Origin of the sequence: Dethiosulfovibrio peptidovorans (genome assembly GCA_002748665.1) — a bacterium.
GTDB classification, from domain to species: Bacteria; Synergistota; Synergistia; order Synergistales; family Dethiosulfovibrionaceae; genus Dethiosulfovibrio; species Dethiosulfovibrio peptidovorans_A.
Genome location: PDTB01000025.1, coordinates 1 through 57,671, shown reverse-complemented (window position 1 = coordinate 57,671; position 57,671 = coordinate 1). Strand labels below are relative to the sequence as shown.

Annotated in this window: 51 protein-coding genes and 1 pseudogene (1 of these 52 running past the window's edge); 45 read left to right on the top strand and 7 right to left on the bottom strand. The window is 54.5% G+C overall.

The annotated features are described in order from the left end of the window. From CSA35_07725 to CSA35_07705, 5 genes are all read left to right on the top strand, one after another. Window positions 1-190, top strand: partial view of a signal recognition particle-docking protein FtsY gene (locus CSA35_07725; GenBank protein PIE54151.1) — the 3' end only. Its footprint begins 737 nt before the window's first position; only the last 190 of its 927 coding nucleotides appear in the window; its start codon lies beyond the left edge, outside the window; its stop codon occupies window positions 188-190. After that, window positions 187-936, top strand: a complete 750-nt coding sequence (locus tag CSA35_07720) for a hypothetical protein (protein PIE54150.1) — start codon at window positions 187-189, stop codon at window positions 934-936. The genes CSA35_07725 and CSA35_07720 overlap by 4 nt, the downstream gene beginning before the upstream one ends. Continuing rightward, window positions 933-2,246 carry an adenylosuccinate lyase gene (locus CSA35_07715; protein PIE54149.1) on the top strand — a complete coding sequence of 438 codons (1,314 nt, stop codon included), beginning with the start codon at window positions 933-935 and terminating at the stop codon, window positions 2,244-2,246. Before CSA35_07720 ends, CSA35_07715 begins: the two co-directional genes overlap by 4 nt. Continuing rightward, on the top strand, window positions 2,246-3,259 hold the full coding sequence (glpX, locus tag CSA35_07710; GenBank protein ID PIE54148.1) for a fructose-bisphosphatase class II: 1,014 nt from the start codon (window positions 2,246-2,248) through the stop codon (window positions 3,257-3,259). The genes CSA35_07715 and glpX overlap by 1 nt, the downstream gene beginning before the upstream one ends. Before the next feature lie 79 nt (window positions 3,260-3,338). Then, window positions 3,339-3,536 (top strand): cold-shock protein, encoded by a 198-nt coding sequence (locus CSA35_07705; protein ID PIE54147.1) that lies wholly within the window; start codon window positions 3,339-3,341, stop codon window positions 3,534-3,536. 59 nt (window positions 3,537-3,595) lie between these two features. Here the strand turns inward: CSA35_07705 and hypF are convergent, their stop codons facing one another. Further along, window positions 3,596-5,851 carry a carbamoyltransferase HypF gene (gene hypF, locus CSA35_07700; GenBank protein ID PIE54146.1) on the bottom strand — a complete coding sequence of 752 codons (2,256 nt, stop codon included), beginning with the start codon at window positions 5,849-5,851 and terminating at the stop codon, window positions 3,596-3,598. A gap of 66 nt (window positions 5,852-5,917) precedes the next feature. Between hypF and CSA35_07695 the strand changes: the two genes are divergently transcribed. From CSA35_07695 to CSA35_07680, 4 genes are all read left to right on the top strand, one after another. Beyond that, window positions 5,918-6,439 carry a cob(I)yrinic acid a,c-diamide adenosyltransferase gene (locus tag CSA35_07695; GenBank protein PIE54145.1) on the top strand — a complete coding sequence of 174 codons (522 nt, stop codon included), beginning with the start codon at window positions 5,918-5,920 and terminating at the stop codon, window positions 6,437-6,439. After that, the gene (mnmA, locus tag CSA35_07690; protein ID PIE54144.1) at window positions 6,399-7,472 is read left to right on the top strand and encodes a tRNA 2-thiouridine(34) synthase MnmA; all 1,074 of its coding nucleotides are present in this window, start codon (window positions 6,399-6,401) and stop codon (window positions 7,470-7,472) included. The genes CSA35_07695 and mnmA overlap by 41 nt, the downstream gene beginning before the upstream one ends. 13 nt (window positions 7,473-7,485) lie before the next feature. Beyond that, window positions 7,486-9,954 carry an ATP-dependent protease gene (locus tag CSA35_07685; protein ID PIE54143.1) on the top strand — a complete coding sequence of 823 codons (2,469 nt, stop codon included), beginning with the start codon at window positions 7,486-7,488 and terminating at the stop codon, window positions 9,952-9,954. A 92-nt stretch (window positions 9,955-10,046) separates the two neighbouring features. Further along, window positions 10,047-10,664, top strand: coding sequence for a DNA lyase (locus CSA35_07680; protein ID PIE54159.1), 618 nt, complete (start codon window positions 10,047-10,049; stop codon window positions 10,662-10,664). Window positions 10,665-10,728: 64 nt separating this feature from the next. Here CSA35_07680 and CSA35_07675 read toward each other — a convergent pair whose 3' ends face one another. From CSA35_07675 to CSA35_07665, 3 genes and pseudogenes are all read right to left on the bottom strand, one after another. Then, entirely contained in the window at window positions 10,729-11,034 is a 306-nt protein-coding gene (locus CSA35_07675; protein PIE54142.1) for a DNA-binding transcriptional regulator, read from the bottom strand. Window positions 11,035-11,136: 102 nt separating this feature from the next. Next, window positions 11,137-11,406, bottom strand: coding sequence for a hypothetical protein (locus tag CSA35_07670; GenBank protein PIE54141.1), 270 nt, complete (start codon window positions 11,404-11,406; stop codon window positions 11,137-11,139). Window positions 11,407-11,893: 487 nt separating this feature from the next. Then, window positions 11,894-12,130 (bottom strand): annotated as a pseudogene (locus tag CSA35_07665) (membrane-bound O-acyltransferase family protein). A gap of 126 nt (window positions 12,131-12,256) precedes the next feature. On the opposite strand from CSA35_07665, the gene CSA35_07660 reads away from it, so the two are divergent. From CSA35_07660 to glmS, 19 genes are all read left to right on the top strand, one after another. Then, window positions 12,257-12,808, top strand: coding sequence for a cell filamentation protein Fic (locus CSA35_07660; protein ID PIE54140.1), 552 nt, complete (start codon window positions 12,257-12,259; stop codon window positions 12,806-12,808). Window positions 12,809-13,274: 466 nt separating this feature from the next. Beyond that, complete coding sequence (locus CSA35_07655) at window positions 13,275-13,505, top strand: 50S ribosomal protein L31 (GenBank protein PIE54139.1); 231 nt, start codon at window positions 13,275-13,277, stop codon at window positions 13,503-13,505. Window positions 13,506-13,583: 78 nt separating this feature from the next. After that, on the top strand, window positions 13,584-14,231 hold the full coding sequence (thyX, locus tag CSA35_07650) for a thymidylate synthase (FAD) (GenBank protein PIE54138.1): 648 nt from the start codon (window positions 13,584-13,586) through the stop codon (window positions 14,229-14,231). Continuing rightward, on the top strand, window positions 14,228-15,193 hold the full coding sequence (locus tag CSA35_07645; GenBank protein PIE54137.1) for a hypothetical protein: 966 nt from the start codon (window positions 14,228-14,230) through the stop codon (window positions 15,191-15,193). Before thyX ends, CSA35_07645 begins: the two co-directional genes overlap by 4 nt. Then, window positions 15,177-16,253 (top strand): peptide chain release factor 1, encoded by a 1,077-nt coding sequence (locus CSA35_07640; GenBank protein ID PIE54136.1) that lies wholly within the window; start codon window positions 15,177-15,179, stop codon window positions 16,251-16,253. Before CSA35_07645 ends, CSA35_07640 begins: the two co-directional genes overlap by 17 nt. Further along, window positions 16,243-17,091, top strand: a complete 849-nt coding sequence (prmC, locus tag CSA35_07635) for a protein-(glutamine-N5) methyltransferase, release factor-specific (GenBank protein PIE54135.1) — start codon at window positions 16,243-16,245, stop codon at window positions 17,089-17,091. Before CSA35_07640 ends, prmC begins: the two co-directional genes overlap by 11 nt. Before the next feature lie 64 nt (window positions 17,092-17,155). Further along, window positions 17,156-18,073, top strand: a complete 918-nt coding sequence (gene trxB, locus CSA35_07630; protein PIE54134.1) for a thioredoxin-disulfide reductase — start codon at window positions 17,156-17,158, stop codon at window positions 18,071-18,073. Window positions 18,074-18,174: 101 nt separating this feature from the next. After that, the gene (locus tag CSA35_07625; GenBank protein PIE54133.1) at window positions 18,175-19,110 is read left to right on the top strand and encodes a sugar kinase; all 936 of its coding nucleotides are present in this window, start codon (window positions 18,175-18,177) and stop codon (window positions 19,108-19,110) included. Window positions 19,111-19,177: 67 nt separating this feature from the next. After that, window positions 19,178-19,627, top strand: a complete 450-nt coding sequence (fliS, locus tag CSA35_07620) for a flagellar export chaperone FliS (protein ID PIE54132.1) — start codon at window positions 19,178-19,180, stop codon at window positions 19,625-19,627. Further along, complete coding sequence (locus tag CSA35_07615) at window positions 19,617-20,069, top strand: flagellar biosynthesis protein FlgN (protein ID PIE54131.1); 453 nt, start codon at window positions 19,617-19,619, stop codon at window positions 20,067-20,069. The genes fliS and CSA35_07615 overlap by 11 nt, the downstream gene beginning before the upstream one ends. Continuing rightward, window positions 20,066-21,172 (top strand): peptidase M48, encoded by a 1,107-nt coding sequence (locus tag CSA35_07610; GenBank protein PIE54130.1) that lies wholly within the window; start codon window positions 20,066-20,068, stop codon window positions 21,170-21,172. The genes CSA35_07615 and CSA35_07610 overlap by 4 nt, the downstream gene beginning before the upstream one ends. A gap of 289 nt (window positions 21,173-21,461) precedes the next feature. Continuing rightward, the gene (locus CSA35_07605; GenBank protein ID PIE54129.1) at window positions 21,462-23,216 is read left to right on the top strand and encodes a hypothetical protein; all 1,755 of its coding nucleotides are present in this window, start codon (window positions 21,462-21,464) and stop codon (window positions 23,214-23,216) included. Then, complete coding sequence (locus tag CSA35_07600) at window positions 23,209-26,721, top strand: DNA polymerase III subunit alpha (protein ID PIE54128.1); 3,513 nt, start codon at window positions 23,209-23,211, stop codon at window positions 26,719-26,721. Before CSA35_07605 ends, CSA35_07600 begins: the two co-directional genes overlap by 8 nt. After that, a complete protein-coding gene (gene pyk / locus CSA35_07595; protein ID PIE54127.1) occupies window positions 26,675-28,432 on the top strand; it encodes a pyruvate kinase in 1,758 nt (585 codons plus the stop codon). The genes CSA35_07600 and pyk overlap by 47 nt, the downstream gene beginning before the upstream one ends. Then, window positions 28,422-29,000, top strand: a complete 579-nt coding sequence (locus tag CSA35_07590; GenBank protein PIE54126.1) for a hypothetical protein — start codon at window positions 28,422-28,424, stop codon at window positions 28,998-29,000. Before pyk ends, CSA35_07590 begins: the two co-directional genes overlap by 11 nt. Window positions 29,001-29,056: 56 nt before the next feature. Then, window positions 29,057-29,872, top strand: a complete 816-nt coding sequence (locus CSA35_07585) for a TIGR00159 family protein (GenBank protein ID PIE54125.1) — start codon at window positions 29,057-29,059, stop codon at window positions 29,870-29,872. 15 nt (window positions 29,873-29,887) lie between these two features. After that, a complete protein-coding gene (locus tag CSA35_07580; GenBank protein ID PIE54124.1) occupies window positions 29,888-31,108 on the top strand; it encodes a hypothetical protein in 1,221 nt (406 codons plus the stop codon). A gap of 17 nt (window positions 31,109-31,125) precedes the next feature. After that, a complete protein-coding gene (gene glmM / locus CSA35_07575) occupies window positions 31,126-32,496 on the top strand; it encodes a phosphoglucosamine mutase (GenBank protein PIE54123.1) in 1,371 nt (456 codons plus the stop codon). Between the two features lie 233 nt (window positions 32,497-32,729). Beyond that, complete coding sequence (glmS, locus tag CSA35_07570) at window positions 32,730-34,556, top strand: glutamine--fructose-6-phosphate transaminase (isomerizing) (GenBank protein PIE54158.1); 1,827 nt, start codon at window positions 32,730-32,732, stop codon at window positions 34,554-34,556. Between the two features lie 28 nt (window positions 34,557-34,584). Here the strand turns inward: glmS and CSA35_07565 are convergent, their stop codons facing one another. Genes CSA35_07565 through CSA35_07555 form a run of 3 tightly spaced genes read right to left on the bottom strand, consistent with a single transcriptional unit; the run spans window position 34,585 to window position 36,879 of the window. Continuing rightward, window positions 34,585-35,130: a hypothetical protein gene (locus CSA35_07565; protein PIE54122.1), complete on the bottom strand. Its 546-nt coding sequence runs from the start codon at window positions 35,128-35,130 to the stop codon at window positions 34,585-34,587. 35 nt (window positions 35,131-35,165) lie between these two features. After that, entirely contained in the window at window positions 35,166-36,245 is a 1,080-nt protein-coding gene (locus tag CSA35_07560; GenBank protein PIE54121.1) for a hypothetical protein, read from the bottom strand. A gap of 40 nt (window positions 36,246-36,285) precedes the next feature. Further along, complete coding sequence (locus tag CSA35_07555; protein ID PIE54120.1) at window positions 36,286-36,879, bottom strand: hypothetical protein; 594 nt, start codon at window positions 36,877-36,879, stop codon at window positions 36,286-36,288. A gap of 372 nt (window positions 36,880-37,251) precedes the next feature. Here CSA35_07555 and glmU point away from each other — a divergent pair, with 372 nt between their 5' ends. The 17 genes from glmU to CSA35_07470 all read left to right on the top strand — a co-directional run. Next, on the top strand, window positions 37,252-38,640 hold the full coding sequence (glmU, locus tag CSA35_07550) for a UDP-N-acetylglucosamine diphosphorylase/glucosamine-1-phosphate N-acetyltransferase (GenBank protein ID PIE54119.1): 1,389 nt from the start codon (window positions 37,252-37,254) through the stop codon (window positions 38,638-38,640). Then, a complete protein-coding gene (locus tag CSA35_07545; GenBank protein ID PIE54118.1) occupies window positions 38,552-39,598 on the top strand; it encodes a ribose-phosphate pyrophosphokinase in 1,047 nt (348 codons plus the stop codon). The genes glmU and CSA35_07545 overlap by 89 nt, the downstream gene beginning before the upstream one ends. 56 nt (window positions 39,599-39,654) lie before the next feature. Continuing rightward, window positions 39,655-40,290 carry a 50S ribosomal protein L25 gene (locus CSA35_07540; GenBank protein ID PIE54117.1) on the top strand — a complete coding sequence of 212 codons (636 nt, stop codon included), beginning with the start codon at window positions 39,655-39,657 and terminating at the stop codon, window positions 40,288-40,290. Between the two features lie 18 nt (window positions 40,291-40,308). Next, complete coding sequence (locus CSA35_07535; GenBank protein PIE54116.1) at window positions 40,309-40,869, top strand: aminoacyl-tRNA hydrolase; 561 nt, start codon at window positions 40,309-40,311, stop codon at window positions 40,867-40,869. A 22-nt stretch (window positions 40,870-40,891) separates the two neighbouring features. Continuing rightward, window positions 40,892-43,999 carry a transcription-repair coupling factor gene (locus tag CSA35_07530; GenBank protein ID PIE54115.1) on the top strand — a complete coding sequence of 1,036 codons (3,108 nt, stop codon included), beginning with the start codon at window positions 40,892-40,894 and terminating at the stop codon, window positions 43,997-43,999. 46 nt (window positions 44,000-44,045) lie between these two features. Further along, window positions 44,046-44,828 (top strand): nucleoside triphosphate pyrophosphohydrolase, encoded by a 783-nt coding sequence (locus CSA35_07525; protein ID PIE54157.1) that lies wholly within the window; start codon window positions 44,046-44,048, stop codon window positions 44,826-44,828. Between the two features lie 36 nt (window positions 44,829-44,864). Continuing rightward, window positions 44,865-46,274, top strand: a complete 1,410-nt coding sequence (locus CSA35_07520; protein PIE54114.1) for an oxaloacetate decarboxylase — start codon at window positions 44,865-44,867, stop codon at window positions 46,272-46,274. A gap of 161 nt (window positions 46,275-46,435) precedes the next feature. Beyond that, entirely contained in the window at window positions 46,436-47,380 is a 945-nt protein-coding gene (locus CSA35_07515) for a phosphate starvation-inducible protein PhoH (GenBank protein ID PIE54156.1), read from the top strand. Then, window positions 47,310-49,379, top strand: a complete 2,070-nt coding sequence (locus CSA35_07510; protein ID PIE54113.1) for a hypothetical protein — start codon at window positions 47,310-47,312, stop codon at window positions 49,377-49,379. The genes CSA35_07515 and CSA35_07510 overlap by 71 nt, the downstream gene beginning before the upstream one ends. Then, the gene (ybeY, locus tag CSA35_07505; GenBank protein ID PIE54112.1) at window positions 49,379-49,888 is read left to right on the top strand and encodes an rRNA maturation RNase YbeY; all 510 of its coding nucleotides are present in this window, start codon (window positions 49,379-49,381) and stop codon (window positions 49,886-49,888) included. The genes CSA35_07510 and ybeY overlap by 1 nt, the downstream gene beginning before the upstream one ends. Continuing rightward, on the top strand, window positions 49,885-51,159 hold the full coding sequence (locus tag CSA35_07500; GenBank protein ID PIE54111.1) for a hypothetical protein: 1,275 nt from the start codon (window positions 49,885-49,887) through the stop codon (window positions 51,157-51,159). Before ybeY ends, CSA35_07500 begins: the two co-directional genes overlap by 4 nt. Beyond that, window positions 51,059-52,072 (top strand): GTPase Era, encoded by a 1,014-nt coding sequence (locus CSA35_07495; protein ID PIE54110.1) that lies wholly within the window; start codon window positions 51,059-51,061, stop codon window positions 52,070-52,072. The genes CSA35_07500 and CSA35_07495 overlap by 101 nt, the downstream gene beginning before the upstream one ends. Next, on the top strand, window positions 52,069-52,767 hold the full coding sequence (locus CSA35_07490; protein ID PIE54109.1) for a hypothetical protein: 699 nt from the start codon (window positions 52,069-52,071) through the stop codon (window positions 52,765-52,767). Before CSA35_07495 ends, CSA35_07490 begins: the two co-directional genes overlap by 4 nt. A gap of 26 nt (window positions 52,768-52,793) precedes the next feature. Then, entirely contained in the window at window positions 52,794-53,687 is an 894-nt protein-coding gene (gene glyQ, locus CSA35_07485) for a glycine--tRNA ligase subunit alpha (protein PIE54108.1), read from the top strand. After that, window positions 53,684-55,750 (top strand): glycine--tRNA ligase subunit beta, encoded by a 2,067-nt coding sequence (locus CSA35_07480; GenBank protein ID PIE54107.1) that lies wholly within the window; start codon window positions 53,684-53,686, stop codon window positions 55,748-55,750. The genes glyQ and CSA35_07480 overlap by 4 nt, the downstream gene beginning before the upstream one ends. A gap of 9 nt (window positions 55,751-55,759) precedes the next feature. Next, window positions 55,760-56,587, top strand: a complete 828-nt coding sequence (locus tag CSA35_07475; protein ID PIE54106.1) for a phosphoenolpyruvate synthase regulatory protein — start codon at window positions 55,760-55,762, stop codon at window positions 56,585-56,587. 323 nt (window positions 56,588-56,910) lie between these two features. Continuing rightward, window positions 56,911-57,671: hypothetical protein (locus CSA35_07470; protein PIE54105.1), on the top strand; the 761-nt coding region annotated here is incomplete at its 3' end.

Sequence of the window (57,671 nt, the reverse complement as noted above, 5' to 3'; positions counted from 1 at the left end):
TGCTCCTCTGACCGGCGTGGTCCTGGCGAAATACGATAATTCCGCCAAGGGAGGTATTGTCTTGGCTATTGCCCACGAATTAAAACTCCCCATCAGATATATCGGTCTAGGGGAATCGATGGAGGATCTGGCTCCCTTCGAACCGAGGACTTTTGTGGATGCGCTGCTCTCTCAGGAGCAGGAATTGTGAGGGATTCTCTCTCAATCTCCGTTGAGGAAGCACTGCGCCGTCTGTATGGCCATCGAGCAGATTGGCTCCTCGTTGAGGGAAACGGTAGTCGATGGACTCTCCGGAAAGAACGGCTTGTCGCCTTTATGGGAATGGGTTTGGGGGAGGCGTCTATCGTTGATGTCCTGATGGAACGTGGCTGCCCTGCCAAAGATGAATCCCTGATGGGTAGTCCTGTCTTGGTCCTGGACGGACATGGATTTCGGCTTATGCAGATGGATGAACACGCCCAGGTCATTGAGAAAGGGCAAAATGAGGAGTTGCCCGACTGGTGGCATGTTCCTCTACCGCTTATTGCCGTCTTTCGGAACAAGATCACGGCTAATCGTCGGATGATTCAGGAGTTCGGCGTACTGCTTATCCCGTCCCAGGGTATCCGGTCCCTTGAGGTAAAGGGTACTCTTCTTTTGGCTCATGGAGAGCGGCGTCTGTACCTCTCCCGGCTGGAAGGGCATTTCTATTTAGTGGAAGACGTAAGCTGTGACGTCTCACTTGCGAAGGATATAGGATGGTGGGCTGCTGTAGGACACACTCTGTGGGATAGAGCGGAGCGTCGGGGGGAGGTTTTAGTTCGTCTGGATCGTATGGCCGATGGAAAAGGCGAGGCTGAGATTCTACCCTGCCGGTGGGAGAACGAGCTTTTGGGGTATATTGAGATCGATGGTCCTTCCCGAAAGGATGGGCCCGACGAGGAGGACGAAGCATGATCAGGCGCTATGAGACCGACGAGATGAGAAAAATATGGTCCCTCGAAAATCAATACAGAACCTGGATGAACGTCGAGATCGAGGCGTCTCGGGTCTGGTGTGACCTGGGCGCTATCCCTAAAGACGCCATGGACGATATCCAGGCCAGGAGCGACTTCGATGTGGACTCCATCGCCCGTATTGAGGCGGAGGTCCATCACGACGTGATCGCCTTCGTCACCGATATGGCTTCGCACGTGGGACCCAGCGGACGGTATATCCACATGGGACTTACCAGCAGCGATGTTCTGGATACTGCCAGTGCCCTTCGGCTTATGGCGGCGCTGGACGTGATTTTGGCTCAGGTGGATTCCCTTCTGGATGTTTTGTGGAAAACCGCCGATCATCACCGTCGGACTCCCTGTGTGGGGCGGTCCCACGGTATTCATGCTGAGCCCACAACCTTTGGTTTGAAGGTCCTGAACTGGTACTCTCAAATTTCCAGAGATCGGGAACGTCTGGCGGTGGCTCAAGAGGCTATCGGATACGGTACGTTCTCTGGAGCTGTCGGGACCTTTGCTCACAGCTCGCCGGATTTTGAGGAAAAGGTCTGTGCTGCCCTGGGGCTCAAGGCCGATCCTGTATCTACTCAGGTTGTCCAGAGAGATCGTCATGCCCAGGTATCCTATGCTCTCGCGAGTCTGGGATGTGGTATGGAGCGTATCGCGATGGAGATTCGCCATCTTCAGCGGACCGAGGTCATGGAGGTACTGGAGCCGTTTGGTAGCAAACAGAAGGGATCGTCGGCTATGCCTCATAAAAAAAATCCCATCCTCTGCGAGAGGATCACCGGCATGGCGCGTCTTCTGAGGTCGTATCACTTGGCTGCCTTGGAGAACGTGGCTCTATGGCACGAGCGGGACATTAGCCACTCGTCGGTAGAGAGAATTGCCTGGCCCGACTCGTTTCACCTGGCCCACTACATGGCTCGGCTTCTGGAACAGGTAGTCCGAGGTATGACCGTCGATGTCGATCAGATGAGGCGGAACCTGGATCTCACGAAAGGGTTGGTTTTCAGCCAGAGGGTGCTGTTGGGCCTGGTCGAGCGGGGGCTGAGTCGAGAGGATGCCTATGCTGTCGTCCAGTCCAACGCCATGAGATGTTGGGATGGGGAGGGGACGTTTAGGGATCTTCTTGGGGTAGACGACCGGGTGGTGGCCTCCCTCAGTGGAGATGACTTGGACGCCCTTTTTGCCGAGGATCACTATTTCCGTCACGTGGATGCTGTTTTCGACCGTTTTACCCGATCAGGGCGAGAGGAGGTCTTGTGATGACGAATCGAACCTGCGTTGATCGTACACCCGACCGTAATATGGCGTTGGAATTCTGTCGGGGAACCGAGGCAGCCGCTATGGCTGCTGGGCGGTGGATGGGCCGGGGGAACAAGAACGCCGCCGATGGGGCGGCCGTGAACGCTATGCGATATATGCTCAACACTATCCACATGGACGGAGTGGTGGTCATTGGCGAGGGCGAGAAGGACGAAGCCCCCATGTTGTTCAACGGCGAGGCTCTGGGGACCGGTGATGGTCCCCAGGTAGATATAGCCGTGGATCCTATCGACGGAACCCGACTTACGGCTCTGGGGTTGAGCGGTGCCATCAGCGTGGTGGCTGTAGCACCTCGGGGAACTCTGTTCGATCCTAAATGCGTGTTCTACATGAATAAGTTGGTGGTTGGCCCGGAGGCTAAGGATGTCGTGAATATTGAGGCTTCCGTGGCGGAGAACATCCAGAACGTTGCCAAAGCCAAGAAAAAAGATGTTTGCGACGTGACCGTCGTCGTGTTGGATCGCCCGAGACACGCCGATCTTATCGCCGATATACGTTCCGCTGGAGCCAGGATCAAGCTTATCCCCGACGGAGATATCGCCGGAGCTCTCCTGACCTGCAAGACCGATCGGGGTGCCGATATGCTTATGGGAATTGGCGGGACGCCCGAGGCCGTTATCACAGCGTGTGCTGTCAAGGCATTGGGAGGCAGTATGCAGGGCAAACTCTGGACCCGAGATGACCACGACCGGTCATGTGCCCAAGCCCAGGGATTGAACTTGGAGCAGGTCCTGACCCTGAACGATCTGGTCTCCAGTGACGACGTTTTCTTCTCAGCTACGGGGGTAACCGACGGTGATTTTCTGTCGGGCGTTCGGTACGAAAGCGAGCGGATCGTTACCAATTCCCTGGTTATGCGGTCCAAGAGCGGCACAGTTCGATATGTGGAGGCGATTCATCGTCCTAAAAAACTTGACGCTATCAGTGGAATCGATTATAAACATTGTGGATAGGGACGCCGAACGGTCGGCGTTCTGTGAGGAGCTGCCGCGTTCGTCGCAGGTGTACACCCATTTTTAGGAGGCACAAGTAATGAAGGGCACAGTCAAATGGTTCAACGGCACCAAGGGATATGGTTTTATCACCACAGAGGAAGGGAACGACGTGTTCGTCCACTTCAGCGCAATTCAGATGGATGGATATAAGACTCTTGATGAGAACGACGTAGTCGAGTTCGATATCACCGATGGTGATAAGGGCCCCCAAGCGTCGAACGTGGTCAGAATCTGATTCCACCCCTCGAACGCCAGCGGAGACGGCCGAAGGTCGTCTCCGCTTTTTTATACCCGTCAGTTCCGCCATGCCCAACCGGCGATGATCGCCTGCCCCAGGGAGACGGACTCGTCGTTGGGAGAAAAAGACTTGTGGGTGAGGACCTGGAATCCGTCGGCTTCCAACAGAGTGATGGATCGAGCCAGGAGGCGGCGATTTTGCCATACGCCGCCGGAGAGGGCCACCATGGAGAGGGATTCGGTCTGTCGAATGGAGCGACATACCCGAAGAATTCCCTGAGCCAGGGCCTCATGGAAGACAGAACTTCCCTGCTCCAGAGTAGGACGTTCTCTCAGGATCCACGGTATCAAGGTCCCCCAATCAAGGCTCAGGAGATCCCCCCTTTTCGTGAGAGCCATGTTCATCTTTCCTCCCTCATCCTGGGCTACGGCCTCCAGCTCCATAGCCGCCTGACCGTCGTAACTGACCTGGAGGGGGCCTCCCAGCAGAGCTGAGATCCCATCGAACAATCGTCCACAGGAGGACGTGAGAGGTGAGGATTTTATGGTTTTCAGGATGGTCCTGATCGCATCTGCCTTTTCAGGCCATAGTTTGGACGCCTCTCTCAGGGCACCTTTTGGGCCCAGGGTTTGATTGAGCAGAGACAGGCCATATCGCCAGGGTTCCAGAATCGCTCGATCTCCTCCGGGAAGAGGGGCGGGACGCAGGAATCCCATGCGCCGAAAGCCTGACCAGTCTCCCACGAGGAACTCCCCTCCCCAGATTGTTCCGTCATCTCCGTATCCCGTGCCGTCCAGGATCACCCCGATAGTGGGCTGATTTCGGTCGTACTCTGCCAGACAGGCTGCCAGGTGGGCGTGGTGGTGCTGTACGGCCATGCTCTGTTCCGGTTCTCCTATGTATGATCGGGCGACCCGAGTGGAGAGGTAGAGTGGATGGCTGTCGTGAACGAGGAACTTGGGATGAATATTGTACAGACCGGTGAAATGGTTCAAAGCCTCTCGGTAGTATTCCAGTGTCTCCATTTGCTTACCGTCTCCCAAGTATTGGCTCGGGAAGGCTAGGTTGTCCTGGGTGAGGGTGAAGGTACTTTTCATCTCAGCTCCTGCGGCCAGAATGGGCGGCATTAAGAAGGAGACCGACAGGGGGTTGGGGACGTACCCTCGTCCCCGACGGAGGAGAACCGTTCGCTCCTCGGCCTCAGCTACCAGGGAGTCGTCAACCTTCATGTGGATATCCCTGTCGTGGAGGAGAAAGGCGTCAGCGATTCCCTTCAGTTCAGTCAAGGCCCGGTCGTTGTCGGAGATCAGTGGAGCGTCGGCGATGTTGGCGCTGGTCATGACAAGGGCCTTCATGTCCTGAAGCAACAGGTGGTGCAAAGGCGTATAGGGCAGCATGACCCCCACCGACGATTGCCTTGGGGCTACCAGCTCGTGGAGCGCTGAGTCGGGGCGTCGATTGCAGACGACGATGGGCCTTTGGGGGGAGATGAGCAGTCTCTGGGTAGTTTCGGTAAGAGTCACCAGCTCTCGAGCTATTTCCAACGACTCAGCCATGATGGCCAGCGGTTTGTGTGGCCGTCTCTTGCGGTTTCTGAGGACCTTGAGGGGGGACTCGAACCATGGAGAGCATGCCAGATGGAATCCCCCTAGTCCTTTGATTGCCACGATGAACCCGGCTTTAAGAGCCTCTCGGCAGTCCTGGATGGCGTTCTCGTTTTGAGCTGTCGATCCGTCGGGGCCTTGAAAGATGACCGAGGGGCCACAGACCGGGCAGGCGTTGGGTTGAGCGTGATATCGACGGTTCACCTGATCCCCGTATTCCTCGGCACAGTCGGGACACATGGGAAAGATCGCCATGGTCGTCAGGTGACGGTCATAAGGAAGTCCTCTTACGATTGAGAACCTGGGGCCACAGTCGGTGCAGTTGATAAAGGGATACCTGTATCGACGGTCAGTTGGATCGTTCATCTCCTTCAGGCAACGGTCACAGGTGGCGATGTCAGGCGGAATGAGAACCCGTTGCCGATTTGATCGGCGGCTGGCTTCAATGACAAAAGGACCGGCTTCGGCGCATTCTCCCTCTGATAGGATTCGAACGTCGTGGATATCCGCCGGATTTGGCTTCCTGTGGGGCAGTTCTCTGATATAGTGGTCTATGGCCTGAGCTGGCCCCCGGAGGACGATCTCCACCCCGTCGGAGCTGTTGATCACCGAGCCACCCAAGCCAAAAGACGATGCCAGACGTGCACAGAACGGGCGAAATCCCACGCCCTGGACCACGCCGGTGACAAGGATCCTTTTTTCCATCACGAGTGCGTCCCCCCGTTTCACCGGCATTGTACTACGATATCCCTTAGGAAGGGAGGAGATCCGTCTATGAGAGATAAGGGATTGATACACGTGTACTTCGGAGACGGAAAGGGGAAAACAACGGCTGCCGTGGGCGTGGCCCTTCGAGCCTTGGGGGCTGGTTGGAGGGTGGGCATGGTCCAGTTTATGAAGGGATACCCCTACTCGGAGGTCCCCCTTCTGCGGAGGCTCAAGGGGATGGAGCTCGTTCAGACCGGTCGTCGGGAATACGTGTACAGGGGGCGGGAGACTGAAGAAGATCGATCCGAGGCCCGTCGGGGATTAGCAGCGGCTCGGCGATTTCTGCTGGATGATCCACGGGACCTGGCTATTTTGGACGAGGTGACCGTGGCCCTGGACTACGGTCTGTTCTCCGAAAATGACCTTTTGGACTTGGTCGACGGCAAAGCCCCCGGGACCGAGCTGATCCTGACAGGCCGTTTTATCTCGGCAAGCCTGGTCGATCGGGCTGACTATATCTCGGAAGTTCAGTGCCGTCGTCATCCCTATGAACGGGGACTTCTCTCCCGGGAGGGAATCGATCATTAGCGTCCCTGTCATCCTGGGAGTCAGCGGTGGTGTAGATAGCTGCGCTGCTGCCTTGATCCTGCGAGAGCGTGGGTACGATCCCCTCGGAATTCGCCTCATCCTCCACGACCAGGGCGACGACCGGGATCGTAAGCGACTGGTTGGCCTGGAGAGACTGGGTATCCCCGTTGTCGAGGTGGACGGTCGGGATGCCTTTAGAAAGTTCGTCATCGACCCCTTTGTCGTTGCCTACGGGGACGGTTCGACACCTAATCCCTGTATCCTCTGCAACGAGCGGGTCAAATTTCGTCTTCTCTTCGACGAGGCGAATCGTCGAGGAATTCAACACGTGGCTACGGGGCACTACGCAGGTCTCGGGGCCTACGGAGATGGGATTGCCATCCGTCGGGCCGACCGTGGTGGGAAAGACCAGAGCTACATGCTCTATCGTCTGGCCCGGGAGTGGCTTCCTCGACTTATCTTCCCTCTGGAGCTCCTGTCAAAACCACAGGTTCGGACCATGGTCGCCCATGCACTGGATGCGTTCGATCTGGGACAGGGAGACAGTCAGGATATTTGTTTTTTGCCAGAACGACTGGAAGATTTTCTGGCCCGTCGCCTTGGTGATACATGTCCTCCGGGTCCGATGATCACAGCTGATGGACGTCGTCTGGGTGAGCACGGCGGTCTCTATCGATACACTTTGGGGCAGAGAAAGGGCTTGGGGCTCGGTGGAGGTCCCTGGTTTGTGGCGGACAAAGATCGCAAGACCAACTCCCTGATCCTGGGAGGGGTCGATGACTGTGCCGTTGTCAGGATTCGGTGCTCTATGCTACGATGGCATCATAGAATTAAAGTGGGGGAGAGCTATACGGTGTGTCATCGATATCGTTCTCGCGCCGTTCTCGCCACGATGACCGATCTCGACGGTTCGTCGTTCGAGGTCCTCTTGAGTATGCCCGTTCAGGGCGTAGCTCCGGGGCAATCTTTGGTCGTATACGATGGTTCCTGGCTTTTGGCCGGGGGGATTATCTCCCATGTGAGCTGTCGATGAAGGAGGAAAATATATGTCGTTGAAGGATACCCTGAAACTGGATACTCACGCTGTTCGAAAGGTCACCGACCCCAAATCCCTGTCCTGTTGCTCGACCGAGGAGATGGACTGCCTTACGGGTTTTATCGGGCAGGATCGGGCGGTTCGGGCCATGGATTTTGGCCTTTCCGTGAAAAGCAAGGGATATAATATCTTCGTGGTGGGGACACCAGGGAGCGGCCGAACGACCTACGCTCTGGACAGTCTCAAAAAACGGGCCGAGGAGATGGAGGCGCCGCAGGACCTGGCCTATGGGTATAACTTCGATAATCCCGGCGAACCCGTGGCTCTCTTCTTGCCAGCAGGTCAGGGAAAGGCCATGGAGTCGGCTTTCCTTACCTTGATCGACGAGCTGAAAAGCGTCATCAACAAGGCCTTCGAAAAGGGGCAGTACGAGGACACCAAGGCCCAGGAGGTCAAGGTCTTTCAGGATGAGGTCAACGAGAAGATGGAGGGGGTCAAAGCCTGGGCATGGGACAAGGGGTTCTCTGTGAAGCGTACCCCCCAGGGTTTTGTCAACATTCCTCTCATCGATGACGTTGACGAGGAAGGAGAGGCCACCCGGCGGGAGATCAAACCCGAGGAATTTGAGGAGTTGGACGAAGAACGTCAGAACTCCCTCCAGGAGGAGTCTAAAGAGATATCCCAGCGGACCTTGGCTGTACTTCGGGAAATACGGGAGAAAGAGAAAGACCTGAAAAAACGGATCAGTGAGCTGGAATCGGAGATCTGTCGAAACGCTATTCAGCCCGCTCTGGAGGACGTGACCGAGCGTTTTGCTGTCACGGACACGATCAAAGCGTGGCTCTCGGACTGGACGGACAGTGTCATCGACAACTTCGGCATGTTCGTTGCTGCCGCCCGAGACGATAACGCTGAGGTGGACTTCAGCGTCTATCAGGTGAACGCCATTGTCTCCAACGACCCGGATAAAGGGGCTCCAGTTATATGGGAGACCAATCCCACCTACTACAACCTCATGGGCAAGGTCGAGTACGAGAGCCGTCAGGGGTACCTTTACACCGATTTTGGCAAAATCGTGGCCGGAGCTATCCACAAGGCCAACGGTGGGTTTTTGGTGCTGGACATGGACCTGCTGCTTCGAAATTTCATGTCTTATGAGGGGCTCAAGCGAGTTCTCCGTACAGGAACTCTCCATATAGAAAACCTGGGAGACCAGTATGGGGCAGTGCCCATGTCGTCTCTTCGCCCCGAAGGAGTGGAGATTGACCTCAAAGTTGTCCTGGTGGGGACCCACTATCTGTATCATCTGCTTCAATACTATGATCCTGAATTCCGAAAGATGTTCAAGCTCCGTGCCGAGTTCACGTCGGATATGGAACGGACCAGCGAGACAGAACACCAGATGGCTCAGTTCATCTCCACAGTGGTCCAGCGAGAGGGAGGAGCCCATTTCTCCGCCGAAGCCGTGGCCGAAATTATTGACTGGTCCTCCCGATTGGCCGGAGACCAGGATCGGCTTTCCATCAAATTCAATCAGATCATTGAGACCATCGTGGAATCCCTTGCCTGGGCAAAATTGGACGGGGCCGACTTGGTAACCAGGAACCACGTTTATCAAGCCATTCAAGAGGCCCGATATCGGGCAAGTTTAGTGGAGGAACGGGTTCGTCGGGCTTTTACCGACGGTGTCATCAGGATCGACACCGAGGGAAGTGCCGTGGGGCAGATCAACGGCTTGGCCGTTATCGACCTGGGCAATTACGCCTTCGGTCACCCGGCTCGGATTACTGCAAACACGTACATGGGCAAAGAAGGAGTCGTCAACATTGAGCGGGAGACGGCCATGGCCGGTCCGATCCACAACAAAGGACACCTTACCCTCAACAGTTATCTGGGTCGAAAATACGCACAGGACATGCCCCTTACCCTCTCGGCCAGCATCTCTTTCGAGCAGAACTACGGGGGCATTGAGGGAGACAGCGCCTCGTCAACCGAACTTTACTGCCTGCTCTCGTCCCTCGCCGAGTTGCCGATAGACCAGTCTATCGCTGTTACAGGATCAGTGGACCAGTTCGGTAACGTGCAGGCCATCGGCGGTGTCAACGAAAAAGTGGAGGGGTTCTTCACCTACTGTAAGGAGCGAGGTCTGACAGGACGACAGGGTGTCCTCATTCCCAGACCGAACCGGCGGCATCTTATGCTCAATCAGGAAGTCGTCGATGCCATGCGTGAGGGCCAGTTTCACCTGTGGGAGGTCGAAACGGTCGACCAGGGAATCGAGATCCTGACAGGGGTTCCCGCAGGTGTCCCTAACGCCAGGGGCATTTTCCCTAAGAACTCGGTTCATGGCAGGGCCAAAGCCAAACTCAAAAAGTGGATGAAGGATGCGGCCCGAATCAACAAAGAACTTTCTGGAGAAAATAAAGAATCGTCGAAAAAACGATCTGGGGAAAAGGACAACGAGGATCCTATCCGGTGAGCCGACTTGCGGATCTCCCCGAACCTCGGGAGGTTCTCCTCCCTCCTCTGGATAGTGCCACGGTAGCATCCATCCTTAACGATCTGGAAGCTATGTGGGGACAGGAGGCCCACCCTCGGGTGGTCCCCTTTGACGAGCCCCTGGATGGCCTGATGCTGACCATCCTGTCTCAGAACACCAACGACAACAATCGGGATAGGGCTTTTTCCACCCTGACGAAAGCAATTCCCTCCTGGAAGGACGTAGCTGCTCTGGATCAGGAAACCCTAGCCGGATTCATTCGGGTGGCCGGCATCGCCAACGTCAAAGCGGGGCGTATGCTGGAGGTGTTGGATATCATCGCCTCTCGAATGGGCTCCTACAGCCTGAAGGGACTCGGGGCATGGTCGTCAGGTGAGGTTCGCGAGTTTCTCGAAGGATTGCCAGGTGTCGGTCCCAAAACCGCTGCCTGCGTCCTGGTCTTCGATCTGGGTATTCCGGCCTTTCCTGTTGATACCCACGTGGCCCGGTTCTGTCGGAGAATGAAATGGGTACCCCACAACATGCCCCCGCCCAGAATTCAGGCATATATGGAGACGGTGGTCCCTGAATCTCGTAAAAAAGGCGCCCATCTTAACATCATCAGCCACGGTAAGGCCATCTGTGTTGCCAGATCGCCCCGATGTTCCGGTTGCGGGATTCGTACTCGGTGTCCGTCAGCGGTGCTGTAAAAGTATGCACATCCAACAAAGACAAACGGCGACTTTCCTTTCTTGAGGACGTCGCCGCTTGTCTTTATGCCTTGCCGTTATCCTGGGGCTGAAGACGGTCGAGAATGATCCTGTATCCGTCGGCGCCATATTCCAGAAATTTTTTGACCCGGCTGATGGTGGCTGTACTGGCACCGGTCTGTTGGGCGATCTGAGGATAGGTGTATCCTCCCTGAAGGAGTCGTGCAACCTCCAGCCTCTGGGAAAGGGCTCGGATCTCTCCGATGGTGGCGATGTCCTCCAAAAAAGCATAAACCTCCCCCTCAGTCTCAAGGGCGAGCAGAGCAGAGCACAATTGATCAGTAAGGCGATCCTTCCATTTTTCCACGATGTGCAGCCTCCTCTCTGAGGTGTCTTTTTTGTGCGGTATAGCATAATAGTATCATCAAGAAGAGAATATTACAAGAGAGCATCGATAGAACGAGATAAAGAGTTATCGGAGGGTAGGTTTTTCCGTCATACGAATAGGCTGTTGACGGGCTATCTCATCCAGGCACGAAAAGACCGTGGTCGTGAACTTTTCCGCTCCAGACAGAGAAAGATGTGTTCTGTCTTTAAAGTCTTCGTATACCAGACCATATGTGTCTCTATCCCAACTCCCCATCAGCCGAACAGGGCCGATTCTCTCATTGATACCGGTAGCCAGGCTTTTCAACTGTCGGCGGAATGTCTCTGAAGCCAGGTAGGATGATACATCCCACACGGGAGCAAAGACGAAGACGAAAAGCCCCCATCCTCCTCGACCATTTTCTTAAGCTTTACGAGACTGTCAAGCTCGAAGCTGGAAAAGGGGAAAAGCTCCTCGTCGTTAAGAATGGGAAAATCCATCGCATTTACCGCTTTTGGTCGGTACATAGCGGAGAGAGTTCAAAAAAATAAGAGTAAGGTACAAAATAAAAATTCCCATATCGAAAGGCAAGGACACTCCATTGAGAGCTATTGAGGAAGATCTTTTCGTAGTGTTTTTTTACGTATAAAGATTCGAAGAAAAATTCTGGGTCAAGCACAAAAAAACAAAAGTTTGCATTTTCAAGTTTACCACAGGCCATCATCTTTTTATGCTTTACAAGCATCTCAAAAGGTGATGCTTCCTCCGCCCCCACATTGACTACGTCGTGAGTTTCCAGGCTGTCGTTTCGGCAGATGATTTTTGGAACTATATTGTTGTGGTAGCATCGACTGTTTCCTATCCAGAAGTCTATGATCGACGTCGCCTTATACGGCGAGTTGAAATTGATGGGAAGTTCGATATTGAAGAACCGTCCAATTCCCAAAGCCATATCCGAATACCCTGAAAAATCGAAATAAATCTGGAACGTATAACACAACGCCCCAGCCGAGGCCTCAAAGAACATCACAGGCGCATTGCTGTTGAAAACTGCAGCCACCCAGGGAGACAGGGTGTCGGCGATGACCAGCTTCAGGGAGGTCACTGCTCTCTCATTTCATAACGTGATGATATAATTGATACGTTCATATTCTGTGGTATTTGGACGGATATGTTGCTATTTGTCCTGATCGGAGGCTTCCATATTGCCTCAAAAGGAGTGCAGATGAGTTCGATCGACGAAAAAAGCCTTAAAAAAGCATATGATCTCTTTAGGAGCGGTGATATACAGACCATCGAGGTTGGCACCGTCAGAGGGCTTCAGGAGATACATCTCTATATTTTCGGTGGATTGTACGACTTTGCTGGTGAGATCAGAGAATCAAATATCTCAAAGGGTAATTTCCGCTTTGCAAACAGTCTGTATCTGAAAGAGGTCTTGAGTAAGATAGAGACCCTACCTCAAGGCTCGTTTGACGAGATCGTTGAAAAGTACGTCGAGATGAACATCGCTCATCCATTTATGGAGGGCAACGGCAGATCCATGAGAATCTGGCTCGATATGATGTTGAAAAAAGAACTTGGACACGTTGTCGACTGGCAACGAGTGGACAAGACGAAATATCTTCAGGCGATGGAAAGAAGCCCTGTCAACGACTTGGAGATAAAGTTTCTTTTGAAGAAGCATTTGACTGATAAAATGGACGATAGAGAGGTTGTTTTGAAAGGGATTGAGCAGTCTTATTATTACGAAGGGCATGAAAAATTGCCTGGCTGACAGATCTGACGAGATCGAAGAGTACAATTTGAATCGGCCCAGAGTTTCAGCCGGGCTGTGTTTTGCTCTTGCATTGAGATTAAGTATAAACTGTCTTGCGCTGAGGTGTCCCTAAGTGATTGCTGGTTAGTGGAATCATCTGCTTTCACTAACTGGCTGACAAAACTGTTACTTTCTAAAAACGTGGATCGGATACGGCCTATGGAATGACATCCACACTTGGCATAAGTTTGTACAGATTTGCCGTTTTGTTTTCCCAGGAATCTGATCCTTTATCGATACTACATCAGGAATGAGGTATCTTTGCCTCCTCTGTGTAACGGATGTATTGAACACCTACACATTATCATTGGGGCAACGACAACATCTCTTGATAAAAATCCATTGCTGTGATAGTCTTTTTCTTTGAAGATGATTTTCGGTTGTTGCCGAATGGTCAGCGTTTGTTCGAGGAGGAGCGTTTACGATGAAAAAAGAGATTCATCCCAAATACGGTGTGTGTAAGGTTTCCTGTGCCTGTGGCAACTCTTTTGAGACCCAGGCTACGGTGGACGAGATCAAGGTAGGTGTGTGTTCGGTCTGTCATCCTTTCTATACAGGCAAGAAGGGTAGGATTCTGTCTGAGGCCGGACGGTTGGAGAAATTCAACAAGAAGTACGCTGGGATGGACTACGGCCAGAGAGAGGCCACCGAGTAGGAGGGGCTGAGGCCCCTCTTTTTTGTTGTGTGCTGACATTCTGTTGGTACTGTTTTTGTGGAACGAAAGGGGTGTCCCATGAGAGTCGACCTGATGTATACGACCCCCGATTACCTGTTGGCTATCTGGTCAGCGGGGCGCACTTGTCATAGCCCTCGTTTGCCGCAGGAGCTCTATAGGGATTCTGTGGAGCGGGAGTCCATGAAAAAATTCGTCGATTTTATCATCAAAGCTGAACATCTGAGCGTTATGGAGCACTGCTCCATGACATTTGCTGTTTCCAGCGTCTCCCGAACCTTGTTGGCTCAGTACAGCCGCCACAGAATCGGGGTGAGCCTCAGCGTCCAGAGTCAGAGATATGTCTCGGAACGATCCGAGTCGGGAGGTCTTTTCGACCATCGAGTGCCGCCGTCTGTCATGGCATCGCCTGAAGCTATGGCTGTTTTCTCTCAGGCCATGGATCAGGCTCAGGCGGCGTATGATCGTCTTCTGGATCAGGGGATTCCTCGGGAGGACGCTCGATTTATCCTTCCCGGTGCTGCTGGGACGAACTTCGTTACCACGTTGAATCTCCGTTCATTCATGGATATGTATCAAAAACGGGTGATGGTTCGGGGCGCTCAGTGGGAAATTCGATCCCTTCTGTTGGAGATGCGAAGGCTTCTCGTGGAGAAGGAACCGTGGCTTGCTTCCTACCTTGAAATCCCGTTGGAGGTGATCTCATGATCCTTGATCCTCGCCGTCTCTTTGCTTTTGCCATCTCTGCCATGGAAGCCAAGGCAGATGACGTCGCTTTGCCTGTTGGTGGACAGGCGGTCATAGAAGGGGTCATCATGAAAGGTCCCAGTCATTGGGGGATGGCGGTACGTTGTCCTGATGGGGGTATCTGGCGGGATCGATGGCGGTGTGCCGGATGGGATAAACGACGCCCCTGGAATTTGCCTGTCCTTCGGGGAATGGCTACCATGGCTGAGATGTTGCGTGAGGGATTCCGGGCGCTTTCCCGATCAGCTCAGATCGCCTTGGGGGAGGAGGAAGAACTCACCACCAGGGATATGCTTATCTCCATTCTCGTCGCCATTGTGGCAGTCGTGGCCCTTTTTGTGGCGCTGCCTCTGTGGATTGGCGATCTGGTTGGACGATGGCTGGAACTGGGGCACGTTGGAAAAAACGCCGTTGAAGGAATAGCCCGTGGGTTAGTTTTCATCGCGTACGTGGGGTGTATCGGATTCTGGAAGGATATTCGGGAAGTCCTCATGTATCACGGAGCGGAGCACAAGACTATCAATGCCTTCGAGGCAGGAGTTCCCATGACGATTCTCCGGATTCGGCGTTTTTCCCGGATTCATCCCCGGTGTGGCACGTCATTTCTTCTTGTGGTTGTGGTGATGAGTATCCTCGTGTTTTCAGCTATTGGAGGAGGTGGAGTCCTCTGGCGAGTCGGTTCTCGGGTGGTGCTCCTCCCTCTGGTCGTGGGGCTCTCTTACGAGATCATCCGCGCTACAGCTCGTGGGGGTGCTGTCGGGCGAGCTATCATGGCTCCGGCGCTGTCTCTTCAGTATCTGACTACCAGAGTGCCCACCCCCAAACAGCTCCAGGTGGCTTTGGTCTCCCTGGAGTCGGCCCTGAACGTGACGTTTGTCTCCGACAGGCCGGGAAGGGACATCTATCGTGAAGCTGGATCGTAAACTCCAGGAGATCGTCTCGGCTCATCAGGAGATTGAGCACAAGATGGCCGATCCTGCTGTAACTGGTAAGCCCAAAGAGCTTCAGGAACTGAGTAAACGTCATGCCGAGCTCTCGGAGATCGTCGAGGCCTATAGGCTCTATCGGGAGATCGATGAGGAGCTCCGTGGTGCCCGGGAACTGAGCGAGTCCGCCGATGCCGAGATGGCTCTTTTGGCCAGGGAGGAGATCCATCGTCTTGAACCTCTTCTTGAGGAACAGGAACGTCGAATGACTCTCTCGCTCCTTCCCAAGGACGCCGATGATGGAAAGAACGTGGTGGTCGAAATTCGAGCCGGAACCGGTGGTGAGGAAGCGGCTCTGTTTGCTGCCGATCTCTACCGGATGTACAGCCGATTTGCCGAGGGACGTCGTTGGTCTGTTGAGATTCTGGACGCCAACGAGACAGAAATCGGTGGGTATAAGGAAATTGTGTTCACCGTCTCCGGTCATGGGGTCTACAGCGAGCTCAAATACGAAAGTGGCGTCCATCGGGTCCAGCGGGTACCGGCCACAGAGTCGGGGGGACGCATTCACACATCTGCTGCAACTGTGGCTGTCCTTCCCGAGGCTGAGGAGGTGGATGTGGAGATCCGTCAGGAGGATCTGAAAATCGATACCTACAGAGCCAGTGGTGCTGGTGGCCAGCACGTGAACATGACCGACTCTGCCGTTCGGATTACTCACCTTCCCACTGGATTGGTGGTGACATGTCAGGACGAGCGCTCCCAAATCAAGAATCGCGTTCGGGCCATGGCCTTTCTTCGGACTAAGCTCTACGATATGGAGCAGCAGAGGCGTCAGGATGCCGAGGCCCAGGAGCGTCGGGGTCAGATCGGTTCCGGTGATCGTTCAGAACGGATACGGACGTACAATTATCCTCAAAACCGGCTGACCGATCACCGAATCGGTCTGACTCTGTATAAGCTTGAGTCCGTTCTTGAGGGGAACATGGGCGAGTTGGTGGAGGCTCTCAGAGTTGCCGATCAGACCGAGAGGCTTAAGGCATTGGATGGCCGATGATCGGTCTTTGGCTGTCCTGCGGAGACGCATTGAAGCTGAACTGGCCGATGCAGGAATCCCCAGGTCTTCTCTGGACGCTGATCTCATCTGTACGACCGTTCTGGGAGTCTCTCGTTCATGGCTTCACTGTCACGGGGATGAGATTCTCTCCGGGGAGGTCATTGAGGTCATAGAAAGAGCTGGCTCACGCAGATCCTCTCGAGAGCCTCTTCACTATATTCTGGGCGAGTGCCCCTTCTGTGAACACCGGTTTGCCGTGGGGGCTGGGTGCCTGATTCCCCGCCCCGAGACCGAGTTTTTGGTGGCGGCTGCGTTGGAGACCTTCGATCGAGGAACGTTCGTCGATTGGGGGACGGGCTCAGGTTGTATTGCTGGATCGATCCTTGCCGCCAGGCCGGAGAGCTCGGCGTTGGCTGTGGATCGAAGTCCTCGAGCCCTGAGCGTAGCCTGGTCCAATATGAGGCGTCTGAAGGTGGCCGATCGATGTCTGCTGTGGCACTGTGCCGTCCCGGAACGTATCCCCCTGAATCGCTGCGACATGATCGTATCGAACCCACCGTATATCCCGACGGGCGACCTTGACGGGCTCATGGACGACGTCGTTCGATATGAGCCGACGTCGGCTCTGGATGGCGGGGAGGATGGTCTTGATCCCTACAGAGTACTTCTGCCCTGGGCTGAAAAAGTCCTTCGGCCTGGAGGCTGGTTGTGGGTTGAGTTTGGGGGAAAGGATCAGGAACCCATCCTCTCGGCGATTGGGTCGCCAGGACTGAGTCTTCAAGCGGTGCGTCCTGATCTCTCGGGAGAACCTCGCCTTATGGGATGGCGTCGTGTATAATCTTATTTGGTTTGATATCTGAACTTTAGAGAGTATGTTACTACATTATGAGGAGGAAAAGACCATGGAACAAAGAGATTTGATCATTGTCGGAGGTGGCCCTGCCGGGCTGACAGCTGCTATCTATGGGCGGCGGGCAGGCTTGAGCACCTTGGTTATCGAAAAAGGTGTGTTTGGTGGTGCTATTGCCGTAACCGACGAGATCGAAAACTGGCCGGGAGTGAAGCACGCCACGGGGCCCGAGCTGGGTGACATGTTCAAGGAACACGCCGATGTCCTCAACACTGAATTTTTGGATGCCGAGGTTAAATCTATTCGGGAGGATGGTGCTTCTAAGATCGTGACAACCGATAAGGGAGACTACCAGGCTAAGGCGTTGATCGTGGCCACAGGGTCCAGTTTCCGAAAGCTTGGGTGTCCTGGCGAAGCTGAGTTTACCGGCAGGGGGGTAAGCTACTGTGCGACCTGTGATGGAGCCTTCTTCGAGGATTTGGAGGTGGCTGTTATCGGTGGAGGGAACACCGCCGTTGAGGAGGCGTGCTATCTGACACAGTTTGCGTCCAAGGTCTATATCGTTCATCGGAGAGATAAATTCAGAGCCGATCAGATCGCCGTGGATCGGGCCCTGGCCAACCCCAAGATTGAGCCCGTGTGGGATTCTGTCGTCGAGGAGATCGCCGGAGACGACATGGTGGAGAAAGTTGTCGTGAAGAACGTCAAGACAGGAGGGCTCTCAGATATTCCCGTTTCGGGTGTCTTTATGTTTGTGGGTAATACTCCCAATGCTGACCTCATTAAAGATATGGTTGACGTCGAAAAGGGCGACTGGATCAAAACCGATGCAAAAATGGCTACATCTCTCCCTGGCCTCTTCGCTGCTGGTGATATGCGGAGCAAATCACTTCGTCAGGTAGTGACCGCTGCGAGCGATGGAGCCATCGCCGCCATGTCGTCCTACGAATACATTGCAGAGCATTTTTAAAGGCTTTATATTAATAAGCTCAGGGGCGGGATGACTCTCATCTTGCCCCTGTTATGTAAAGGGTTTTCCCCGTTCGGTGGACAGAAGGAGGATGCTGGCGCATGATCGTCACTGTAACTCTTAATCCTGCGGTAGACGAGGACTATGTCGTTCGGGATTTTGTACCAGGACGGTGGTTTCGGGCTATGGTTTCCGAGAAGACTCCAGGAGGCAAGGGGATCAACGTGTCGCTGCTTCTGAACCAGCTTGGTCACGATTCGGCTGCTATGGGATTCCTGGCCGGCTTCAATGGAGACTATATCCGGGATGCTTTGCAGCGCTTACGGATTACGACCAACTTCGTCCATGTAGAGGGCGAGACTCGAACGAACGTTCACGTCCTGGACGAGCTTGGTCACTTGGAGACGGGGCTGTCCGAACTTGGTCCCACGATATCGGAAGATGCCCTCAATCGCTTCATGTCCAATTATCGCCGGATGTTGAAGCGTGCCTCGGTCGTGGTTATAGGTGGCTCAATCCCGCCTGGGGTTCCACAGGATATCTATCGAGATCTGGTGACACTGGCTCGTGATGCGGGGCGTACCACCTTCATCGATGCTGCTGGACCGGCCTTCATGGCTGGAATTGAGGCTGGGCCATCCTTTGCCAAGATCGATCATCGATTTATGTCCCAGCTCTCTGACCACCCTTTATCCTCCTTGGATAATCTGATCGACGCTGTCTCGGAAATCCATGATTTTGGGGCTCGGTGGGCAGTCGCATCCTATCACGTCTATGGTGACGTGTTCTTCACCCCTGATGGAATCTACCTGGCTACCTTGGGGGATCGTTCCGATCTGGTCTCCATGTTCAGCGCCAGTGATGCCTTGGTGTCAGGGCTCATCGTTGCTTATCTGGAGGGGCTCTCCTCGGAGGACGCGATAAAGTTCAGCATGGCCTGTGCCATGGAGGATGCCACCCATGTGGCTAAGGGGATCAGCAGTAGAGAGGCTGCCGAGCGGCTCATGTCCACGGTATTGATCGAAAAGCTCCGATGACGGTCCAATGAGGATTTTAGTTCTTGATGGGTTTCGTCCGAAACAGGCTAGAGGGGGTGAGTAGTTCGTGGGACACAAAAAACAGAATGCCCAGCTAACCTATCAGGCGACCCGAATTCGAACGGCGTCTCGGGAGCAACTCCTTTTGATCACGTACGATATAGCTATCCGTTTCTGTCTGTCCGCTGAATCAGCTCTGGAGAAGGGCGATTCCGAGGAGGCACATAACAACCTTATCAGAGCTCAAAACGCTGTCCGTGAGCTCATGGTCTCTCTGAACACAGAGATTGGCGGTGAGGTGACGGTCAACCTCATGGCTCTCTACGATTTTATGTATCGAAGTCTCGTCGAGGCCAATGTGGAGAAGTCCCAGGAGAAGGTGTGCGTGGCTCGATCCATGTTGGAGGAGCTTCGGGAGACCTGGACTCAGGTCATGGAAACGCTTCGTAAGGAAGCGGTCTCTGAGAGCGTCCCTGAAATTGTCGAGACGGGGGGAGGCGTGAGCTTTGCCGGATAGGCTGAAGGCCATGGTCTCGGGGCTTCTCCGTCAAGAACGAGATCTCTACGTCTCCCTCAATAAGCAGATCGACCACGAATTAATCGCTATTGACAACGACGATATGGATCTCCTTTTATCCATTTTGCAGGAGAAACAGTCCATCATATCTCGTCAGGAAAGGCTTCTGGAGCGTTGGAGCGACGTATCAGGTGAATTGGGCTTGACCGAGGGGCGGGAAGGGCCTGCTTTTTGGCGGGCTCTTTCCGAGGCCGTCGATGCCCAGGGGTATCAGGAGTTGGTGCAGGCCGTTCGGGAGATTCGAGACTTGGGAGCCAAGGCTCTTCGACTGGAGGCTCTGGCTCAAAAAAATCTGGAGGCTAAAGTGACCGAGTTTCGCGAGAAGATGTCTCGGATTGCCGGTGGTAAAAAAGCTGTTCGAGGGTATATGGGAAACCTATGATGGCCTCTTCCCGAGTTTATCGATCTGTATATGCCTCCCTTAAAACAATGGCTGTCTCAGCCATTTTTTTATTGATATTGGGCGTTGAGCCTATATGGGGTGATAGTCTTTCACGGGAAATTGCTCTGGGAAAGACCGTAGCCAGACAGGTGGAGGCGCGATGGTCACTGGTTCAAAATCCCACCGTTGTTGCCAGGGTCCGTATGATCTTCGAAAGACTTCTCCCCATGGTCTCCAGACCTTTACCTTACGACGTTCGGGTTATTCGTGAGAGCGTCCCGAACGCCTTTTGCATCCCTGGTGGTACGGTCTACGTAACCACGGGGCTTCTGGACTTCGTTCGAAGTGATGCTGAACTGGCTGCAATTTTGGCTCACGAGTTGACCCACGCTGACGAAAATCACGTGATGATTCAGGCAAAACGGTCTCAAAGACTCTCTCTGGCGTCTCTGGCTATCATCATCGCTACCAAAGGACAGGGGGCAGCTGGTCTCTTGGCCGGTATTGCTCAAATAGCTGTAACCAACGGATACAGCATGGAGTTAGAGCGGGAGGCTGATCTGGGGGGGCTGGAGAAACTTCAAAGGGCGGGATACCCGCCGGCAGCTGCTCTGACGGTTATGGAGGGGTTGGCCTATGAGGGGATAAAACGGCCATCGGTGGACCCAGGGATATTTCGAGATCATCCGAGAACGGCCGAAAGAGTTGAATATATCCGGCGAGCTATCCTGGATCGAGGTTGGTCACTGAGCCGAAAAAAAGCCCTTCACCTGTTGGTGCCCTCGGTTCAATCTGCTTCCGGCGATATCCGTCTTTGTGTCGACGATGAGGTTGTCTGGGCTGTGAGCAGTGATCGTTCTTCACAGGTTTTTCAACATGCGTATGAAGCTTTGGTGCAATGGTTGGAACTTGAGCTCAGTCCCCATGACATACAGGTCGTAACGCCGCTTGGCGGAGCGACGACCCTGCTGATTGGAGGACATCCGGTGGCGAGCGAGCCTGTTCCCTCGGGAGCGTGGTCTTTGAACGTCTTTCGGGAGAGGTTGCTTCTGGTTCTCTCTAGGGCCAAGGAGAGAAACCCCATGGTAGACTATTTCTTTTGATCCCTCAAGGCCGTACTGTCGGGTATAATAATTGTGGGAACCTCTAAAAACTCAGAAACTCGCCTCAGGTTGTTTCGACGGAGCCCATTCGAGGCTCGTGTTTTTGACCTGCCGTCGTGAAGTATCGACTGGGGCGAGGCGGATGTCCTCCCAAGCTGGGGGGGCAAAAATACGTTTGGGCGAGACAGGGCTCTGGCGGAACGACCTGAGGCTGGGAGACTTGGATGTAGGTTTTTAGAGGTGCTCTTGTGTCTCTTTGGGGGACGCCAGACAGGAACAGGAGGATTTCATGTATCTTTCCCTCTATCGTCGGTATCGACCCCAGACTTTCGACGACGTTATCGGTCAGGATGTCGCCGTCGAGGTCGTTCGTCGGGCAATTCAAAATGAGGCGGTGGGGCACGCCTATCTTTTTTCCGGCCCCAGAGGATGTGGAAAAACCACTGTTGCTCGGCTTCTCGCAAAGGCGATCAACTGCCGGAACCGCTTTGATGACGGGGCTCCATGTCAGATCTGTTCCTCCTGCCGGGGGATAGCTGAGGGAACGTCTCTGGACGTAATCGAGATCGACGGAGCATCCAATAACAAGGTGGACGAGATACGGGATCTTAAGACTCATGTGGGTCTTGCGTCCTTCTCTTCTCCCTACAAGATCTACATCGTGGACGAGGTCCACATGCTATCCATTGGGGCCTTCAATGCGTTATTGAAGACCTTGGAGGAGCCTCCCAAAGCAGTCGTTTTTATTCTGGCAACGACCGAACCCTTCAAGGTACCCGTGACCATTCGATCTCGATGTCAACATGTTCCCTTTCATGCCATTGATTTATCCCATATCGTGGGCCATCTCCGCACTGTAGCTGAACGAGAGGGAGTCTCCGTCGATGATGAGGCTCTCTGGGAGATTGGTCGTCAGGCAGATGGAGCTCATAGAGATGCTCTGGCCCTCCTGGAACAGGCCATGGCAGTTCGAGACGAGGCGGTGGACCTGAATGTAGTTCAGCGCCTGATCGGCGGGGGAGGGCGGAGCGAGCTCTGTCGTTGGATTCAACTCGTTTCGAATGGGGAGGATGTTCAGGCCTTTCAAGAGCTGGAGGGGATGTTTCTTCGAGGAGCCTCCGTTGAACGGGTGCTGGATGGGCTCTACCTCGTTTTCAGGGATATGTGGGTGTCTCGACGTTGGGGCGACAGAGGCCTGGAGGCGCTCAGGATCTCTCCTTGGGAAAGGGAGTTCCTCCAGCAGGAGAGCGGCCGATGGGATGAATCTCTTCTTCGGGAGGCTATGACCCTTCTTACGTCCCTCATGCCCCAGTCGCGTCGAGGACTTCGTCAGGACGTCCTGACCGGAATCCTCATGACAAAGCTTGTCCCTTTGGGACAAGGGGCTGAAGATGTTTGCTCTGCAGGGAAACAGAGCCTGCCTGTCGTCGATTCCGATTCTCACGGCCTTGCCGAGCCAGTCCGAACTTCAGAGAAGAGCGTAGAGGTCGTCGAACAGGAGCTTCCTTGTGAGCCGATCTCGTCGATTTCTGATGATGGCGATCCGTTGGCTCCCCTGTGGTCCCGTCTTGGAGAGATTCCTCATATCGTGACGGCTTTGGCGCTCTCTCGGATCTCAAAAGACGGAGAGAATCTGTCAGTCCGAATTCCGTCGGATCGAGGCTATTGTTTCGAGCTTCTCTCGGGAGATCGAAACTCCTACGTTCTGCAATCTGCCTTAGCGGACGATTGTTGGTCCGGGGGACTGCGGCTTTTTTGGCGTGATCAAGAGCGGTCGTTCCCGTCACTTGCGACTCCCACTTCTCCTGAATTGCCCGTCGAGGCATCGGAGGAGACTCTCCTCCAGGAGCCTCAATCCTTCGAGTCGGACATTGCTGCGACCGAGGTGAAAAAATTAAGCCCCACTAAACAACCGACCCAGACGTCCCCTGATGGACTGGCGGAAGCTCTCCGAGTCATCCGTTCTCATACGAGCGGTGAGATCCTGTACCTTCGTCGGGATGAGGACATGGAGAGAAAAGAGGAGGATGTCTACGATGAGTAGGGAGAAAAACTTCGTTCACCTTCACGTCCATACAGAATACAGTCTCCTGGATGGTGCCATTCGATGTGGTGAGCTGGCCCGGAGGGCGGCAGAGTGGGGAATGCCTGGAGTGGCTATTACCGATCACGGTGTTATGTACGGTGTGGTCGAGTTCTACCAGTCTTGCATGAACGAGGGAGTCAAACCAATTATTGGCTGTGAGCTGTACGTGGCTCCCCGGGGCGTTGACGATAAGAGCAAACAGAATCCCATCAATCACCTTATTCTCTTGGCTGAGACCCAGGAGGGCTATCATAACCTGGTCAAGCTGGTCTCTATCGCTAACACCAGAGGGTTTTACTACAAGCCTCGAGTGGATCACGATCTGTTGGCCCAGTATAGCAGGGGCATCATCGCCACGTCTGCTTGTCTGGCGGGCGAGATTCCCCAGATGATCCTGAACGACGATTTTCAAGGGGCCTTAGACCAGGCCAAGATGTATCGGGATATCTTCGGTCGGGAGAATTTTTTCCTGGAGATTCAGTACAATCGGATTTCTCAACAGGCGGTGGTGAACAAGGCGCTGATTCGTATGGCTCGGGAAGAGAACTTCCCCTTGGTGGCCACCAACGACGCTCACTACCTGGACGAGGATGACTACGATTGGCACGAGATCCTCCTGTGTGTGGGAACCAACGCCACATTGGATGATCCTAAACGGATGACCTTCGAGACCAACGATTTTTACTTTCGATCAGCCGATGAGATGTGGGGAGTTTTCGGCGATGAAGTACCCGAGGCTCTTGAGAACACCCTTCGGATTGCCGAAAGATGCGATGTATCGTTCGATCTGGGAACCCGAGAGTACTGTCTGCCTCAGTTCGAGATAGCTCAGGGAGAGACCCTGGAATCCACTCTGGAGGCGAAGGCCTTCCAGGGATTGACAGATCGTCTCAAGGGAGAGGATATCCCCGACGAATATCGAAAAAGGCTGGAATACGAGTTGTCGGTGATCAATCAAATGGGGTTCCCCGGGTACTTCCTGATCATCGCCGACGTCATTCAGGCCTGTAAGGAACGGCGTATCCCCATCGGTCCCGGGCGAGGCTCCGCAGCCGGTTCCCTGGTGGCGTACGCTATGCGGATCACCGAGCTTGATCCTATCCGATACGGACTCATTTTCGAGCGGTTTCTCAACCCCGAGCGGGTGAGCATGCCAGATATCGATACGGACGTCTCGGATAAAGGGCGGGAGGATCTGCTGCGATACGTGGTGGAGAAGTACGGTGTGGAGAACGTTTCTCAGATTATTACTTTTGGTCGAATGAAGACCAAGGCGGCTATCAAGGATGTGGGACGAGCTATGGGGATTTCCTACTCCGAGGTTGATGGGGTGGCCAAGCTCGTTCCCGACGGCTCTAAATCCATTGCCGACGCCGTCGCCATGACCCCTGAGCTCCAGGACCTCCGGGCCAAGGACCCTCGGATGAAAACCCTCCTGGAGAGCGCTGCCAAGATTGAGGGATTGGCTCGACACGCCTCCCAGCACGCTGCCGGGGTGGTCATCACTCCCATGCCCTTGACGGACCTCGTCCCCGTACGACGTATCGGCGACAACCAGGTTGTTACCCAGTTTTCCATGGAGCCTGTGGAGAAACTAGGCCTGGTGAAGATGGACTTTCTGGGACTTCAGACCCTCTCAATTCTGGAGGAGGCAGTGAAAAACATAGAAGCTAATGGGAAAGAGCCTCCAGATCTGAACGATCTCCCGATGGACGACGAGCTCACCTTCCGTATGCTTCAGGCTGGGGACACCCTGGGGGTGTTCCAGCTCGAATCGGCGGGTATGAGGAGGCTTTTGAAGAAAATGCTTCCCGACTGTTTTGAGGATCTGATTGCCGTGCTGGCCCTGTACCGACCTGGCCCTCTGGAGAGCGGCATGGTGGATCAATACGTGGAGTGTAAGCATGGCCGCTCTGCAGTTCACAGCCTTCACCCTCTTCTGGAAGATATTCTCAGGGAGACGTATGGGGTGATCCTCTACCAGGAGCAGGTTATGAAATGTGCATCGACTTTGGCGGGTTTTACGTTGGGAGGTGCTGACCTGTTGCGCCGGGCCATGGGGAAGAAAAAAGTGGAGGTCATGAACGAGCAGCGAGCTATCTTCCTGGATGGTGCGTCCAGGCAAGGTGTTGAGCGACGGAAGGCCAACGAGATTTTCGATATCATTCAGAAGTTCGCTGGGTATGGATTTAACAAATCTCACAGTGCGGCCTACGCTCTGATCAGCTACCAGACGGCGTACCTGAAAGCCCACCATGATCGGGAGTTTATGGCAGCCTATCTCACAAGCCAGATCGGTGCCAAGAAGGACGTCATGGCCAGTTATGTTCGCGATGTTCGAAAGTCAGGTATACCGGTACTTCCCCCGGACGTGAACCAATCTCGATCAGCTTTCACCGCCGCAGGCGACGTGATTCGCTTCGGTTTAGAAGCCGTAGGAAAGGTCGGTTCCGGTGCCGTGGAGGCTATCCTGAAAGCCCGGGATGAGGGAGGCCCCTTCGAGAGTCTCTGGGATTTCCTCGATAGGGTCGATGTTCGATGTCTCAATAAGGGCGTTATGGAAAACCTCATCGGGGCCGGGGCTTTCGATTCGATCTCCTCCAACCGGAAACAGCTTATCGACTCCTTCCCGACAATGATGGAGTATGCGCTTAAGCGGGGGAGTGACGTCAACCAGTGTTCTCTTTTTGACGAGGCGGATATACCTGTCCATCCCGACATGGTCCAGACCGAGGATTATGGATTCTCGGAAAAGCTGGAAAAGGAGAAAAACGCTCTCGGCATGTACATCTCGGGCCATCCATTCGAGCGTTTTGAGGCCGATGCAGCTCAGTATGTCAACTGTGCCATCCCCGATCTGGAGCTTTGGCAGAGCGAGAGGATGACCCCTTGTTTTTCTGGATTGCTCGTCGGGTGGGCTGAAAAATACACAAAAAAAGGGATCCCTATGGGTATCCTTCGGTTTGAAGATTGTTCTGGAGAGGTTGAAGCTGTCTGCTACCCCAAGCCCAGAAACGGTACGCCCTGGCTTGACCTGAAACCCATGTTGAGATCTGGAGCTCCATACCTGGTTCGTGGTACTGTTCAGCAGGATCGAGGTAACGTGGCGATTAACAACCTCATCCCCCTGGACGGAGCTCTGGAAGGGGTATCTCGATACGTAGAGATTATTTTGCGGGAGGAACTTTTTCAGGGAGCGCCCTTTTTCCGGGAATTTCTTCGATCGCTCAAGGGGCACCCAGGATCTCATGAGGTCCTTCTGACTGTGGAGGGAGAACACGAACGGGTCTGTGTCGCTATAGAGGGAGTTCGTGTGACCCCAGGTCCTGAGCTCAGGAAAGCTTTGGAACAATTGGTCCCTGTGGATTTCGGAGTTTCGATGTCGATAGACGAGAAGGAGGGGGGGCGAGGACGAAATGACACAACAGAAAGTGAAAATCATCTGTACGTTGGGGCCCGCTAGCTCCGACAAAGAAACGTTGGTCAAGATGATTCAATCTGGTATGACCGTGGCTCGATTGAACTTCAGTCATGGGAGTCACGAGGAGCACTCTGGTCGTCTGGCCCTGCTTCGCAGCCTGACCGACGTCTACGGTGCTCCTGTGCCCGTTATGTTGGACACCAAGGGCCCTGAGATTCGAACTGGTCTTGTCGAGGGCGACTTGGTGCAGCTGACCTCCGGTGAGACCTTTGCTCTTCGCCTGAAGGACGATGCCCTGGGAGATTCCTCGGGAGTGTGGGTGAACTATGGTCTTCTGGGGGAGGAAGTACGGGTTGGGCAGGACATCTTCGTGGACGATGGCACACTTCACCTGCGGGTTTGCTCCATCACCGACGACCAGGTCCTCTGTGACGTGTTGGTGGGAGGTGATCTGGGAAATCGCAAGGGAATCAACGTCCCTGGTGCTGATTTTTCGTTTTCGGTAATGTCGGAGAAGGATCGTGAGGATATATTGTGGGGTGTTCGACACGACGTGGATTTCGTGGCGATCTCCTTTGTTCGGGACCGTCAGGATGTTCTGGCTGTCCGTAAGGTGATTGAGGACGCTGGTGGGGATATTAAGTTGATCGCCAAGGTCGAAACTCATCAGGCTGTGGCTAATATTGAGACGATTGCCAAAGTGGTCGACGGCATGATGATCGCCCGGGGTGATTTGGGGGTGGAGATCCCCACGGAGGACGTACCCCTGGTTCAGAAACGAATTATCGACATTTGCCGTTCTCAGGGGAAACCCGTGATCGTGGCGACTCAGATGCTGGACTCCATGATTCGAAATCCTCGGCCAACCAGAGCCGAAGCCAGTGACGTGGCCAATGCGGTACTGGATGGGGCCGACGTGGTTATGCTCTCCGGGGAAACCGCTGCGGGAAAATACCCAGTACAGTCGGTTCAGACCATGGCTCGGATCATCGTCAAGGCTGAAGCGGAGCTTCGTCGGTGGCAGCGTCCATTCCAGGTTCCCTCGGTGCCTAACAGCGTTCCTGATGCTGTGAGTATGGCGGCGGTTGAAATTGCCGAAAAAACGGGGGCAAAAGCCATAATCTCACTGACCCGAAGCGGTATCACAGCTCGGATGGTGAGCAAATATCGTCCCAAGTGTCCTGTGGTGGCTACGACGCCGTCGGATAAAACCCAGAGGGAGTTGTCTCTGAGCTGGGGAGTCGTGCCTTTATACAAAAGTTCCGACGACGACGAAAATCGCGCCGTAGAGGGCGCTGTGACCTCTGCGTTGCAACGGGGACTTGTCTCCGAGGGCGATCTGGTGGTCATCACTGCCGGTATGCCTCTGGACGTTCCGGGTACCACGAACATGGTTCGGGTCCACACCATCGCTCGTATTGTTTTGAGGGGATTGCCACTGATCCCCAAGGTCTTGGCTGGACGGGTATTTCGGGCGATGGACGCTCAGGAGGCCCAGGCCATCGATGACGGTGACATCCTGGTCACCCCGGCCGCCGACGGCCAGTACCTTCAGGCTCTGAAACGGGCTGGGGCCCTGATCGTGGAGGAGGGGGGGCTCACGTCGCCATCGGCAATCGTGGCCCTGGAGCTGGGACTTCCCTGTATAGTGAGCGCCAAAGGGTGTATGGATATGCTGAAGACCGGGGCCATCGTCACGATGGATAGCGGTAAAGGATTGGTGTACGAGGGGACGGTGAACCTTGGAGAATAGGTCTCCATTTTCTTCTTGGAACTTTTTCCTGCAGGACAACTCGGTTCGATGGGGGGCGGTCCTGATCCCCATTGTCGAGACCGAACAAGGGGCTCGTATCGTCATGATTCTTCGCCCCCAGACCATGAGAGCTCACGGAGGACAGATCTCCTTTCCCGGCGGTGGAGTGGAGCCTCAAGACCGATCCCCCTGGGATACCGCCTGTCGAGAAGCGTGGGAGGAGGTTGCGCTCCATAGTGCGTCTTTACTTTACTTGGGGGCCTTGCCACTGGAGGATGTCTGGGTGAGTCGTTTTCGAGTGTTTCCCCTTGTTGTGCAGATATTGACTGCTGTGGATATTCGAGACCTGCATCCCAATCCCTCGGAGGTCGAGCAGCTTATTCTGGTGGAGCCCCGAAAGCTTTCTTCTTCTCCTCCTATCCGAGCAGGAGAGGTTCGAGGAGTATCCTACGAGTATCCCGAATACTCCCTGGAGGCATCCCTCACGATCTGGGGCGCTTCGGCTCGTATGATCCGGAATCTGGACCGTCTCGGGTATCTTCGGCGGTTTCGTCTACAGAGTAATTGAATTCTAGGGGAGCGAGGACTCTCGTCTCGGATCGACATACATGAGAGAGGGGTTTTATGACGAAGATCATCACACTTATCAGGTGGCAGGACGTGGTGGATATTCTTGTTATATCCTTCGTCATCTACCGATTGCTTTCGCTCCTCTACGGAACCCGAGCCATGCAGCTGGTGAAGGGGCTTTTAGTTATCGGTCTCCTGGCTTCAGTTGCCCGGTTGTTGGATTTGACCACGATCTCATGGTTCATGGGGCAGTTGCTGGGAATCATGGTGATAGCCATACCCATCGTTTTTCAGCCCGAAGTTCGGAAAATATTGGAGGAGTTGGGGCGGGGCAACATATGGAAGAGGCGTAAGGCCCAAAAGCGGGCCGAATCCATCTCCGATGAGATCTCTAAGGCTTTAGCCTACCTGAAGAGCCATAAGATCGGAGCGTTGTTGGTTTTTAAGCGGGAGACCGGTCTTAAGGACTTCTGGCGGACGGCTGTGTTTTTAGATGCAGCTATCAGTCAGGAGCTTTTGATATCCCTCTTTTGGGAAAACAACCCACTTCATGACGGTGCCGTTATTTTGGATCAATCACGAGTCATCGCTGCCGGGTGTTATCTGCCCCTGACGGAAAACAGCGACCTGTCTCGGTGGATCGGTACCCGACATCGGGCGGGGATCGGGGTGACAGAGGTCTCGGATGCCGTCTCCATCATCGTCTCAGAGGAGCGAGGAGAGGTGTCCGTGGCTACGAATGGCCATCTTTCTCGAAACGTAAAGGACGATCAGGTACACAGATTGCTGGTACACTATTTCTCCGGAGAGGATACGGAGCAGCAATCCTTTTTGGAGACCTTGCGAGAAGAGATCCGCTCTCTAGGATAGTGAGGAGGGAACGCTGTGTCGTTTTTCAAGGAGCTTGATAAGTTCGTGGGGTCCAAGACCTTCCTCAAGTGTATCTCGGTGTGTATCGCTTTCTTTTTGTGGGGCTATGTCAACGGAGATTTTGGTGCTGATATGGAGAAAGAGATGTCCTGTGACGTTCAGTTTCGGAGCATCTCGTCCGAGCTGACGTTAAACGTGGATCGGCGCACTGTTGACGTGGGAATCCAGGGACCTCGAGACGTCGTAGCGGAATTGACTCCTCAGAATATCCTCTGTGAGGTGGATGTTCAAGGGCTCGGACCTGGCAAGTATCGACTTCCCGTGAAGGTCAACCTGCCTGGCAGGAGTACTCTGACCCATGTAAATCCCCTCAACTTGGAGGTGTCCTTGGTTCGCTATGCTGAGAAGGTCCTTCCAGTACATGTCTCCGTGGTCGATGGGCTGCCGCCAGGGCTGCTTATGGATAGTGTGGAGCTGGATCCGAAGGACGTGACGATTAAGGGGCCCGAGGACGCTATTTCCGAGGTCACCGATGTCCTGGTGCAGCCCACTTTGGAGGAGCTTCAGCGGGGGGAGACAAGAGACCTTCTCCTGAAACTCGTTCATCCTGAGGGGGTAAACGCTGCTTTGACGGTTCATCCAGAGACGGTGGCTTTGACGGCCATTCTTCGAAAAGGGCAGCCCCGAGCGTCGCTTCCTGTGGAAGTCCCTCTTTCCGGTGTACCTGATGTCAATTATCAGGTGGATCGTCTGGTGGTTTCCCCGTCCTTTGTGGAGGTGGAGGGACCAGAGAAGTCCCTGCAGAATTTGGGACAGCTGGAGACCGACGCTATCGATATCTCTGGTTTCGATCAGGATCGATCCATGATCGTTCCTCTTCGTCCCCTTGTCGACAAAAATTTGCATCTTCTGGGCGAGACGTCGATATCCGTGAAGGTGTTGTTAAAGCCTAAGATGTCCTCGCGGCTCTTCTCCAGAGTTCCCGTGGAGATTCGAGGACGGAGCGTCTATCCAGGTTGGGAGGTCCTGCCTCAAGCGGTAGATGTTCGGATACAGGGCTCGGTTGCTGCTGTGGGTGCTATCGAGAATGATCCGCCCTTTTCCGTATATGTGGACGTGACGAATATCATATCTCGGCAGCTTAGGGTTCCTGTGACTATCGACGTGAACGAAAGAAATCTGTCCATCGTCTCAGTCAAACCCGAGCGGGTGACGGTGAAGGCGAAGGTTCAGTGAAGGAGGGCGATGGAAACATGGGTGACGATGGAGTACGGCGACGCTGTCTTTTCGGTACTGACGGGGTGAGAGATGTGGCCAATCGAGGAGCGATGACGCCCGAGATGGCTTTGCGTCTTGGAAGAGCCTACGTTCTTTTCCTGACTGAGCGGGGAGTTCCCCGACCTCGAATCGTTGTGGGACGGGACACTCGAAAGTCGGGCCCCATGCTTCAGTCTGCTCTTGTGGCGGGAATGACCTCTGCCGGTGCTGACGTACTGTGCGTGGGGGTGATGCCGACCCCGGCGGTGAGCTATGGTGTTGAGGCCTTAAATGCTCAGGGGGGCGCTGTTATCAGCGCGTCTCATAACCCGGCCGAGTACAACGGAATCAAATTTCTGGATGGGGCGGGGTGTAAGCTCTCAGACCAGGACGAACTGGCTATTGAGGAGTATCTGGGTGACAATCTGATCGACGATTGGCGGCCTTCTGGAGCCTCAGTGGGGTCCATCCAATATATGGAGTCCGACTTCAATAACCAATACGCTTCTCACGTGACTTCCGTTGGAGAAAAATGTGATCGTGACCTTCGAATTCTCTTTGATTGTGCTCATGGTGCTGCTGCTTCGGTGATTCCGGAGATCCTGAGGTCCTGTGGTTTCGAAAGAGCCTCCATTCTAGGGGCATCTCCTGATGGTTTGAATATCAACGAGAAGTGTGGCGTCATGGTTATGGATACCTTGTGTTCTGCGGTCAGGTCTGAGGGATACCGTTTAGGTATCGCTTACGATGGAGATGCTGATCGGGTCCTGTTGTCCGACAGCCAGGGGCGTGTGCTGGACGGGGACATCATGCTCTGGGTGCTGGCTCGGTGGCTTCATTCTCAGGGACGCCTTGGTGAGGGTGTCGTGGCGACGGTCATGAGCAATCTTGCCCTGGAACGTCGCTTGCAGGACGAGTCTATCTCCGTCTATCGGTGCTCTGTGGGAGACAGATATGTTCTTCAGACCATGAAAGAGCGGGGAGCTCATCTTGGAGGGGAGCAATCGGGACACGTCATTGTCCACCCCTTCACCAAAACGGGAGATGGACTGTGTACCGGTTTTCTCTTTCTTCAGGCGTGTCGTGATCTCGGCGAGGATGTGGACTCGTTGGTTGACCGATTTGGTCGTTTTCCTCAGAAACTGACGAATATCCCGGTTCAAAACAGGGCGTCAGTTATGAGCTCCGAAAGAATCTCGCAGGTCGTGGAGGCTGAGGATAGAGCGCTTGGCTCTTCAGGGCGGATCTTTCTCCGTCCCTCGGGAACTGAGCCGCTGATTCGCCTTCTGGTGGAATGTGAGGACTCTCTTCGGATGGAGACCCTCTCTCGTGATCTTGAGCAATTGATACTTGAGACGGCACTTTGATGAGGACCGTCCCTTCGTGAAGGGAGGTGACATTGAGGCTGCAAAGCGGTTGATGGAAGCGCCTGGACTGGGGTAACATCTCAGTTGACGAGGGTGGAGGATGATCGATATATCGGCGGATGCCTCCAGGGGGGCGGGAAACCTCCCAGAACCCAGGCCACAAAACTGTTGGGTGACCGACGGGACAAAGAGCCTTGGATTTTCCCCAATGACGGAAGGATGGGATGACTCCCATGTGCGGAATTGTAGGATATATCGGTCACCGGGACGTTTCCCAGGTGATTTTAGAAGGGCTTGCCCGGTTAGAGTATCGGGGGTATGACTCGGCAGGAATGGCTGTCGTCGGTAAGGACGGGGTTCAGGTGGTTCGAGAGGTCGGCAAGGTGGCCGATTTGCTTCAGGCGGTCAATCGATCTCCTTTGAAGGGAACCGTGGGGTTGGGACATACCCGATGGGCTACCCATGGTGGGGTGACCGTGGAGAACGCACATCCCCACAGGGATGAGGGCAACTCGGTCGTTTTAGTCCATAACGGTATCGCTGAGAACTATCTGGATATTAGAGACGAACTTCTTCGAGAAGGCGTCACTTTCGTATCTGAGACGGATACTGAGGTCATCGCCCAGCTTCTGGCCCGGCTGTATCGTGGCGATCCCAAGCAGGCTCTGGTCGAGCTCTCTGAGCGTCTCAGCGGTGCGTTCGCCTTGGCTGTGATCTTCACCGATGACAGGGAACACCTCTACTGTCTTCGAAAGGGCTCTCCTCTGATTGTGGCGTTCGGAGATGGCGAGTTTCTCTGCGCCTCTGACGTTCCGGCAGTCCTCCCGTACACTCGTCGGATCGTCTATATGGGGGAAGGAGAGATGGCCTGTCTCTCCAGGGAGGGCGTTGTCTTCTGGGACGAGAAGGGGCGGGATATCTCGAAAGAGTCCCTCCAGGTCGATTGGGATCTCTCCATGGTCGATAAGGGGGGCTATCCCCATTTCATGCTCAAGGAGATCAACGAGCAGGGGGCCGTCCTGCGTCGATCTCTTCAGAGACGGACCGAGGGTGATCGGGTAGATCTCTCTCATGAACTCGACTGGACCCCCAAATGGGCCCGGTCCCTTCGAAGGCTTCATCTGGTAGCCTGTGGAAGTTCCTTATACGCTGCTCAGGTAGCGGAGCGGCTTATCGAGAGATTCACTGATTTGGACGTCCGAGTGGAAATCGCTTCGGAATATCGATATCGGGCTATTCCTGCCGGAGAGGAGACCTTGGCTGTCCTCGTCTCTCAGTCGGGCGAGACCATAGATACCCTGTCGGCGGAGCGATTCGTCAAAAGCAAGGGGGCTCGATGTCTGGCGGTGACGAACAACGGCCTCTCCTCCATCGCTCGAGAGGTGGACGATGTTCTCTTGCTCGAGGCCGGTCCTGAGATCGGTGTGGCCGCTACAAAAACTTTCTTAGGGCAGGTGACGGTGTTATATCTTCTGGGGCTGTACCTGGCCAAACTCAGGGGAACTCTTCCTGAGGCTGACGAAGGTCGTATCGTCAGGGAACTGGTGTCCCTGCCGTACAAGGTAGAGGCATCCCTCGAACAGGCAGCCGTGATTCAGGAGATAGCCAGTCGATATGCCGATGTGAAGGACTTCTTGTTTCTTGGACGGGGGGTGTCGTTCCCCGTGGCTTTGGAGGGTGCGTTGAAACTCAAGGAGATATCCTACATTCATGCTGAGGCCTACGCCGCAGGGGAGATGAAACACGGCCCCATCGCCCTGCTGGAGGCGTCGGTTCCGGTGGTGGTCATCATGCCGGATGATTCGTTGTTCGAGAAGACGTTGTCCAACGTCCAGGAGACCAAAGCCCGGCATGCTCCGGTTATTGCCGTGGCTTCTCGGGGGCGGGATGTCCTCCTCGATCAGGTTCAGGACGTGATCTGGGTGCCCCAAACTGAGCCCGAGTTATCACCGTTTCTGACGGTGGTTCCCCTTCAGCTTTTCGCCTATTACGTGGCTTTGGCACGAGGCCGGGAGATCGACCAGCCCAGGAATTTGGCAAAAAGCGTGACGGTAGAGTAAGAGGGCGGGGAGGATATTGTTATCTCAGCTATTTAATATAATTGCTTATTTTCGTGTGTACGTTTTTTAGCACCCATTCATTCATTAATTGATCGGTTTCTTGGATCGGTAAATCGATAGTTGATTTTTTTGCTACAGCACCCCATGCAGAGTGTTCATTTACAATAACTTTATCTTGGTCAATATCGTAAAGACTATAATCTAAATTGCCTCTGCTAAATATTAGATATTTCCCTTTGGTGATCCTGATGAATGGGTTTTCTTGATGTTCACCTGCTTCAGAATAATTCCAGAACAAAACGTCATTTGTTTCCCCTGATTTTTTCTGAGCGGCAGAGAGGTTTTTATCAACAGAAATTTTATACACATACCATGAAATGTCATCAAAACCAGACATGTCAGTTAGTAGTATAAATTTTATATTTCGTTCTGGCATTTTTATGGTTTGCAATTCGGTTTTGTAGGTATTTCGATGCCATAGTTCAAACACGTAGAATGATATTAAACAAAGTATTGTCAATACTGCTCCTGGAAAAAGAAAGATTGTTACTTTTAATATTTTTTTATTCTTCATTGTGATGCCTCATCATGGTATCCTCTTCACGTTTTTTAATAGGCTTGATCTCTCGAGCTCAGGGGTTCTGCGTCGTTTGGAAAATATATCCGCAGGTGGGTGATCGATTGAAGACCCAGGTCATTTCGTCCCTCAACCTGAGGAAGCCACTGCCAGGGGCCACTGTCCATGCGACACAGCACCAGAGATCTCCGTCCGTATCGAGCCCAGAGGGAGAGCCCCCGGGCTGATTCGTCCTGGGGCTGAGTAGGACCCGGAATCATGGCCTCGGAGAAAAGAGGCCAGTGTCCCGCCAAAGGCGTGTCGCTCTCAGGGGCCAGGATCATCCACTGGGTCATGGACCACATCGATGCCATCTCGGGGGATTTACCGTGTTGAAGGGGAACGATCTGAAAGCCACCGATGTGGCCGTATCGAGATGTAGAGATGTCGATAACTCCCGGATGGTTGGCTCTCATCCGTCCCACCGACTGATACAGGGTTCCGCCGAATCGGCCTGTTCCCCGAACTGGTCGAACGACGTGGGCGATGATCCTGGGGCCCCGTGCGGTCCACAGGGTCACCTGTCCCGATGGCCTGTTCTCTATGTCGACCATGATCGGCGGTGACGGGACGTTCACGGCCAGGACCATCGTGTCTCCTCGGACGGGGAGTCGAGATGGTCCCAGAATTTCTTGGAAGCCGTTGAGGGATCGAATCATGACCGGTGTCCCCACGGGAGGAGCCCACGTTCCGAAGAGCCCCAGGCCGCCTTTGCCTCGGATCACCACAGCGGTTCCAGGAGTGGCAGCTGGGGCTATCGTGTCCGATGGGATCACGCTGATGGTTCGTCCCTTCTTGTTTTCCACCGACACCAGAAAATGAAGGGCGTTCACCGCCGACGCGCAACAGTGTCCCGGTGTGCCCCAGGCACTGGCGGTGTAGCTGGGGTGTCGGGACGAGGTAGGGATGGACTCGACGGTTCCCAGTGGAATCGTTCTACCGTCCATGTGCGCTGTGACCTGGGCTCCCTCCTGCACTGGGATTTCGATGGTCCATCGAAGAGCTCCCCAGCAAGGAAAACTCCAAAGGATCAACAGAATGGACAGAAACTGCCGCAAGAATCGTAGGTTCAACCGCTGTTCCTCCTTTTTCTGCTCTCTAATAAGCTTGAGTTTAGACCGGCATGTCAGGGAAAAACCAAATTGCCCAGAGGTTCCCGAGAAAATGATACAGGGCTGAGGGGGCCACAGAACCGTGGCGTTGTCTGAGAAGGCCCATGACGAGGCCGGGGAAGAACGTGGCGACCCTGAGCCAGTGTACTTTGAGGATCAGATGGGTCAGAGCAAAGAGCCCTGACGTCAGGAGGATGGCCCATCGAGGTGTAAGGCGAGATGACAGAAGTGTCTGAACCCAGCCTCGAAAAAAAACCTCCTCCACGATGGCTGCTGAGACTCCGATCCCGACCAGGCGTGGGAGAACCGGCAATGCCACGTGTCTCGGCAATGCCGAGCTTGGCCACGCCATAGCTACAGGAGTAAGTATGAGCAACGTTACCGCCGTTGCTCCTAAAGTCTCACGAAGAGATTGAGGCGTCAGTATCCACCGAAGGCCATATCGCTCCAGAGGTTCTCCCCTCATAAAACACCATCCATAGGGGCCATAGAGGAGAAGGGTGGTTATGAGCAGAGCCGTCACGGATGTCTCCCGGTTTTGAAGAGAATCGTACCGATGATGGTCGCCGGTATGGCCGGAGCTAAGGCGAGCCATAAAGATATTTCTTTGGCGATAAGGACCACCGATGCGGTGAAAAAGAGGATGAGCGAGGTCCAGAAAACAGGGGTGGCTCGAGGCGCTCCTCGAAAAACCATGATCCCTGCGATCGAGCCGACGAGCAGGGAGAGGGCTATGAGAATCAGTAGGGCAACGAGCAAGGGAATCACCTCATCTTCTTGGCTCTCTCGGTCGCCTTGACACTCGAGACAGCCATGGTAGTATAGGAGCGCTTTTATGATGGTTTGTCGACATCTGGGCGGAGAGTCTCTGAGAAAAGAGCGCCGTCGCTGTCTTTTAGTATAGCAGAAGGGGGAGGCAGCGGTTCCCCCTCTTTTTGTGCTCTCCTGTGAGTGAAGGTGATACGATATGAGACATGGGGACAACGGTGCCGTGGCTATTTTGGTTTTGGCGGCCGGGCAGGGAACCAGGATGAAGAGCGATCGGCCCAAGGTGATGCAGTCCGTTTTGGACGAGCCAATGATTGCTCATGTTTTAAGGGTCGTCGAGCCATATGGCACTGTGGGCGTTGTGATCGGTCATGGAGGGGATATGGTTCGTGAATATCTCGACGAACAGTGGCCCCAGGTGACGACGATCTGGCAACGAGAGCGGCTTGGAACAGGGCATGCCGTTATGATGGCTCGAGAATGGCTTCAGGGGTTTGAACGGGTTCTCATCGTTAACGGAGATATGCCTCTGCTCGACGGTGAGACTGTGGATATGCTTTTTGAAGCTCACGAGGGGGGCTGTTCCTTTCTTACGTTCAACCTGGACGATCCTCATGGCTACGGCCGAGTCGTTCGGGGAGAACGGGTACGAATTGTGGAGGAGCGGGACTGCACGCCTGAGGAACGTCTTGTCGCCGAGGTCAACGCCGGTGTGTACCTGGCCGATGTTCCGGTTTTGCTTCAAAGCCTCGAATCCTTGAATCAGGACAACGCTCAAGGCGAATATTATCTTGTGGATTCTGTGGTATTCTTTCAGGATATGGGGGTCCCTGTCGTTCCTGTGATGGTGCCCAATCCTCGAACGCTCCTGGGCGTCAACGATCCCCGGGAACTGGCCCAAGCGGGGCGGCTTCTTCGTGACCGTCTCCTGAATCGGTGGATGGCCGCTGGTGTCAAGTGTGTGGACCCCGATTCGGTCTGGATTGGGGCCGATGTATCCTTTCTTGGAGAAGCTGTGCTCTTTCCCAACGTTCAGCTTTGGGGGAAAACCATAGTTGGTATAGGGGCCTCCATCGCCAGCTTTTCGATACTCAGGAACGCAAATATCGGCGAACAAGCTCAGGTGAAGGGTTTTTGTTGCATTGAGGACTCGGCCATGGAGCCAGGATCGCAGGCTGGTCCGTTTTGTTACATGCGTCAGGGGAGTGTCCTGGGATCGGGGGCCTTTGCCGGGAAGTTCGTTGAGGTGAAAAACAGCCGCATCGGAGAGGGCAGCAAGGTCCCTCATCTGTCCTACATGGGTGATACCGTGGTGGGGACCTGTACCAATGTGGGAGCCGGTACGATCACCTGTAACTACGACGGTACGTCGAAACACGGGACAATTATCGGAGACGATGTTTTTGTCGGTAGCGACACCATGTTGGTGGCACCTGTTCACCTGGGAGACCGGTCCATGACCGGGGCCGGATCGATCATCACCAGGGACGTACCGGAGGATGCTCTGGCGATCGCCAGAGCTCGCCAGAGGCATATTGAAGGGTGGAGAGCCCGTAAAAAAACAGGGGGTGGAGATCATCGCAAATAGCCACAATAAGCTTACGATCCTGTCGGGGACGGCTCATAAGGCCTTTGCCGAGAAAGTATGTGCCGAGCTGGGTGTGTCTATGGGGAACGTGAGCCATTATCGATTTTCCGATGGCGAGATCGGACTTTCCATAGAGGAGAGCATTCGGGGGGACGATGTTTTTGTCGTTCAGCCCACAAGTTATCCCGTTAACGACAATCTTATGGAACTGCTCATCATGGTGGATGCGCTGAAGCGGGCGTCGGCCTATAGAATTAACGTAGTCATTCCCTATTTTGGGTATGCCCGACAGGACCGAAAGACCAAAGCCCGAGATCCCATATCGGCGAAGCTCGTGGCCAACCTTCTGGAGACCTCGGGAGTCCATCGGGTAATCTCCGCTGATCTGCACGCCGGTCAGATTCAGGGGTTTTTCGACATCCCGGTTGATCATCTCACGGGGATTCCTCTGCTGGCCTCCCACTTCCAGAAATCTTTAGTCCAGGACCTGGAGAAGCAGGATGTGACCGTTGTGGCTCCCGACGTCGGGGGGGTTGTTCGGGCACGTAAGTTTGCTGTTGCGCTGAACGCCGATCTTGCTATCGTAGACAAGCGTCGGTCTCATGAGGTTGCCAACTACTGCGAAGTCATGGCGGTTATTGGCGATGTCTCTGGTAAGGTCGCTATCCTGGTGGACGATATTATCGACACGGCGGGGACCATCGTCAACGCTGCTAAGGCGTTGAAGGAACGAGGAGCACGGCAGGTTTACTGCTGCGCGACTCACGGGATTCTCTCGGGACCAGCGATGGAGCGCTTGGAGTCTCCTGATGTGGATGGAGTGATCCTGACCGACAGTATCTGCTTGCCGGATGAGCGAAAACTGGATAAAATTACTCAGTTGTCCATTGCGCCCTTGTTTGCGGAAGCCATCCGGCGAGTGCATGTGGATCGCTCGGTGAGCAGCCTTTTCGACTAGCTCAATCGGTCGTTACCATAAAGTTGCGAAAGCGACGTCTGAGGAGGATTTTTTTGATGGATCTTGTGAATTTGACTTTTGAAAAACGGGAGGAAACCGGGAAAGGGGCCTGTGGTCGCCTTCGCCGATCCGGGTATATCCCGGCGGTGTTCTATGGACCAGACTATCAAGAGGCAATTGTCGGCAAAATCAAGGCCGACGATTTTCTCCCCCATCTTCGGGGAGGGCACTGGAACACACTGCGATTTGACGCCCACATTGATGGCGGAAAAAACGAAATGTGTATCATCCGGGAGCTGTCCAGAAACTACACCACCGACGAGGTGCTTCACGTTGATCTGTACCAGTTGGTGAAGGGTCATAAGGTCTCCGTTCGAATTCCTATCGAGCTTGAGGGCAAGGACGTCTGCGCTGGCGTCAAAGCTGGAGGACAGATCACGCAGGGAGTGATCGATGTCGAGATCTCCGTTCTTCCTAAAGACATACCCGAAGTCGTTGTCCTGGATGTGAGCGAAATGGAGATTGGAGAGAGCGTCACCTTGCAGGACCTTCTTCTTCCTGAAAGTGCCGAGATCCTCAGGGACGATCTGTCGGAGGTCGTGGTCGAGGTGAGTCATGGCAGAGTCCAGGAGATCGAAGTCTCCGAGGAGGCTGAAGGAGTCGTCGAAGAAGAAGTGGAGACTGCCGAGTAGGGGCTCAACGTCCAGATCGTGAAAGTCATCATCGGGCTTGGAAATCCAGGACTCCGGTATGGTCAGACCAGGCACAACGTTGGGTGGATGCTCGTTGATGAGCTTGTGGCCACCCTTGGCCTGGGGAGGCCTCAGGAGCGGTTTCGATCCGTTCTCTGGGGACCAGCTTGTCTGGATGGTGAGTCTGTCTACCTGCTCAAGCCCCTTACATATATGAACTGCAGCGGCGAAGCTCTTTTGGAGTTTTGCCGCTATCGTCCTGTGGAGCTGAAGGACCTCCTCGTGGTTTACGACGAGGTCGCTTTGGATACCGGTACCGTCCGGATCAGGGCTCAGGGGTCTGCCGGGGGGCATAACGGCATGAAATCCGTCATTGCCTCTCTCGGTACCTCGGTAATCCCCAGGTTGCGTATTGGAGTTGGGCCTAAACCTCCGAAGATACCTTTGGCCGACTTCGTTCTGGGACGCTTTCGGGACGACGAACTGCCGTATTTCCTCCACAGTCTGGAAAAAGCTCTGGAGGCATGTCGGTTGTGGATCGAGAGACCCATAGCTGACGTCATGAGCCTGATCAACTGACGAATAGAGTCTATCTCAGGGGATGGACGGGCCAAGAGCTCGCTGTCCCCTGATCATTTTATATGGGGGAGGGTTGATGGTGGCGGATGGAAGTACAAAGAGGGATTCGAGGTCAATCAGCGTTCTCCTTGCCATGAAAGGAGCTATTCGGCCATGGCTCTGCCCGGAGGACGTTCGACTCACGGTAGTGCTTCCCGACGAAGCTCAGGCCGACGATTTCCTTTCCGATGCTCTGGCCCTTCGCCCCGACGGACTCTTTTTCCGGCTTTCAGATCCTGCTTTGGAAAAACGGGACGTCAACGATCTCATAGAGCCGTCGGTTCGAGGGCATGTTCTCCGGCAATGGAGCCGTACAAGAGGAATATTGGTGGCAACACCGGGTGGAATTCTGTCTCCGTATGCGGGAGGTCGCTCCAGCCTGGAGCTGGTTGTTGGGAGAGACGTTGGTCGGGAACGACTGGTTTTATGGCTTGATGAAAGAGGATATCGCCGGGTTGATCTGGTATGGCGCCCTGGTGAATATGCCGTTCGAGGTGGCGTGGTGGACCTTTTTGACCCTTCGTCTAAGATGCCCTATCGGATTGCTTTTTTCGACGAGGAGGTCGAGGATATCCGGCTTTTTTCCCCAGGAGATCAAACGACTCGATATCGTTCAGAGACCGTCACCGTTTGGGGACTTGAGAATCGGGATTTTCAGTCTGTGGCGTCGATGATCGTCGAGAACGGACCGGTCTATATCTTCGATCCTCGGCGTTGTCAGAGCAACGCCGACGGTTTTCGGTGGATCTGGAACAACCTGTCTGATCGATGCTCCATTCCGGAGGATCGTTGGGATCGCTTCCTCATGGATGCGCCACAGGTCGTTCGCTTTGAGCCCGTTGTGACGCTCCGTCAGGAACGGCCTGGGGTTGTAGAACCTCCCCGGTTTCGAGGGCGTATTGAGGACCTGGAGGCTCAGGTCTCCCTCTGGATTGACGAGGGGTATCATATATCCATCAGAAGTACCTCCCCGCCGCCTCGTTCGCTTCAAAAACTGGACTGGGCTCCGTCGCCTGTGACCGGTGGTTTTGTGGATCTTCGACGGAAACGGGTAGTCCTGTCGGACATGGAGCTCTACGGCCTGAGACCGGATCGCCGGACTGATCGAGCGAATACGCCTCGTGACTGGAGTCTGGCGTTCGACGAGGGACAGTGGCTGGTTCACCAGGAGCACGGTCTTTGTCGATATGGCGGACTTGAGCTTATAGGAGGAGACTGGGGGAGCCAGGAGTTTTTGGCGTTGCTTTTCCACGATGAAAAACGCCTTCTCCTTCCGGTGACACAGCTTGCCAAAATATCCTCCTATCAAGGCTCCGTCGATGAATCGACGTCAGCTGATCGTCTCGGATCGAAGCGTTGGCGGACGGCGTTGAAAAAAGCCGAACATCAGGTTGAGGAGGAGGCCCGAGAGCTGTTGAACCTCTACGCCCGTAAAGCTGTGGCTCAGGGGCGTTCCTTCTCGTCCGACGGCGAAGCTATGAGGACCTTCGAGGCCCACTTTCCCCACATGGAGACCAGGGATCAGCTCCAGGCCATTCAGGATGTCAAGAGGGACATGGAGTCTTCCCACCCCATGGATCGTTTAATCGTCGGCGACGTGGGATACGGCAAGACCGAGGTGGCTCTTCGGGCAGCCTTCAAAGCCGTCATGGATGGAACTCAGGTGTTGGTTTTGGTCCCTACGACGGTCCTGGCTCAGCAGCACTATCTCACCTTCAAAAGTCGAATGGCTCCGTTTCCGGTTCGAGTCGAGCTCCTCTCCAGATTTGTCTCGCCATCCAAACAGGAGGAAACCCTTCTCGCCTTGGCCGATGGTCGGGTCGACGTTGTGATAGGAACCCACCGTCTGCTTCAGCAAGGCCTGGCTGTTCGGGACCTTGGCCTAATCGTGATCGATGAGGAGCATCGATTTGGGGTTGCCCATAAAGAAAGATTCCGCGAGCTCTCTATAGGTGTTGACATTTTGACCCTTTCGGCGACGCCTATCCCCCGGACCATGTCCATGGCCCTGAGGGGAATGAGGGACATCTCGGTGATCGAGACGGCACCGGGGAACCGACCGCCGGTTGTCACGGTTACGGGACCATGGAGCGACGATCTGGTGAGGTCTGTGGTAGCTCGGGAGCTTGCCCGAGGTGGTCAGACCTATTTTATTCACAATCGGGTAACGTCTATCTTGGAACGAGCGGAATGGGTCCAAAGTCGTTTCCCCGACGCCGTCGTGGCTGTGGCCCATGGGAAAATGGGCGAGAGAGAGCTGGAGGAGACCATGATGGCTTTCTATGAAGGGACGGTGAACATCCTGATCTGCACCACCATCGTTGAAAGCGGTCTGGACGTGGGGCGGGCCAATACCCTGATCGTCGATGATTCCAGAACCCTGGGATTGGCACAGATGCATCAGATTCGAGGGCGGGTGGGCCGTCGGGAGGAGACGGCGTATGCTCTGTTTCTCTACCCTCAGAATCAACCTATTCCTCGATCGACCGAGGAACGGCTTGAGGCTATCGGGCGGCTCTCCTTTCAGGGAGCGGGATACGAGCTTGCTCGTCAGGATCTCCAGATTCGAGGCGGAGGTGATCTCCTGGGGATGACCCAACATGGCCACAGGGAGCGGATTGGTCTTCAGCTCTACTACACGAAACTTCAGGAACGTATACGGGAGCTCCGGGGCGAAGCTTTACCGAAGCTCACTGTGGATATCCAGATGCCTCTCGCCATCCCCGAGAGCTATGTCCCCCAGTCGTCGGTGAGGCTGAGTCTGTATCGTCGTCTGGATCAGGTCGCCACGGTAGCCGATGGAGAGGACCTCAGGCGGGAATTTCAAGACCGCTTTGGTCCTCTGCCACCCACAGTTAGGGCTCTTGTTGACCTGGCGGTGATCAGGACGGAAGGAGGAAAGCACGGTATAATTCACGGAGTTGTGTCGGAGGAACGATGGGAACTTACGGTGGATCGGACCAGCTCTATCTCCTTGCCTCTTCCGTGGCGTCGGATCGGTCGTCGTTGGATCGGTCCAGGAGGAACTAAGGGGATCGAAAGCCTGTTTCAGACCTGTCTGAAAACCCCTGCACAAAACGGAAAGGAGTGATCTCGTGCCCCAGAGTGCCCGGTTGTTTGGAGAACTGAAACGGATCATGGAGCGCCTTCGGGCGCCGGGAGGTTGCCCCTGGGACAGAAAACAGACCTACGGCTCCATCTGTCCTCACGTCATCGAGGAGGCCTACGAGCTTGTGGACGCTGTGGCCGAGGGTTCAATGGAGGGGCTATGCGAGGAGGCCGGGGATTTGTTGCTCCAGGTGGTCTTCATGGGAGTCATCGCCGAGGAGCTGGGTGATTTTACCCTGGACGACGTGATACAAGGCATATCGTCCAAGCTCGTTAGGCGTCATCCTCATGTTTTCGGGGAGCTATCGGTGACCGACAGCGATCAGGTCCTTAGAAACTGGGAGCGGATCAAACTTCAGGAAAAGGGTGGGCAGGACAGCGGAGCGTCGGTCCTCTCGGGGGTTCCTAAAGGGCTTCCACCTCTGATCAAGGCCTTTCGGGTGCAGGACAAGGCGGCTCATGTAGGCTTCGACTGGGAGCCAGAAAACCAGGAGCCTGTTTTTCAAAAGATCACCGAGGAGGTGATTGAGGTCCGGGAGGCCATGAAGAGCGGGGACAAAAATCAGCTTTCTCGGGAGATCGGCGACGTACTGTTCTCCGTGGTGAATCTCGCCCGACGACTTGGGGTGGATCCTCATCAGGCTCTGGAGGCTACGAATAAAAAATTTATCCGGCGATTTGAACATATCGAGGAGGATCTCAGAAGCAGAGGGGTCGCCTGGGAGGATACCGATTTAACCGAGCTCGACGTCCTCTGGGAGCAGGCCAAGAAAGCGTCATCCCGGAAAGATGCGTTGGGAAAACCCTTGTGATATAGTGTTCAGAGCTCGGTTCAGGGAGGGGATAATATGAGTCAATCGAAGAAAAAAAACAGAGTGGGGATTACCGAGACGGCTTTGAGAGATGCCCATCAGTCTCTGATGGCCACGAGACTCCGAATAGAGGACATGTTGCCGGTCCTGGAGAGGCTGGATCAGGTGGGGTACCATTCCCTGGAGGTCTGGGGTGGGGCGACCTTCGATTCATGCATGCGCTTCCTGGATGAAGATCCCTGGGAGCGTTTGAGGATTCTCAGAAAACACGTTTCCAAGACCAAACTTCAGATGCTCCTCCGTGGACAGAACCTGGTGGGCTATCGGCACTACGCCGACGACGTGGTTCGGGAATTCGTGAAGCGGGCCGTGGGCAACGGTATCGACATTATGCGGGTGTTTGATGCATTGAATGACATCCGAAACCTTGAGATCGCGGCTGATCAGGTCAAACGTGAGGGTGCCCATCTCCAGATGTGTATCTCCTACACCCTCTCGCCGGTCCACACAAACGAGCTCTTTGTCGAGCTTGCCGGATCCATGAGGGACATGGGGGCCGACTCGATCTGTATCAAGGACATGGCCGGTCTTCTCAGCCCGGTGGACGCTGATCGGTTGATCCGGGGCATCAAGAAGGAGACCGGGTTGCCGATTCAGCTCCATAGCCACTATACGAGTGGTCTGGCCTCCATGGCCTATTACGCTGCGATAGAGGCAGGGGCGGACGTCGTGGACTGTGCCATCTCTCCCTTCTCGATGAGGACAAGCCAGCCAGCCTCTGAGACTATGGTGGCAGCCCTGGCCGGGGGACGCTACGATACAGGTCTTGCGTTGGATGATATGATTCCCATTGCCCACCACTTTAAGGAGCTCCGGCGAAAATATGATGAGCTTTTCGTTAGACTTGAGGGTGCCGATACAAACGTTCTGATCTATCAGATCCCCGGCGGAATGTACTCGAATCTGGTCAACCAACTCAAGGAACAGGCGGCTGAGCATCGCCTTGAGGAGGTCCTTCGGGAAGTGCCCGTGGTCCGAAAGGCTATGGGGTATCCTCCGTTGGTCACTCCATCCAGTCAGATCGTCGGAACCCAGGCGACCCTCAACGTCCTGGTGGGAGAACGATGGAAGATCGTCCCCAAGGAGGTTCGAAATTATTTTATGGGGTACTACGGTAAACCTCCGGCACCGGTTGACCCGGAAATCCAGGCAAAAATTTTGGGATCCGATCAACCCATCATCTGTCGCCCCGGAGAAAAAATAGAACCAGAGCTGGAGGAAGCTCGTGCTGATGTTGCAGCATGGGTGACCCAGCCCGAAGACGTCCTGAGCTACGTCCTCTTCCCTGCTGTTGCCAAGGACTTTCTCATGAAAAAATACGTCAGGAGCACCCTGAGAGATGTTGGTTTGGAACAGGCTGTCGAGGAGATCGCATATCCGGTTTGATCCGTTCGTGTGCAGAATGTGAAAAAGGACATGATGAATATGTGTGAAGAGCTCACGAGAAAGCCTCTGTGTCACTTAGGAGATCAGCACCCTTGAGTCGGCGGAGATCCTCAGTGATCGTGACCTCGGAGGGATGCTCGGCCTCTTTCGACTTTGCCGGTATGGAGGCTATCTCGAAGTTGGCTGGCAAAGATGACGAGAACATCAAACTCATAGAGGAACGCTACCCTGTTCGGCTGGTTCTGCGAGGAAACGTGGTGGTGGTCCAGGGACCTGATCAGGATGCCGTAGAGATCGTCTCTAACCTGGTGGAGCAGATGGGGCGGATCGCTGAGAAGGGGCATTCTATTCGCCCTGCCGAGATCCGCTATGGCATGGACATGATTGCCCGAAAGGGCTCGGTTGACCTGGAGGCCCTGTATGACGACCTACTCTGCATGACAGCCCGAGGCAAACCGGTTCGGCCTAAAACGCTGGGACAACGCACCTATGTTCAGGCAATTCGAGAAAACGACGTCGTTTTTGGTATTGGCCCTGCTGGAACCGGTAAGACCTATCTGGCGGTCTGTGAGGCGGTGAATATGCTCAAATCCGGAGCTATTAACCGCATCGTTCTGGTCCGTCCTGCGGTAGAGGCCGGCGAGAGTTTGGGCTTTCTGCCTGGTGCTCTTCAAGAGAAAGTGGAACCCTACCTTCGTCCCCTTTACGATGCTTTTTTTGAGCTCCTTACGCCGGAGCGGTTCATGCGGTACGTGGATAAGAACGTCATCGAAATAGCGCCTCTGGCCTACATGAGGGGACGAACCCTGAACGACAGTTTTGTCATCCTGGATGAGGCCCAGAACACGACGCCGGAACAGATGAAAATGTTCCTTACCAGGCTCGGTTTTGGGTCTAAGGCCGTGATCACCGGGGACCTGACCCAGGTCGATCTTCCGTCGGGGAAACGGTCCGGTTTGTTTGTCGTGCAGGAGATACTGAACGACGTCATGGGTATTCAGTTTATCCGTTTGGAGAACGTGGACGTGGTGCGTCATGAGATCGTCCAGAGGGTTGTGGCTGCTTATGAGAGATTCGAAAAGAGAAACGCCACATCATCATCCTGAGAGGAACCTCGCTCGTCTTCGGACGGTCTATCTTCCTCTGTTTGTCCTGTCCATCGTGGCGATGCTGCTTTTGATTCTTCGATGGGCAGCTCTTGATCTGGAGAACGGCTTTATGGCAGGAGCTCCGGCACCGAGGACCTATTTTGCCCTGTACGATATGTTCTATGATGATCAGGACGAAACGCAACGTCTCCGGGATATGGCTCAAGACAGCGTTGTCGGAGTTTTGACCAGACAGACCAGGCGACTTCGGGAGGTTAAGGAGCGACTTCAACTCGTCGCTTCTGGTCGTTTGCAGGAGGCCGGCGTTTCCCCGGCCCTGGCTGAGCTTCTCGGCACGATCTCGGAAGATCGGCGGATGGTCGTCCTTCGGGAAATTTCCTCGGCGGGGACCGCTCTTTTGTTGGAGGATGGATATCGTAACTCTCCTATGGGTGTTACCGACGATATCCTTTGGAGATCTTTGGCGAAAGCAGACCTTTCTGCTGGCGAAGGGAACCTGGCTGTTCAGACCCTCTCGGAGGTCTTGATCCCCCTGGTAGCCGAGGATGGCGAGATCACTGACAAGCTCAGAAATATGGTTGCCGAGGCCGTTCAGTCTGTCTCTCAGGAAGTTCATGGGGGGGATGTGATCGTGACCAAAGGTCAGCTGATTACGGATCAGATAGCCAGACTCCTCGAAAAACAAGGCTATCCTCGGGCCAGTTTCCCTTATCGATTCATGCTCCTGCTTCTTTTGACAGTTCCATTGGCTTTTTTCTGGGTCAGGTGGGTGGTGGTTCTGCCCTGGGATCCTTCGAGAATGGGATATGTGGTGTTTTTGTTCTCTATGGGACTTTGCGCTGCCGGGCTCTCTGGCTTATACAAGATGACGGCTTTGGCGGTCATTCCATTGGGGGCGTTGGCCTATGCCACGATGCCTCTTCGTCCGGCCAGCGGTGTTGTTCTGTCTGGTTCGGTGATTATCGCCGTGGTGTTTAACGACTCAACGCCTCTTTCTTTTGGCGAGATCTTGGCGACGGGAGTGGCGGTGGCTGCTGTTGGGGAGAGGCTTTTTATGAAAATCGACTCTCGATCCCGGCTCTGGCTGAGCATGGTCGAGCTTGGTTTGGTAGCTCTGATGGTGACTCTGGCGACTCGATGGGCCTTCAGAAGCTCTTTTGACTACATGTTTTTCATGAAAACCTTGAGCGTGTCCGTTTTGTGGGGGACTGTCATCATGGTCTTCCTCCCACTGACAGAGGCCCTTTTTGACACACTTTCCCCTCTCAGGCTTCTGGAGCTGTGTCAGCCAGACCATCCGCTTCAAAAAAGGCTTCAGATTGAGGCTCCGGGGACCTATCACCATTCTCAGATGGTGGCTACTCTGGCTGAGGCTGGAGCGGATGCCTTGGGGATTAACTCGCGTTTGGCTAAGGCCGGGGCTTTTTTTCACGATATCGGCAAGCTCAAACGACCTCAATTTTTCGTCGAAAACCAATTTGGTGCCAAAAACGCTCACGATGGCCTTTCACCGGTTATGTCGACGTTGGTTATCATATCCCATGTCAGGGAGGGACTTGATTTAGCGGCGGAATATCGGCTTCCCGAGGGAATTCGTCGGTTCATATCGGAGCATCACGGAACCACGTTTTTGGGGTATTTTTATAAAAAGGCATTGCGTATGGGGTTGGACCCATCCTCCAGTCAATTTCACTACCCTGGCCCCAGACCAGCCAGTGCGGAGACAGGGGTAGTCATGCTGGCCGACTCGGTAGAGGCTGCCGTTCGAGCTGAGCGGGAGAATCTCCGAAATTTCTCAGATCTCCAGGAGATCGTTGACGGCGTGGTCGCATCCAAGCTGAAGGCAGGTCAATTGGACGACACTGGCCTGACTTTTGCTGATCTTTCGTTGGTCAAGTCGGCCATGATCCAGACCCTGAAATCCATGTATCACACCAGAAACATCGCACCCTTACCACAGACAACGGCTCTTGCCGGAAAGGACGGACCTACGTGATGAAATTGGAGATCGGCATCTCCTCTGACGAAGGAGACCCTCGATCATACCCTGTTCTTGATGAGGAGTTGCTCCTGTCTGAGCTTCCCTCTCTGCTTGACGAGGTGTGGCCTCAGTGGACAGATCGAAACTCGGTATCTCTGTCCATCGCAACGGTGAACACAGATTCCATCAGGGGCTTGAATCGAACCTATCGAGGGATCGACGCTCCCACAGATGTTCTGTCTTTCCCTCAATGGGAGGAGAATGGGCACTTTGAACCACCGAATGCTTGGAATGACCTCCCCTTGGGGGACGTGGTTATCTGTCCAGCAGTGGTCAGGGTGAACGCCAGGGCTCATGGCACATCTTTCGATTCTGAGTTGGCCCTGATGGTTGTCCACGGTTTGCTTCACCTTTTGGGGTGGGATCACGATACAGATGAGAGGAAGGCCCAGATGTGGTGTTTTCAGGAACGTTACAGAGAGCGCCTCATGGACCGTCTCTGTCGAGAGGAGATGCCCTCATGACCGTCGTCCTTCAGACCGGGGGGGCTGTACTCGTTCTTCTCCTTTTATCGGCTATTTTCAGTGGAGGAGAGACGGCCATCACCGCCACCAGCCGGGCCAAGCTTATGACCCTTCGAGAGCGTCATAGGCCGTTTCAAAAAATTTTAGATTGGCTCCTCAAGGATCGCCAGAGTGTTTTGACCACTATCCTTATCGCCAACAACCTGGTCAATATCGCCGCTAGTTCCCTGGCAACCATTGTAGCGATGGCTGTCTTTCAAAACCATGGAATGATCCTTGCGGTAGCCGTTATGACGGTGCTCATCGTCATTTTTGGGGAAATCTTTCCTAAAAGTTTTGCTCTGGCTCGAAGTGATCGGGTTTTATTTCTTACGATCCATTGTATTCGTGTCGCCAACGTCCTTCTGACGCCCTTTGTCTGGCTCATCAGCGTCCTTGTCACCTTTATAGGGAAGCTCTCCAGGGTCGATCTCTCTCTTCAGGCCTCCTTTATTACCCGGGAAGAAATCGAACAGGTGGTCACCATCGGTGAAGCATCGGGGGTCCTGGAGGAAGCCGAGCGTCGGATGATCCACGGCATCATCTCTTTTGACGATACCCGCGTCTCAGAGATCATGGTTCCCCGGATAGACATGGACGTAGTCGAGAGCGAGATGAGCATCGAGGAGCTCGTCCCTATACTTCAGGATCACGGGCATTCTCGAATCCCCATCTATAAAGGGAGCCTGGACGACATCGTGGGAATCCTGTATGTTAAGGACCTTATCGGGCGTCTTCACTCCGGCGAGACCGGTGTTAAGGTCGTCCAGTTAAAACGGGATGCTCTCTTTGTCCCAGAAACAATGAAGGTTCCTGATCTGTTCAATATCATGAAAAACCGGCGAATTCACATGGCTGTGGTTGTGGACGAGTATGGCGGCACGGCGGGTATCATTACCCTGGAGGATCTGTTGGAGGAGATCGTCGGGGAGATCCAGGACGAATACGACCACGAGTTGCCTTCCATTGAGAAAGTGGACGATCATACGTATAGGGTTCAGGGGAACATGGATCTGGAGGACCTGAGCGAGACTTTGGGATATCCCTTCGAGTCGAAGGATGTGGAATCAGTCGGGGGGCTCGTCACCGATCTTTCGGGGGATTTCCCCTCTGTGGGAAGCTCCGTTACATATGGTGAGTGGATCTTCACCGTTATGCAGGTGGTCGATCATCGTGTTGTCGAGCTGGAGCTTCGAAAGATCACCGAGGGGGAGGGGTATCGTGACTGGTGATGAGCACGAGTACCGATCCGGTGTCGTCGCCGTGGTCGGTCGTCCCAATGTGGGCAAGTCCTCCCTGATCAACGGCCTTCTTCGGTGCAAGGCGTCCATCGTTTCTCCGAAGCCTCAGACCACAAGAAACACCATACGGTGTATTTTGGATGTAGAAAACGGACAGATCGTCTTTACGGATACCCCGGGAATTCATAAACCCCAGCATAAACTGGGAGAGGCTCTCGTCGAGGCTGCGCTGGATACCCTCAACGACGCTGATGCCATCCTCTACGTCATCTCTGCGGAGGATGAGGGGATAACGGCTCCAGATCGTCATGTCGTAGCTCAGCTGGTGAGGGCGGAGACACCGGTGATCCTGGCGGTCAACAAGGTCGATCTTTTAGGCGCCAAAAGAGCCAGACTTTTGCCCCTGATCGAGGTCTACCGAAGAGCGCTGAATCCTCAGGATGTTTTCCCCGTCTCAGCCAGGGAGGGCACCAATCTGGACGTTCTGGTCGAGGCCATCATGAGTCATTTACCTTCAGGCCCTCCTCTCTACGTTGACGGCATTCTCATCGATCGTTCGTCCCGTTTTCTGGCAGCAGAGGTTATCCGTGAGCAGGTCCTCCTCCGAACAGCTCAGGAGGTCCCCCACAGCGTGGCGGTCGAGGTGCTGGAATACAAGACGCCCGAGGAATATCCTGACCGGAAAGATACCTACATCAGCGCCGTGATTTTCGTGGAACGTCGAGGACAGAAGCTCATCCTTCTGGGGTCTCGAGGGCAAATGATCAAAGAGATCGGCACGGCTGCCCGCCAGGCCCTAGAGGATTTTCTCGGCGGCAAGGTATACCTTGACCTCTGGGTCAAGGTCCGAAAGGATTGGCGAAACTCGGACTCGGAACTCCGTCGCTTTGGGTATCGAGAATGATAGGCGCTGTTCAAGGGCTCTACCGGGGAACTGGGGTCATCCTTCGGCGGGAGATCAGCCCCGAAGGGGATCTGGATCTCCAGATTCTCTTCAAAAAAACGGGCTCGGAATGGTGCTCTCTGCCGGGAGGAGGACGGGGCTCCGTTCGTCTCGGAGGCAGTACCGAACCCCTGGTCTGGGGGGAGTTCTCCCTCTATCGAAGTCGTTCCCGATCTTTTCTCAAAGAAATTGAGGTGAGGAGAGATTTCTGGGGGCTGAGGAACACGCCTGAATGTCTGTCCATGGCCCTTCGGTGGTCGCGTCTCTTGTCGACGACGCTGATATCCGGTCACGGTACCGACGAGGTCTTGCCTGTTCTCTTCTGGAGCTTAGACCTGCTGGAACAGGGCGTTCCGCCCGAGGGAGCCCATCTTCGATTTCTGTGGCGTCTTCTGCACCGCTGGGGACTGGCACCGTCCCTTTATCGATGTTGTCGGTGTGCGTCGCCTCTTCACCACGCCGTCTGGTTCGACGATGGATTCCTTTGTCGCCGATGTCGTCCCGAGGCCGAGACTCTTATACCCATGGATCTTCTTCGACGGTGGGTTCTCTCGGACAGAAGATCAATCCTGGGGATGAGACTGGATGATAACGATACCCCTACGGTAAAGTATGTGACGGGGAAGCTCTTGAATACCCTGTCTTTGGTTTATTAAAATATCGATATAAGGACGTGATAGAGGTGAACTTTCAGGAGATAATCTTCCGTCTGGAGCGATTCTGGGCCGAACAGGGGTGTATTATCCGACAGCCCTACGATGTGGAGGTAGGGGCTGGCACCATGAATCCGAGTACCTCTTTGCGGGTCATCGGCCCCGAACCGTGGAATGTTGCCTACGTCGAGCCATCCCGTCGCCCTACCGACGGACGCTACGGCGAAAATCCCAACAGACTTCAGCACTATTACCAGTATCAGGTTATCCTTAAACCGGCTCCTGATGATGTTCAGGAGCTCTACCTCAACAGTTTGGCGGCTCTGGGCATCGATCCGTCGGAGCACGATATCCGCTTCGTGGAGGACGACTGGGAATCCCCGACCGTGGGGGCATGGGGGCTCGGCTGGGAGGTCTGGCTCGACGGGATGGAGATCACCCAGTTCACCTACTTTCAACAGGTCGGAGGGGTGGACATGACATTGGTTCCGGCTGAACTCACCTACGGTATTGAGCGGATCGCCATGTTCGTACAGAAAGTGGACAGCGTGTATGACCTTCAGTGGAACGACACCCTGACCTACGGCGACGTTCACCACAGGGGAGAGGTGGAGCACTCGACGTATAACTTCGAGATCGCGGACACGAACATGCTCTTTCAGCTCTTCGACATGTACGAGCGCGAGGCTCGGCAGGTTGCCGAGAAGGGGCTGGTTCTGCCTGCCTGGGACTATACCCTCAAGTGTTCCCATACCTTCAACTTGCTGGACGCCAGAAACGCCATCAGCGTGACCCAGAGGACTGGATACATCGGAAGAATACGGGCTCTGGCGGTCATGAGCTGCCACACCTACAGCGATCAGCGCAAGGAGATGGGGTATCCTATCGGCGTGCGTGCTCATAAGGAGGGAGCAAAGGGATGAAGACCCGTAATCTGATACTGGAGATCGGTACCGAAGAAATTCCCTCCCGTTTCATGGCCCAGGCCTTGGCGGATCTGAGGAATTTGGCGTGCTCTGAGCTGGATGAGGCCCGGATTCCATACGGTTCGGTGGAGACCTATGGAACCCCTCGTCGCTTGGTTCTGTCGGTCAAGGAGGTGGCTCCGCTGCAGAACGATCTGACCGAGTCCTTCAAGGGGCCTGCCTGGAGCAACGCTTTCGATGGCAGTGGTACCCCAACTAGGGCGGCTGTCGGCTTCGCCAAGAGCAAGGGTATCGACGTAGATGAGCTGGAGCGTCGGGACGTGAACGGTGTCCCCTACGTCTTTGCCGAGGTCAACAAAAAAGGGGGAGAGACGGACAGAATTCTACCCGGGATATTGCCCCGGATCGTGGACAGACTGGTGTTCCCGAAAAACATGTATTGGCGAAAACCGTCGGTTCGTTTTGCTCGCCCCATACGGTGGATTCTCTGCCTGCTTGACGACCAGATCGTGCCCTTCGAGCTCAATGGAATTTCCAGTGGTGATCGAACCAGAGGACATCGATTTATGGGAGCGCCATGGCTGGCCGTGCCAAAAGAATCGATGTATATGGAAAAACTTTTTGACAACTACGTGGTGGTCGATCAGGAAAAGAGAAAGGAAAAAATGCTTGCAGCTATCTCCGTTATCGAAAAGGAAATGGACGGCAGTGTTGACCTGGATCCAGACCTCGTCCAGGAAAATTTGTACCTTGTCGAGTTCCCCGTGCCTTTCTTTGGCACCTTCCATAAACGATATTTGGAGCTTCCGGAAGAGGTTCTGATCACCACTATGAAACATCACCAAAAATACTTTCCGGTGCGTGACCACTCGGGGAAACTCATGCCCTGCTTTGTCGGAGTGAGTAACAACCGCGCTGTCAACATGAAAGTCATCCAGGAGGGAAACCAGCGTGTCCTGCGGGCCAGGCTCGAGGATGCGGCGTTTTTCTGGAAAGAGGATAGAAAAACGCCTCTATCCTCAAAGATAAATCGTTTAAAAACCGTGGTGTACCAGGAAAAACTGGGTTCGGTGTACGACAAGGTCATGGCGACGGTCTCCCTGGCGAGGGAACTCTGTGTGCATCTGGGCCAGGAAGACATAGTTCGCTTGGTTGAGAGGGCGGCGACCCTGTCCAAATCTGACCTGGTCACCAACATGGTTTACGAATTTCCCGAACTTCAGGGTATCATAGGCCGTGAATATGCCAGGAGCGACGGCGAGGATCCTCGTGTTGCTCTCGCCATCTGCGAACAGTATCTTCCCAGGAGTGCCGGAGGAGAGCTCCCCACGGACATCGTGGGGGCTATCGTCGGTCTCAGCGAGAGGATCTACAGCATGGTCGGTGCCTTTAAGATGGGATTTCGTCCCTCGGGATCTCAGGATCCCTACGGCCTGAGACGGGCCGCTCGGTGCATCAACGAGATCCTCTGGGGATTGGATATGGACGTCAACTTAGATCGTTTTCTGGCCCAGGCTGGAACACTGCTGGGCTTGGATGAAGATCCCATGGGGGAGTTGGTCTCTTTTGCCAGACAGCGTTTGCTCATGCAATTGAAGGAGAAGGGCTACTCCCACGAACTGGCTGAGCTGGCCGTCTCGGTTACGGGTGGTCGTCCTCTACAGGCTATGAGACTCCTTAAGGCCTTGGACGAGGTTCGGGGGCTCGACTGGTTCGCCAATCTGGTGACGGCGGCGGTTCGGGTGCAGAACATCCTGAGCAAAAGCGACGACCCCACAGGATCGACCGTGGACGAGGCGCTTCTTAAGGGAGATCAGGAACGAGCTTTGTTTGCGGCGGTCATAGCCTGCGAAGACCAGACGTCTCAAGCTGTGCGAAAAGATGACTGGAGCTCTCTCATGACGGCCTTGGCCGGTTTATCTCCTGCCATCACGTCGTTCTTCGAGGACGTGATGGTCATGGACGACGACCCTGAAGTGCGATCCAACCGTCTGGCTCTTCTGGGACGCTGTGATCTCCTCTTCCAGGAGGTAGGCAATCTGGGGCGGATGAAGCGCTAGGAGGGGGGTATGGAGTTCACAATTCTTCTCGTGTCCGATTCGACCGGAGAGACGGCCGAGAATCTGTTGCAGGCCACCCTCAGCCAGTTTCAGGGCTTGGAGCCTGTCCTTGCTCGGTTTCGATTTATCGATTCCACGGATAAAATTGACCCCATCATTGAACAGGCTCGATCCTCCGGGGGCTTGGTGGTCTCTACCCTGGTCTCCGACGAAGTTCGAAACACCCTTCTGGAACGGGCTCATAACGTAGGTGTCCAGGCTGTAGACCTTCTCGGTCCTCTTCAGGGGGCTCTGGCCCGATGGAGCGGTATCGAGCCTTTTCAAACGCCGGGGCTCTTCCGTCTCATGGACGATAAATACTTTCAAAGGATAAAGGCTATCGAGTTCTCCATAAAATGCGATGATGGTAAAAGCCAGAGCCTCATGCCGTCGGCGGACATCGTCATTTTGGGCGTCTCTCGTTCGGGCAAGACTCCGCTATCGATGTTTTTGGCCAATAAGGGGTACAAGGTGGCCAACCTGCCGCTGGTTCCCGAGATCCCCCCTCAAGAGTGGCTCTGGCAGGTCCCGGCCGATCAGTGTGTGGGGCTTCTCATCGCTCCGGAGAAACTCATCAAGATCCGAAAAGATCGTCTGAGAATAATGGGGCTCGACCCAGATACCTCCGCGTATGCCCAGGAAAAGAGGATCCTTCAGGAACTGAACTATGCCAGGGAGATCATGTCGAAGGTAGGGTGTCGGATCTACGACAGTACCGATCGATCAATCGAGGAGGTCTCTCAAAACCTTCTGGAGGACATGAGGTTGGCCTCCAATAGTACCGATGATATACCTTGAAAAATATTGAGGCCGAGAGAGAAGATACTCCCTCGACTCATACCGTAATTACACCTCCCCCGTCCCGGCGTTGAAACGCTGCATAAACGTCGGGAGGGGGGCTTCTTCGGCTTCATCCCTCTGGTTCCATACGTCCATCCCCGTCTCCAGTGTATGTGTCTGCCTGACCCGATCCCGATAAAAAAAGTCCTTGTATCCCTGTTTCTATACTTAATATGCCTCCTCCTCATTCCTATTGTTGGTGTTATACTAAAATATATTGCTTGTTGCGTATCGTACCCGCTGTGTATTTTTTGATAGAACTCACGAAAGGAGAGACCCATATGTGTGAGAACAGATACGCACGAAGATGGGCGGCAGTGGGGACGCTGGTCGTCTTTATGATGCTTCTGACGAGCTCCACCTTGGCGGCGACGATCCTTCGTGTCGATGTCGCAAGCGTTGGCGGTGATGGTTCGAGCTGGGCTGCGGCTCTGAACGAATCTCAGTTTCGTGATGCTCTGAGAGCCGTCACCCCTGCGAGCGGCGAGGTGGAGTTCTGGGTGAGGGAGGGCGTCTACCGTCCCGGGAGCATCAGCACCGACTCCTTCGTGTTGTCGAACGACGTGGTGCTTTATGGTGGGTTCGCAGGAGGCGAGACAAGCCTGGCTGAGAGGGATCCCTCTGCCCATATCACGGTCCTCACTGGTGATATCGACGGTGACGATACCTGCGATGCTCACGGAGCCACAGTGTCTGCGGATCATATAGTGGGGATCAACAGCCTCCACGTGGTTATGTCCACTGGTTGTGACAACACTGCGATTTTGGACGGATTTACCGTCTGTGGAGGTTCCGGAGTTGCTGGTGGTGGGATGCTCAACAACGGTGACAGCAGCCCCACCGTGAGGTACTGCATCTTCTCGGGGAACAGGGCAGAGTGTGGTGGCGGGATGAGCAACGTTGTTAACAGCAACCCCACCGTGATGAACTGCACCTTCTCGGGGAACATAGCAAAGTATGGCGGCGGGATAAGCAACGTTGCTGGCAGCAACCCCACCGTGACGAACTGCACCTTTTCGGGTAACCTGGTACATGACACTGG

Excerpts from the sequence above, each read along its gene's own strand:
- CSA35_07715 (PIE54149.1), top strand. The coding sequence starts at position 933 with ATGATCAGGCGCTATGAGACCGACGAGATGAGAAAAATATGGTCCCTC.
- glpX (PIE54148.1), top strand. The coding sequence starts at position 2,246 with ATGACGAATCGAACCTGCGTTGATCGTACACCCGACCGTAATATGGCG.
- CSA35_07705 (PIE54147.1), top strand. The coding sequence starts at position 3,339 with ATGAAGGGCACAGTCAAATGGTTCAACGGCACCAAGGGATATGGTTTT.
- CSA35_07695 (PIE54145.1), top strand. The coding sequence starts at position 5,918 with ATGAGAGATAAGGGATTGATACACGTGTACTTCGGAGACGGAAAGGGG.
- mnmA (PIE54144.1), top strand. The coding sequence starts at position 6,399 with ATGAACGGGGACTTCTCTCCCGGGAGGGAATCGATCATTAGCGTCCCT.
- CSA35_07685 (PIE54143.1), top strand. The coding sequence starts at position 7,486 with ATGTCGTTGAAGGATACCCTGAAACTGGATACTCACGCTGTTCGAAAG.
- CSA35_07680 (PIE54159.1), top strand. The coding sequence starts at position 10,047 with ATGTGGGGACAGGAGGCCCACCCTCGGGTGGTCCCCTTTGACGAGCCC.
- CSA35_07660 (PIE54140.1), top strand. The coding sequence starts at position 12,257 with ATGAGTTCGATCGACGAAAAAAGCCTTAAAAAAGCATATGATCTCTTT.
- CSA35_07655 (PIE54139.1), top strand. The coding sequence starts at position 13,275 with ATGAAAAAAGAGATTCATCCCAAATACGGTGTGTGTAAGGTTTCCTGT.
- thyX (PIE54138.1), top strand. The coding sequence starts at position 13,584 with ATGAGAGTCGACCTGATGTATACGACCCCCGATTACCTGTTGGCTATC.
- CSA35_07645 (PIE54137.1), top strand. The coding sequence starts at position 14,228 with ATGATCCTTGATCCTCGCCGTCTCTTTGCTTTTGCCATCTCTGCCATG.
- prmC (PIE54135.1), top strand. The coding sequence starts at position 16,243 with ATGGCCGATGATCGGTCTTTGGCTGTCCTGCGGAGACGCATTGAAGCT.
- trxB (PIE54134.1), top strand. The coding sequence starts at position 17,156 with ATGGAACAAAGAGATTTGATCATTGTCGGAGGTGGCCCTGCCGGGCTG.
- CSA35_07625 (PIE54133.1), top strand. The coding sequence starts at position 18,175 with ATGATCGTCACTGTAACTCTTAATCCTGCGGTAGACGAGGACTATGTC.
- CSA35_07610 (PIE54130.1), top strand. The coding sequence starts at position 20,066 with ATGATGGCCTCTTCCCGAGTTTATCGATCTGTATATGCCTCCCTTAAA.
- CSA35_07605 (PIE54129.1), top strand. The coding sequence starts at position 21,462 with ATGTATCTTTCCCTCTATCGTCGGTATCGACCCCAGACTTTCGACGAC.
- CSA35_07600 (PIE54128.1), top strand. The coding sequence starts at position 23,209 with ATGAGTAGGGAGAAAAACTTCGTTCACCTTCACGTCCATACAGAATAC.
- pyk (PIE54127.1), top strand. The coding sequence starts at position 26,675 with ATGACACAACAGAAAGTGAAAATCATCTGTACGTTGGGGCCCGCTAGC.
- CSA35_07585 (PIE54125.1), top strand. The coding sequence starts at position 29,057 with ATGACGAAGATCATCACACTTATCAGGTGGCAGGACGTGGTGGATATT.
- glmM (PIE54123.1), top strand. The coding sequence starts at position 31,126 with ATGGGTGACGATGGAGTACGGCGACGCTGTCTTTTCGGTACTGACGGG.
- glmS (PIE54158.1), top strand. The coding sequence starts at position 32,730 with ATGTGCGGAATTGTAGGATATATCGGTCACCGGGACGTTTCCCAGGTG.
- CSA35_07565 (PIE54122.1), bottom strand. The coding sequence starts at position 35,130 with ATGAAGAATAAAAAAATATTAAAAGTAACAATCTTTCTTTTTCCAGGA.
- CSA35_07555 (PIE54120.1), bottom strand. The coding sequence starts at position 36,879 with ATGGCTCGCCTTAGCTCCGGCCATACCGGCGACCATCATCGGTACGAT.
- glmU (PIE54119.1), top strand. The coding sequence starts at position 37,252 with ATGAGACATGGGGACAACGGTGCCGTGGCTATTTTGGTTTTGGCGGCC.
- CSA35_07545 (PIE54118.1), top strand. The coding sequence starts at position 38,552 with ATGCTCTGGCGATCGCCAGAGCTCGCCAGAGGCATATTGAAGGGTGGA.
- CSA35_07540 (PIE54117.1), top strand. The coding sequence starts at position 39,655 with ATGGATCTTGTGAATTTGACTTTTGAAAAACGGGAGGAAACCGGGAAA.
- CSA35_07530 (PIE54115.1), top strand. The coding sequence starts at position 40,892 with ATGGACGGGCCAAGAGCTCGCTGTCCCCTGATCATTTTATATGGGGGA.
- CSA35_07525 (PIE54157.1), top strand. The coding sequence starts at position 44,046 with ATGGAGCGCCTTCGGGCGCCGGGAGGTTGCCCCTGGGACAGAAAACAG.
- CSA35_07520 (PIE54114.1), top strand. The coding sequence starts at position 44,865 with ATGAGTCAATCGAAGAAAAAAAACAGAGTGGGGATTACCGAGACGGCT.
- CSA35_07515 (PIE54156.1), top strand. The coding sequence starts at position 46,436 with ATGGAGGCTATCTCGAAGTTGGCTGGCAAAGATGACGAGAACATCAAA.
- CSA35_07510 (PIE54113.1), top strand. The coding sequence starts at position 47,310 with ATGAGATCGTCCAGAGGGTTGTGGCTGCTTATGAGAGATTCGAAAAGA.
- ybeY (PIE54112.1), top strand. The coding sequence starts at position 49,379 with ATGAAATTGGAGATCGGCATCTCCTCTGACGAAGGAGACCCTCGATCA.
- CSA35_07500 (PIE54111.1), top strand. The coding sequence starts at position 49,885 with ATGACCGTCGTCCTTCAGACCGGGGGGGCTGTACTCGTTCTTCTCCTT.
- CSA35_07495 (PIE54110.1), top strand. The coding sequence starts at position 51,059 with ATGGTGAGTGGATCTTCACCGTTATGCAGGTGGTCGATCATCGTGTTG.
- CSA35_07490 (PIE54109.1), top strand. The coding sequence starts at position 52,069 with ATGATAGGCGCTGTTCAAGGGCTCTACCGGGGAACTGGGGTCATCCTT.
- CSA35_07480 (PIE54107.1), top strand. The coding sequence starts at position 53,684 with ATGAAGACCCGTAATCTGATACTGGAGATCGGTACCGAAGAAATTCCC.
- CSA35_07475 (PIE54106.1), top strand. The coding sequence starts at position 55,760 with ATGGAGTTCACAATTCTTCTCGTGTCCGATTCGACCGGAGAGACGGCC.